This window comes from Neorhizobium sp. T7_12 (assembly GCF_002968535.1).
In the GTDB taxonomy this organism is placed as follows: Bacteria; Pseudomonadota; Alphaproteobacteria; order Rhizobiales; family Rhizobiaceae; genus Neorhizobium; species Neorhizobium tomejilense.
Window position 1 is genome coordinate 281,301 of the sequence record NZ_PVBK01000001.1, and the last position, 54,092, is coordinate 335,392.

General features: G+C 62.4%; 58 protein-coding genes and 1 other RNA gene (2 of these 59 cut by a window edge). 30 read left to right on the forward strand and 29 right to left on the reverse strand.

Going from position 1 to position 54,092, the window contains the following annotated elements; genetic code table 11:
- Positions 1–748, reverse strand: partial view of an N-formylglutamate amidohydrolase gene (locus C5J26_RS01325; RefSeq protein ID WP_105400884.1) — the 5' portion only. 44 nt of this gene lie to the left of the window's left edge; only the first 748 of its 792 coding nucleotides appear in the window; its start codon is at positions 746–748; its stop codon lies beyond the left edge, outside the window.
- Positions 749–1,020: 272 nt separating this feature from the next.
- On the opposite strand from C5J26_RS01325, the gene C5J26_RS01330 reads away from it, so the two are divergent.
- Both C5J26_RS01330 and pyk read left to right on the forward strand, forming a co-directional pair.
- On the forward strand, positions 1,021–1,431 hold the full coding sequence (locus tag C5J26_RS01330) for a DUF1036 domain-containing protein (RefSeq protein ID WP_245282782.1): 411 nt from the start codon (positions 1,021–1,023) through the stop codon (positions 1,429–1,431).
- Complete coding sequence (gene pyk, locus C5J26_RS01335; RefSeq protein ID WP_105400198.1) at positions 1,431–2,870, forward strand: pyruvate kinase; 1,440 nt, start codon at positions 1,431–1,433, stop codon at positions 2,868–2,870. The genes C5J26_RS01330 and pyk overlap by 1 nt, the downstream gene beginning before the upstream one ends.
- A gap of 69 nt (positions 2,871–2,939) precedes the next feature.
- Here the strand turns inward: pyk and C5J26_RS01340 are convergent, their stop codons facing one another.
- From C5J26_RS01340 to C5J26_RS01370, 7 genes are all read right to left on the reverse strand, one after another.
- Positions 2,940–3,686, reverse strand: a complete 747-nt coding sequence (locus C5J26_RS01340; protein WP_105400199.1) for a hypothetical protein — start codon at positions 3,684–3,686, stop codon at positions 2,940–2,942.
- A gap of 75 nt (positions 3,687–3,761) precedes the next feature.
- Positions 3,762–4,799, reverse strand: a complete 1,038-nt coding sequence (locus C5J26_RS01345; RefSeq protein ID WP_105400200.1) for an alpha/beta fold hydrolase — start codon at positions 4,797–4,799, stop codon at positions 3,762–3,764.
- A gap of 19 nt (positions 4,800–4,818) precedes the next feature.
- Complete coding sequence (locus C5J26_RS01350) at positions 4,819–5,427, reverse strand: hypothetical protein (RefSeq protein ID WP_105400201.1); 609 nt, start codon at positions 5,425–5,427, stop codon at positions 4,819–4,821.
- A 99-nt stretch (positions 5,428–5,526) separates the two neighbouring features.
- Complete coding sequence (gene ykgO, locus C5J26_RS01355) at positions 5,527–5,652, reverse strand: type B 50S ribosomal protein L36 (RefSeq protein ID WP_003497670.1); 126 nt, start codon at positions 5,650–5,652, stop codon at positions 5,527–5,529.
- A gap of 123 nt (positions 5,653–5,775) precedes the next feature.
- Positions 5,776–6,855, reverse strand: coding sequence for a 5-(carboxyamino)imidazole ribonucleotide synthase (locus C5J26_RS01360; protein ID WP_105400202.1), 1,080 nt, complete (start codon positions 6,853–6,855; stop codon positions 5,776–5,778).
- The gene (gene purE / locus C5J26_RS01365; RefSeq protein ID WP_007757842.1) at positions 6,852–7,349 is read right to left on the reverse strand and encodes a 5-(carboxyamino)imidazole ribonucleotide mutase; all 498 of its coding nucleotides are present in this window, start codon (positions 7,347–7,349) and stop codon (positions 6,852–6,854) included. Before purE ends, C5J26_RS01360 begins: the two co-directional genes overlap by 4 nt.
- Before the next feature lie 10 nt (positions 7,350–7,359).
- Positions 7,360–7,563, reverse strand: a complete 204-nt coding sequence (locus C5J26_RS01370; RefSeq protein ID WP_037077103.1) for a YdcH family protein — start codon at positions 7,561–7,563, stop codon at positions 7,360–7,362.
- A gap of 231 nt (positions 7,564–7,794) precedes the next feature.
- Here C5J26_RS01370 and C5J26_RS01375 point away from each other — a divergent pair, with 231 nt between their 5' ends.
- Positions 7,795–7,971, forward strand: coding sequence for a YdcH family protein (locus tag C5J26_RS01375; protein WP_105400203.1), 177 nt, complete (start codon positions 7,795–7,797; stop codon positions 7,969–7,971).
- 158 nt (positions 7,972–8,129) lie between these two features.
- Here the strand turns inward: C5J26_RS01375 and C5J26_RS01380 are convergent, their stop codons facing one another.
- Both C5J26_RS01380 and C5J26_RS01385 read right to left on the reverse strand, forming a co-directional pair.
- Positions 8,130–8,390 carry a helix-turn-helix transcriptional regulator gene (locus C5J26_RS01380; RefSeq protein WP_046634883.1) on the reverse strand — a complete coding sequence of 87 codons (261 nt, stop codon included), beginning with the start codon at positions 8,388–8,390 and terminating at the stop codon, positions 8,130–8,132.
- Positions 8,391–8,504: 114 nt separating this feature from the next.
- Entirely contained in the window at positions 8,505–9,275 is a 771-nt protein-coding gene (locus tag C5J26_RS01385) for a sulfite exporter TauE/SafE family protein (protein ID WP_105400204.1), read from the reverse strand.
- Between the two features lie 118 nt (positions 9,276–9,393).
- On the opposite strand from C5J26_RS01385, the gene C5J26_RS01390 reads away from it, so the two are divergent.
- Together C5J26_RS01390 and C5J26_RS01395 are read left to right on the forward strand one after the other, a co-directional pair.
- Positions 9,394–10,047 carry a thiamine phosphate synthase gene (locus tag C5J26_RS01390; RefSeq protein WP_105400205.1) on the forward strand — a complete coding sequence of 218 codons (654 nt, stop codon included), beginning with the start codon at positions 9,394–9,396 and terminating at the stop codon, positions 10,045–10,047.
- A complete protein-coding gene (locus tag C5J26_RS01395; protein ID WP_105400206.1) occupies positions 10,047–11,192 on the forward strand; it encodes a tetratricopeptide repeat protein in 1,146 nt (381 codons plus the stop codon). The genes C5J26_RS01390 and C5J26_RS01395 overlap by 1 nt, the downstream gene beginning before the upstream one ends.
- On the opposite strand, the gene C5J26_RS32485 is transcribed toward C5J26_RS01395, so the two are convergent.
- Positions 11,179–11,397 (reverse strand): hypothetical protein, encoded by a 219-nt coding sequence (locus C5J26_RS32485; protein ID WP_172724142.1) that lies wholly within the window; start codon positions 11,395–11,397, stop codon positions 11,179–11,181. The two genes, C5J26_RS01395 and C5J26_RS32485, sit on opposite strands and share 14 nt — an antisense overlap.
- A 53-nt stretch (positions 11,398–11,450) precedes the next feature.
- On the opposite strand from C5J26_RS32485, the gene C5J26_RS01400 reads away from it, so the two are divergent.
- From C5J26_RS01400 to C5J26_RS01415, 4 genes are all read left to right on the forward strand, one after another.
- Entirely contained in the window at positions 11,451–12,251 is an 801-nt protein-coding gene (locus C5J26_RS01400; RefSeq protein WP_046666818.1) for an inositol monophosphatase family protein, read from the forward strand.
- A gap of 135 nt (positions 12,252–12,386) precedes the next feature.
- Positions 12,387–13,439 (forward strand): flagellar motor protein MotA, encoded by a 1,053-nt coding sequence (locus C5J26_RS01405; RefSeq protein WP_105400207.1) that lies wholly within the window; start codon positions 12,387–12,389, stop codon positions 13,437–13,439.
- Positions 13,440–13,442: 3 nt separating this feature from the next.
- A complete protein-coding gene (locus tag C5J26_RS01410; protein WP_105400208.1) occupies positions 13,443–14,474 on the forward strand; it encodes a peptidoglycan -binding protein in 1,032 nt (343 codons plus the stop codon).
- A 24-nt stretch (positions 14,475–14,498) separates the two neighbouring features.
- The gene (locus C5J26_RS01415) at positions 14,499–14,717 is read left to right on the forward strand and encodes a hypothetical protein (protein ID WP_105400209.1); all 219 of its coding nucleotides are present in this window, start codon (positions 14,499–14,501) and stop codon (positions 14,715–14,717) included.
- On the opposite strand, the gene C5J26_RS01420 is transcribed toward C5J26_RS01415, so the two are convergent.
- Complete coding sequence (locus C5J26_RS01420; protein ID WP_105400210.1) at positions 14,701–15,984, reverse strand: glucoamylase family protein; 1,284 nt, start codon at positions 15,982–15,984, stop codon at positions 14,701–14,703. The genes C5J26_RS01415 and C5J26_RS01420 overlap by 17 nt on opposite strands.
- Before the next feature lie 131 nt (positions 15,985–16,115).
- Positions 16,116–17,912 carry an ABC transporter transmembrane domain-containing protein gene (locus C5J26_RS01425; protein ID WP_105400211.1) on the reverse strand — a complete coding sequence of 599 codons (1,797 nt, stop codon included), beginning with the start codon at positions 17,910–17,912 and terminating at the stop codon, positions 16,116–16,118.
- 187 nt (positions 17,913–18,099) lie between these two features.
- Here C5J26_RS01425 and rpmE point away from each other — a divergent pair, with 187 nt between their 5' ends.
- Both rpmE and C5J26_RS01435 read left to right on the forward strand, forming a co-directional pair.
- Positions 18,100–18,321 (forward strand): 50S ribosomal protein L31, encoded by a 222-nt coding sequence (gene rpmE / locus C5J26_RS01430; protein ID WP_038589408.1) that lies wholly within the window; start codon positions 18,100–18,102, stop codon positions 18,319–18,321.
- Between the two features lie 132 nt (positions 18,322–18,453).
- On the forward strand, positions 18,454–18,933 hold the full coding sequence (locus C5J26_RS01435; protein WP_105400885.1) for an AAA family ATPase: 480 nt from the start codon (positions 18,454–18,456) through the stop codon (positions 18,931–18,933).
- 53 nt (positions 18,934–18,986) lie between these two features.
- On the opposite strand, the gene C5J26_RS01440 is transcribed toward C5J26_RS01435, so the two are convergent.
- The 3 genes from C5J26_RS01440 to C5J26_RS01450 form a co-directional block, all read right to left on the reverse strand.
- The gene (locus tag C5J26_RS01440; RefSeq protein ID WP_037077074.1) at positions 18,987–19,499 is read right to left on the reverse strand and encodes a DUF1465 family protein; all 513 of its coding nucleotides are present in this window, start codon (positions 19,497–19,499) and stop codon (positions 18,987–18,989) included.
- A gap of 465 nt (positions 19,500–19,964) precedes the next feature.
- Entirely contained in the window at positions 19,965–20,156 is a 192-nt protein-coding gene (locus C5J26_RS01445) for a DUF1192 domain-containing protein (RefSeq protein WP_105400212.1), read from the reverse strand.
- On the reverse strand, positions 20,153–21,451 hold the full coding sequence (locus C5J26_RS01450) for an MFS transporter (protein ID WP_105400213.1): 1,299 nt from the start codon (positions 21,449–21,451) through the stop codon (positions 20,153–20,155). Before C5J26_RS01450 ends, C5J26_RS01445 begins: the two co-directional genes overlap by 4 nt.
- Positions 21,452–21,640: 189 nt before the next feature.
- On the opposite strand from C5J26_RS01450, the gene C5J26_RS32490 reads away from it, so the two are divergent.
- A complete protein-coding gene (locus C5J26_RS32490; protein WP_172745732.1) occupies positions 21,641–21,808 on the forward strand; it encodes a hypothetical protein in 168 nt (55 codons plus the stop codon).
- A 162-nt stretch (positions 21,809–21,970) separates the two neighbouring features.
- The gene (locus C5J26_RS01455; RefSeq protein ID WP_105400886.1) at positions 21,971–22,285 is read left to right on the forward strand and encodes an EthD family reductase; all 315 of its coding nucleotides are present in this window, start codon (positions 21,971–21,973) and stop codon (positions 22,283–22,285) included.
- A 169-nt stretch (positions 22,286–22,454) separates the two neighbouring features.
- Here C5J26_RS01455 and C5J26_RS01460 read toward each other — a convergent pair whose 3' ends face one another.
- The 6 genes from C5J26_RS01460 to C5J26_RS01485 form a co-directional block, all read right to left on the reverse strand.
- The gene (locus C5J26_RS01460) at positions 22,455–23,333 is read right to left on the reverse strand and encodes a GNAT family N-acetyltransferase (RefSeq protein ID WP_105400214.1); all 879 of its coding nucleotides are present in this window, start codon (positions 23,331–23,333) and stop codon (positions 22,455–22,457) included.
- 59 nt (positions 23,334–23,392) lie between these two features.
- Positions 23,393–24,310, reverse strand: coding sequence for a PhzF family phenazine biosynthesis protein (locus C5J26_RS01465; RefSeq protein WP_105400215.1), 918 nt, complete (start codon positions 24,308–24,310; stop codon positions 23,393–23,395).
- A gap of 111 nt (positions 24,311–24,421) precedes the next feature.
- Positions 24,422–24,868 (reverse strand): hypothetical protein, encoded by a 447-nt coding sequence (locus C5J26_RS01470; RefSeq protein WP_105400216.1) that lies wholly within the window; start codon positions 24,866–24,868, stop codon positions 24,422–24,424.
- Positions 24,869–25,025: 157 nt separating this feature from the next.
- Positions 25,026–25,922: a fructose bisphosphate aldolase gene (locus tag C5J26_RS01475; protein WP_105400217.1), complete on the reverse strand. Its 897-nt coding sequence runs from the start codon at positions 25,920–25,922 to the stop codon at positions 25,026–25,028.
- Between the two features lie 218 nt (positions 25,923–26,140).
- A complete protein-coding gene (gene pgk / locus C5J26_RS01480) occupies positions 26,141–27,343 on the reverse strand; it encodes a phosphoglycerate kinase (RefSeq protein ID WP_105400218.1) in 1,203 nt (400 codons plus the stop codon).
- 170 nt (positions 27,344–27,513) lie between these two features.
- The gene (locus C5J26_RS01485; protein ID WP_105400219.1) at positions 27,514–29,361 is read right to left on the reverse strand and encodes a potassium/proton antiporter; all 1,848 of its coding nucleotides are present in this window, start codon (positions 29,359–29,361) and stop codon (positions 27,514–27,516) included.
- Positions 29,362–30,214: 853 nt separating this feature from the next.
- Here C5J26_RS01485 and C5J26_RS01490 point away from each other — a divergent pair.
- Positions 30,215–31,045: a hypothetical protein gene (locus tag C5J26_RS01490; protein ID WP_172745733.1), complete on the forward strand. Its 831-nt coding sequence runs from the start codon at positions 30,215–30,217 to the stop codon at positions 31,043–31,045.
- A gap of 587 nt (positions 31,046–31,632) precedes the next feature.
- On the opposite strand, the gene C5J26_RS01495 is transcribed toward C5J26_RS01490, so the two are convergent.
- Positions 31,633–32,013, reverse strand: a complete 381-nt coding sequence (locus C5J26_RS01495) for a helix-turn-helix domain-containing protein (protein WP_105400221.1) — start codon at positions 32,011–32,013, stop codon at positions 31,633–31,635.
- 86 nt (positions 32,014–32,099) lie between these two features.
- Between C5J26_RS01495 and C5J26_RS01500 the strand changes: the two genes are divergently transcribed.
- Positions 32,100–32,717 (forward strand): FMN-dependent NADH-azoreductase, encoded by a 618-nt coding sequence (locus C5J26_RS01500; protein WP_105400222.1) that lies wholly within the window; start codon positions 32,100–32,102, stop codon positions 32,715–32,717.
- A 103-nt stretch (positions 32,718–32,820) separates the two neighbouring features.
- Here the strand turns inward: C5J26_RS01500 and gap are convergent, their stop codons facing one another.
- Both gap and tkt read right to left on the reverse strand, forming a co-directional pair.
- Complete coding sequence (gap, locus tag C5J26_RS01505; protein WP_105400223.1) at positions 32,821–33,831, reverse strand: type I glyceraldehyde-3-phosphate dehydrogenase; 1,011 nt, start codon at positions 33,829–33,831, stop codon at positions 32,821–32,823.
- Between the two features lie 43 nt (positions 33,832–33,874).
- Positions 33,875–35,857: a transketolase gene (tkt, locus tag C5J26_RS01510; protein WP_105400224.1), complete on the reverse strand. Its 1,983-nt coding sequence runs from the start codon at positions 35,855–35,857 to the stop codon at positions 33,875–33,877.
- A 342-nt stretch (positions 35,858–36,199) separates the two neighbouring features.
- On the opposite strand from tkt, the gene C5J26_RS01515 reads away from it, so the two are divergent.
- From C5J26_RS01515 to C5J26_RS01565, 11 genes are all read left to right on the forward strand, one after another.
- Positions 36,200–36,472 carry a DUF4164 domain-containing protein gene (locus C5J26_RS01515; RefSeq protein ID WP_038589375.1) on the forward strand — a complete coding sequence of 91 codons (273 nt, stop codon included), beginning with the start codon at positions 36,200–36,202 and terminating at the stop codon, positions 36,470–36,472.
- A 22-nt stretch (positions 36,473–36,494) separates the two neighbouring features.
- Positions 36,495–36,872, forward strand: coding sequence for a cell division protein ZapA (locus C5J26_RS01520; protein WP_105400225.1), 378 nt, complete (start codon positions 36,495–36,497; stop codon positions 36,870–36,872).
- Positions 36,873–36,937: 65 nt separating this feature from the next.
- Positions 36,938–37,096, forward strand: a non-coding RNA gene (gene ssrS / locus C5J26_RS01525) — 6S RNA.
- 170 nt (positions 37,097–37,266) lie between these two features.
- Positions 37,267–39,075 (forward strand): diguanylate cyclase, encoded by a 1,809-nt coding sequence (locus C5J26_RS01530; RefSeq protein ID WP_105400226.1) that lies wholly within the window; start codon positions 37,267–37,269, stop codon positions 39,073–39,075.
- A 127-nt stretch (positions 39,076–39,202) separates the two neighbouring features.
- Positions 39,203–40,702: an ATP-binding protein gene (locus C5J26_RS01535; protein ID WP_105400227.1), complete on the forward strand. Its 1,500-nt coding sequence runs from the start codon at positions 39,203–39,205 to the stop codon at positions 40,700–40,702.
- Positions 40,699–41,142, forward strand: a complete 444-nt coding sequence (locus C5J26_RS01540) for a response regulator (RefSeq protein ID WP_105400228.1) — start codon at positions 40,699–40,701, stop codon at positions 41,140–41,142. The genes C5J26_RS01535 and C5J26_RS01540 overlap by 4 nt, the downstream gene beginning before the upstream one ends.
- 9 nt (positions 41,143–41,151) lie before the next feature.
- Positions 41,152–42,180, forward strand: a complete 1,029-nt coding sequence (locus C5J26_RS01545; protein ID WP_105400229.1) for a sensor histidine kinase — start codon at positions 41,152–41,154, stop codon at positions 42,178–42,180.
- A gap of 278 nt (positions 42,181–42,458) precedes the next feature.
- The gene (locus C5J26_RS01550) at positions 42,459–43,742 is read left to right on the forward strand and encodes a hemolysin family protein (protein WP_105400887.1); all 1,284 of its coding nucleotides are present in this window, start codon (positions 42,459–42,461) and stop codon (positions 43,740–43,742) included.
- Entirely contained in the window at positions 43,739–44,341 is a 603-nt protein-coding gene (locus tag C5J26_RS01555) for a 5-formyltetrahydrofolate cyclo-ligase (protein WP_105400230.1), read from the forward strand. Before C5J26_RS01550 ends, C5J26_RS01555 begins: the two co-directional genes overlap by 4 nt.
- Before the next feature lie 2 nt (positions 44,342–44,343).
- Complete coding sequence (locus tag C5J26_RS01560) at positions 44,344–45,168, forward strand: TIGR00282 family metallophosphoesterase (protein WP_105400231.1); 825 nt, start codon at positions 44,344–44,346, stop codon at positions 45,166–45,168.
- A 243-nt stretch (positions 45,169–45,411) separates the two neighbouring features.
- Positions 45,412–47,349 carry a DEAD/DEAH box helicase gene (locus C5J26_RS01565; RefSeq protein WP_105400232.1) on the forward strand — a complete coding sequence of 646 codons (1,938 nt, stop codon included), beginning with the start codon at positions 45,412–45,414 and terminating at the stop codon, positions 47,347–47,349.
- Between the two features lie 118 nt (positions 47,350–47,467).
- On the opposite strand, the gene C5J26_RS01570 is transcribed toward C5J26_RS01565, so the two are convergent.
- Complete coding sequence (locus C5J26_RS01570) at positions 47,468–48,199, reverse strand: dienelactone hydrolase family protein (RefSeq protein ID WP_105400233.1); 732 nt, start codon at positions 48,197–48,199, stop codon at positions 47,468–47,470.
- Positions 48,200–48,400: 201 nt separating this feature from the next.
- Between C5J26_RS01570 and C5J26_RS01575 the strand changes: the two genes are divergently transcribed.
- Positions 48,401–49,246 carry an MBL fold metallo-hydrolase gene (locus tag C5J26_RS01575; protein ID WP_105400234.1) on the forward strand — a complete coding sequence of 282 codons (846 nt, stop codon included), beginning with the start codon at positions 48,401–48,403 and terminating at the stop codon, positions 49,244–49,246.
- A 24-nt stretch (positions 49,247–49,270) separates the two neighbouring features.
- On the opposite strand, the gene C5J26_RS01580 is transcribed toward C5J26_RS01575, so the two are convergent.
- Positions 49,271–49,783: a pyridoxamine 5'-phosphate oxidase family protein gene (locus tag C5J26_RS01580; protein ID WP_105400235.1), complete on the reverse strand. Its 513-nt coding sequence runs from the start codon at positions 49,781–49,783 to the stop codon at positions 49,271–49,273.
- Between the two features lie 191 nt (positions 49,784–49,974).
- Here C5J26_RS01580 and C5J26_RS01585 point away from each other — a divergent pair, with 191 nt between their 5' ends.
- Positions 49,975–50,721 carry a YebC/PmpR family DNA-binding transcriptional regulator gene (locus C5J26_RS01585; protein ID WP_105400236.1) on the forward strand — a complete coding sequence of 249 codons (747 nt, stop codon included), beginning with the start codon at positions 49,975–49,977 and terminating at the stop codon, positions 50,719–50,721.
- Positions 50,722–50,779: 58 nt separating this feature from the next.
- Here C5J26_RS01585 and C5J26_RS01590 read toward each other — a convergent pair whose 3' ends face one another.
- Positions 50,780–51,781, reverse strand: a complete 1,002-nt coding sequence (locus C5J26_RS01590) for an LLM class flavin-dependent oxidoreductase (RefSeq protein ID WP_105400237.1) — start codon at positions 51,779–51,781, stop codon at positions 50,780–50,782.
- A gap of 129 nt (positions 51,782–51,910) precedes the next feature.
- Positions 51,911–53,323, reverse strand: a complete 1,413-nt coding sequence (locus C5J26_RS01595; protein ID WP_105400238.1) for a methyl-accepting chemotaxis protein — start codon at positions 53,321–53,323, stop codon at positions 51,911–51,913.
- A gap of 191 nt (positions 53,324–53,514) precedes the next feature.
- Between C5J26_RS01595 and ruvC the strand changes: the two genes are divergently transcribed.
- Together ruvC and C5J26_RS01605 are read left to right on the forward strand one after the other, a co-directional pair.
- The gene (gene ruvC, locus C5J26_RS01600; protein ID WP_105400888.1) at positions 53,515–54,024 is read left to right on the forward strand and encodes a crossover junction endodeoxyribonuclease RuvC; all 510 of its coding nucleotides are present in this window, start codon (positions 53,515–53,517) and stop codon (positions 54,022–54,024) included.
- A 55-nt stretch (positions 54,025–54,079) separates the two neighbouring features.
- A protein-coding gene (locus tag C5J26_RS01605; protein WP_105400239.1) for an AbrB/MazE/SpoVT family DNA-binding domain-containing protein crosses the window boundary here: on the forward strand, positions 54,080–54,092 show its 5' portion. It continues 251 nt past the right edge of the window; the window shows 13 of its 264 coding nt (coding positions 1–13); the start codon lies at positions 54,080–54,082; its stop codon lies off the right edge, out of view.

A 54,092-nucleotide genomic window follows, 5' to 3' on the forward strand; every position in this document is an offset into this window, starting at 1 on the left:
CATGCAATGTGGGGTCGGCGTTGAGCGTCTTGAAGACCGGCGCCAGTCTTTCCGCCCAGGCGGCGATGCCGGCCTCGTCGCCGATCAGGTCCTGGCGGACCTCGAGAAGCGCGTGCGGAGTTCCTGACACCATGCAGTGGCGGTACATCGTGTCGCCTTTAAGCGCCCCGTCATAGGGCTCGTTGTCGCCGACGACGATGTCGCCCGGTTCGCCGAGCAGGTGGAGGAGCGGTGTCACGGCGCGATCGTCGCTGTCCCAGAGCACGGCCGCGTGCCAGGGGCGGGCAACGCCCTTCCAGAACGGCGTGAAGGAATGCAGCGACAGGACGAGCGGCGCCCGGCCCGAGGCACCTGCCTTGGCGATCGTGCGCTCGACGGCGCGGTGATAGGGCCGGTGATAGGTATCGAGGCGGAAATCCCACTCTTCCTGGGTGACCGGATGATTGCCGGGGATGATCGCCCCGTCGGAAATCTTCATGACCAGGGTCGGATCGTCCTCGCCGCGGTTCGGGTCGATCAGCAGGCGCGAGAAGCAGCCGAGCACCGCCGGCACGTTCAGCATCGCCGCCAGACGGCGGGTGAGCCCCTCGATGCCGATGTCGAAGGCGATATGGCGGTGGAAGGCGCTCGCGGGCAGGCCGAGGCTGCCATAGCGGACGGGCAGGCGGTTCATGGCATGATCGGCGAGCAGCACCATGCCGCTGTCATAATCGCCTTCTATGATCTCGAAAGGAATGAAGTCCTGCATCGCCATCGGAAATGAATTGGTTTCGAAAGGTCGGTCGGGAGACGGGTGTTGATGGCATGGGGAAAGCCGCGACGCAAGCCGTGCTGGTGCGACGCTCAGCTTGGATTGAGGGCATGAGGCGGACTAATCGATTAGAGTTACGTTGACTTTCCGACTCTGCCGCGCGAAGAAAGTGCTTCACGAATAACCATGGAGTCCTGACGGAAACCGTGTCGAAAAAATCCCCCAAAGCCATTCTTCGCTCCCTCGTTTCCGCTCCGGCGCTGGCCGCCATGGTCGCCTCCGGTGTTCCGCTTTTCGCGGCGACCGTCGCGCATGCGGATTTCCGTGTCTGCAACGCCACGCAGAACCTCGTCGGCGTGGCGATCGGCTATCGCGCCACGGAGGGCTGGACCACCGAAGGCTGGTGGCAGGTTCCGGCCTCCACCTGCGCGACGCTGATCGAGGGCGAGCTACAGTCGCGTTACTATTATCTTTATGCCGAGGACGCGGCCCGGGGCGGCCGCTGGACCGGCAATGTGAACATGTGCGTCGCGGAGAACGAGTTCAAAGTCGTCGGCGTCAATGACTGTTTTGCCCGTGGCTTCCAGCGCATGGGCTTCAAGGAATATGATACGGGCCGTCAGGGAAGCTGGATGGTCCAGCTTTCGGACACGCCTGGCACACAAGAAGGCCACAACTGATGAGGCGCAACCGCAAAGTAAAGATCCTCGCAACCCTCGGGCCGGCTTCGTCCGAAGAGGCGATGATCCAGAAGCTGCATGAAGCGGGGGCTGATCTCTTCCGCATCAACATGAGCCATGCGAGCCACGACCTGATGCGCACGCTGATCAAGCGCATCCGTTCCGTCGAGGAGCGCTGCGGCCGGCCGATCGGCATTCTCGCCGACCTTCAGGGCCCGAAGCTGCGCGTTGGCAAGTTCGCGGCGGGCAAGGTGACGCTGATCCCCGGCCAGACCTTCACGCTCGACAGCCGTGACGAACCCGGCGACGAGACCCGCGTGTTCCTGCCGCACCCGGAAATTCTCGAATCTGTGAAAGTGGGCCACCGGCTGCTGATCGACGACGGCAAGCTGGCGCTGAAGGCCGAGAAGGCCGATGGCAAGAGCATCGTCTGCAAGGTCGTCGCCGGTACCAGCATTTCCGATCGCAAGGGCGTCAGCCTGCCCGATACGCTGCTCGGCGTCGGCGCGCTGACCGAGAAGGACCGTATCGACCTCGACGCGGTTCTCGCGACCGACGATGTCGATTGGGTGGCGCTTTCCTTTGTCCAGCGCCCCGACGACCTTGCCGAAGTGCGCAAGATCGCCCGCGGCCGCGTCGGCATCATGTCGAAGATCGAGAAGCCTCAGGCGCTCGAGCGCATCGACGAGATCATCGAACTTTCCGATGCCGTCATGGTGGCGCGCGGCGATCTTGGCGTGGAAATGCCGATTGAAGCCGTCCCGGGCATCCAGAAGCAGCTGACGCGCTTGTGTCGGCGCGCCGGCAAGCCGGTCGTGGTCGCAACCCAGATGCTGGAATCGATGATCACCGCGCCGGTTCCGACCCGCGCCGAGGTATCCGACGTATCGATCGCCGTTTTCGAAGGCGCCGATGCGATCATGCTCTCGGCCGAATCGGCCTCCGGCCAGTATCCGGTCGAGGCGGTGTCGATGATGGCGTCGATCGCCAGCACGGTCGAGCAGGATCCGCTTTATCCGAGCATCATCTATGCACAGCGCGCGACGCCCGAGGCGACCGGTGCGGACGCCATCTCGCTTGCCGCCCGCCAGATCGCAGAAACCCTGAAACTGTCTGCCATCGTCACCTATACCTCGTCGGGCACGACGGGTCTGCGGGCATCCCGCGAACGCCCGGAGGTGCCGATCATCGCGCTGTCGCCGATCGTCCAGACGGCACGCCGGCTTTCGGTAGGCTGGGGCATGCATTGCGTCGTCACTCATGACGCGACCGACCTCGACGACATGGTCAACCGCGCCTGCCGCATCGTCGTGTCGGAAGGCTTCGGCAAGCCCGGCGACCGGATCATCATCTCGGCCGGCGTTCCGCTCGGCACGCCCGGCGCCACCAACATGCTGCGCATCGCCTATATCGGCTCGGACGGCCAGAGCGGCATCTGAGGCGCAACGCCCCGACCAACGAAAACCGCCGGAGCGATCCGGCGGTTTTTTGTTGCGCACTTCCGTTGGTCAGATGGTGATGCTCACCGTCGGCATGGCGGAGATCGTGCCGGTCAGGGCGTTGACGGAGGCATCGAGGTTTCCGGTACCGGGCACCGTGGCTGCGCTGTTCTGCTCGCGCAGCCTGCGGGCCGCCTCTTCCAGCAGCGCCTTGATCTGGCGGGCGACGGTGCTGAATTCCATCGCGGTCTTGATGTCGTCGAGGGACAGTTTGGGCGCCTCGCGCGGCGTTTCATCCATCGCGTCGAGATAGGCCTGCTCGGCGTGGGAGACGGGCTTGTCGGCTGCGGGCTCGTCTGACGGTTCGGCGGCGGGGGCAGCCGTGGCCTGTTCGTTCGCATCCAGGATGGCGCCGCCTGTCTCCGCTCCGGGAAGAGCATTGGCGGGGGCCGTTGGTGCAGTCGCGCCGCTCCCGGCCAGTGCCTCGGTGAACTCGCGGGCGGCGCCGGCAACGATGACGCCGAGCTGGGCCGCCTGCTTGGCGATCACTTGCGGATCGAACCCCCAGCGGCGCATGAACTCGAGCTGCTGCTTGGCGTCATCGAGCTTCTGCCTGGCGCGCGCCTTTGCCTGTTCTTCCGCCTCGTCGCTCGCCTTCTTCAGCGAGGTCAGGCCATGGACGAGGCGATCGTAGAGCTCGACCTTGGGGCTGGATGGACCGGACGACGCGGCTGTTGCGGCATCCGTGGAGGCCGACGCTCCATCCTGCTTCGCGGGCCGCGCCGGGTAGTCACTGCCAATGCTGCCGATCTGCATCTCGTCTCTCCGATTCCGTGTGGCCGGAGGTTGGGACGGTCAGCTTGCTTCGGGCTGGCGTCGTCCGAGCAAGGCTCAGGTTTTCTCGATCGAAAGATCCATTTCGGGAGCCGAGTCTTCCGCTGTCGGCGCAATGCGCGCTTCCGCGATGTGGGCGGCGGCCTTCAGGTCGCGGGGGAGGCCCGAGAGTTTTTCGATTGCCGCGATCACCACGTCGCTCGCCAGATAATCCGGCTTATGGCCGAGATTGCGGATGGAGACGAGTTCGGACCCGGCGATATCGCGGGCAAGGCCGCGCGAATGGATCTCCTCCGCGACGATCGCATCGCTGTCGCCGGTGATGATCACCGTCGGTGCTGTGATCTCCGTATATCGCGCCGCGACGCGCGTCACGTAGCCGTTAAGGTTGGCGACGTCGATGGCGTTGCTTCGAAACACTTTCGGGCGCAGGACCAGATACGGTGCGCCGTCGCGAAGATAGGTCTCGGGGCAGGGGTTGGGGTGAAAGACCGAGCGCGTGGCGGCCCTCATCACCATGAGGCCTGCCGGCAGGGCGAGAAGATGGCTGAACAGCCGGCCGATCAGCGGGCGGGCGGTGAGATTGTAGTACCAGTCGATCCGGCCGGGCCAGGGATGGGTGGCTGGCGCCAAAAACAGCAGGCCGGCGGTCTTTTCCGGATGATAGAGGCCGAAGCTCGCGGCAATCGCGCCGCCGAAGGAATGGCCTGATATGATCGCCTTGTCGATGCCGCGCTTTTCCATCAGCCTTGCGATCGCCGCTGCCTGGCCATCCGGGAAACCGTTTTCGGGCCCGCCGCGCTCGGAATAACCGTGACCCGGCCGGTCGACGAAGAGCATTTCGGCGCGGCCTTCGAGCGCCTTACGGAAGGCTGCTTCCTGGTCGCGGAAATTGCCGCTGGCGCCATGGATGAAGACGATCGCCGGCAGATCTGCGCCGGCCGGCTTCGGCACATGCAGCGAATTCACGGAAAAGCCGCCGACATCGACCAGTTCACCGGTATTCGGGAACTCTGCCTCGATCGCCTTCGTCTTCCAGGCGGTGAAGCAAAAAGCGGTGGCAACAATGATGATGGCAAGGGGCAAGATCATCATCGACGTGCCGCCCGAAGGCTCAGGTCCGGTTGCCGGCGAGCTTTTCGGAAAGCTTGGTGACGGCTTCCTGGGCGTCGCGGTCGGCAGGGTAGACGGCGAGATAGTCCTGCCATGCCTTCAGCGCCAGCTCGTCCTTGCCCGCCTCCGTCAGGATGCCTGCCATGCCGGCCAGCGCTCCGAAATGGCGCGGCTCGCGTTTCAGCACTTCGGCAATGTCGGCCATGGATTTGCGCGGGTCACCCATCGTGTAGTGCAGCGTCGCACGACGGTTCCAGCCTTCGGCAAAGGCGGGATCGAGCACGGTCACCTGATCCAGGAAATCGAGTGCCGCGGCGTTGCGCTTTTCCTTGATGGCGGTCGCAGACCACTGCATCAGCAGGTTGACGGTGGCGCTGCCCGAATCGTTGAGGTCGGCGATGATCTGGCTGGCGATGCCGCGTGCCTTTTCCGGATTGCGTTCGCGCTTCAAGGCACCGAACAACGCATCCACGGGCTTGCCGGGTTTCTGGGCTGCGGCGGGAATGATCGGGGCGGCCGCAGGCGGCTTGGGTGTCGCGGTCTGGGCAAGAGCGGACGAAGCGGCGAGGCTCGCGGCGAGAATCAGGGTACTGAAACGAAAATAGCGCATGCGGATAAGGTAATCCGCCTGCGCCGAAGGTCAAACCCGATTTGTCGTGTTATCGACAATTTGATCGGCTGCGGCCGAGACCGAAGCCGATTGCCTGTATCAGCCCTGACGAGCCTTGAAGCGCGGGTTCTGCTTGTTGATGATGTAAACGCGGCCCTTGCGGCGAACCAGACGGTTATCGCGGTGACGAGCCTTCAGCGCCTTAAGCGAGTTCTTGATCTTCATTTTCCTGGTCCAGCAGTCTGTGGGCGCGAGGCCGCATGTCTATCAATCAAAAGCGCGCCGCCAAGATTCTTCGAGGGGCGCGCTCTCAGTTGGGCGTGCAGATAACCCGAGCCAATCTGCATGTCAACCTTGTGACGACGTTTTCAGGCCCTTCAATTCGGTCACATGGCCCATTTTCCGGCCCGGTCTGGATTCCGCCTTGCCATAGAGATGGACCAGAACATCGTCGCGGGAAAGCCAGGCGGGCACGTCCAGAATGTCGTCGCCGATGAGGTTGGTCATTACGCAGTCGGAATGGCGGGCGGGGTTGCCGAGCGGCAGGCCTGCGACAGCGCGGATATGCTGCTCGAACTGCGATACGACACAGGCAGCCTCCGTCCAGTGGCCGGAATTGTGGACGCGTGGGGCGATCTCGTTGGCGATCAGCGTTCCATCCGCCATCACGAAGAACTCCATGCCGATGACGCCGATATAATCCAGCGCGGCGAGCAGCTTCTCGGCCGATTCGCGCGCCGTTTTCGCCGTCGAGTCGGAAATCCTGGCGGGCAGGGTGGAGGTGTGGAGAATGCCGTTGCGGTGGACGTTTTCGGCCGGATCGTAGCAAGCGACCGTGCCGTCTATGGCTCGGGCGGCGATGATCGACACTTCGCGCTCGAAGGGCACGAAGCTTTCCAGAATCAGCGGAACGCCTCCGAGCGCATCATAGGCCCCGGCCGGCTTGTCGTCGACGGAACGGAAGACGCGCTGACCCTTGCCGTCATAACCCATGCGGCGGGTCTTCAGGACGCCCTGGCCGCCGAAATCGGCGAGCGCCTTTTCAAGGTCGGACTGGCCGTCAACGGCATGGAATCGGGCGGTCTCGATGCCGCAGGAATTCAGGAAGCGCTTTTCGGTCAGCCGGTCCTGCGACATATCGAGCGCCTTGGCCGGCGGATAAACCGGAACCGAGCGCTGCAGCGCCTCGGCGGCGGTGACCGGCACGTTCTCGAATTCGTAGGTGACGACGTCGCAGCGGCTGGCGAGTTCGGCGAGCGCTGCCGGATCGTCATAGGCGGCAGTGATCTGGGCGTTGGCGACCTGGGCTGCCGGGCAGTCGGCCTGCGGTTCGAGCACGATCGTGCGGAAGTTCAGCCGGGCTGCGGCCATGGCCAGCATGCGGCCGAGCTGGCCGCCGCCGATGATGCCGATCGTGTGGACAGTCATGGAGCCTCGTCGATTGGGTAGTCTGCAACGGCCGCACTCTGGCGGGCGCGCCATTCGTCGAGCCGATCGGCGATCTCGTCGTCGTTGAGGGCGAGAACCGCGGCGGCCAGCAGGGCGGCGTTGATGGCGCCGGCCCGGCCGATGGCAAGAGTGCCGACCGGAATGCCGGCCGGCATCTGGACGATCGACAGCAGGCTGTCCTGGCCGGACAGCGCCTTCGACTGAACCGGCACGCCGAAAACCGGAAGCGGGGTCATGGCGGCGGTCATGCCGGGCAGGTGGGCCGCACCGCCGGCACCGGCGATGATGACCTGGAAACCTTCCGCACGGGCGCCCTTGGCAAATTGCATCATCCGCTCCGGCGTGCGATGCGCCGATATGATACGGGCCTCGTAACCGATATCGAGCGCCTCCAGCGTGTCGGCGGCGTTCTTCATGGTCTCCCAGTCGGACTGGCTGCCCATGATGATGGCGACGGCAGGTCTTTCAGACATGGCGGGACCCTTAAGCGATGATGTCCGGAACAATCTGGTCTTCGAGCTGAGTCATCTTGTCTTTCAGGGACAGTTTCTTCTTCTTCATGCGCTGCACGCGAAGAGCGTCGCAGCCGACCTGGATCATGGCATTGATGGCGGCGTCGTAATCCTCGTGTTCCTGTCGAAGTTTCGCGAGCACCAGCCGGACATCCGCCTGTTCCTGATCTGCCATATTCCAGTCCCCATTCTCACGCCCGGCATTTCAGCGGTCGCCGGCATTCTCCGCAAGCCTCTACCACCAAACCGCGTTAACGGGAAGTTAGACAAGGTCACGAATTTGCCCACTTCAAACCATGATTTCACCTTCGACAAAGCCGGCCGATCGTGTCACACTTCCTTCGTAAACCTGAAGCCTCGGCATTAGGGAATGCCGTGGTAGGTGACTAAGGAAGGAACATGCCACATGACCGTCCAGGCTCATATCGCATCGCTTGAAAAGAAGCACGGTGCATTGGAGGAGGAGCTCCAGACCGTTCTCGCGTCCCCCTCCGCCGACGACCGTGAAATAGCCGACCTCAAGCGGCGCAAGCTGCGCATCAAGGACCAAATGCAGCGCCTTAAGGCAACCACGCGTCATTAGTTCCTCAGTAGGAGAAGCGCCGCTCGCCCATTGTTTCATCAGTCAGAGGCGAATAATAAAAGCGGCAAACCAATAATCCAGAAATAACCCAGAAATAACAATGACAAGGTTCTGGTCGTGGAAGGGAGCCACAATTCCCACGGTTTAAAAGCCGGTCGTCACGACCAGAACTGATCCAGCCACAGGTTCAGCCTGTCAAAGCCCTTGCTGTTGACGGAATAGATGCGCCGCGTGCCTTCCGCCGTCACATTCACCAGATTGCTATCCAGAAGAGCCTTCAAATGCTGCGACACCGCGGGCCGGCTGATCGGCAGGCCTTGCGCAAGTTCGTTTACGGTTCTCGGCGCGCGCCGCAATTCCTCCAGCAGATACCGCCGGTTAGGATCAGCTATGGCTGCAAAGGGGTCAACGGTTGTCATGCGTTGAACTTACGGTAAACGCTCGATAACGGCAAGATTTATTGTGCATCGCAACAATGTTGCTCGCCTTATTTTGCGTTGCTTTTTTAGCTGCATCGCGCTCGCTTTGCCGGGTCAGAACGGCAGGCCGTCCCACAGCAGTTTCAATCCCGCACAGAATGCCAGACCGTAAGTCATCGGATAGAAGGTTTCCGCCTTCAGATGCTTGACGATGGCCGCGCCGATCATGGTCGCGATCAGGGCGACCGGTAGAAGGGTTGCGGAGATGGTGAGGTTTTCGGAGTCGAGTGCGCCGAGGAAGAAGTAAGGGATGACCTTGACCGCATTGACGATCGCGAAGAAGCGGATGCTGGCGCCGGTATAGGCTTTCGGATCGAGCCGCATCGGCAGGACGTAGATCTGGAACGGCGGCCCGCCGGCATGGGCGACGAAGCTCGCGTAACCGGACAAGGCGCCCCAGAAGGTGGCGGCGCCCGGCCGGTGCGGCAAGGGAGCCCTCGGCTGGTTGGATCGGGGGCCGTAGACCTGCCAGAAGTAGCGCACGGTAAACAGGATCGTCGCAACCGCGATGACGAGGCGCAGGGCATCGTCCGAGACATAGGCCGACGTTGCCCACCCGAGCGCGATGCCGATGATGCCGCCGGGCAGGATCACCAGCAGCGTCCTGGGATCGTTGAAGTTCCGCCACGACCATAATGCGACGATGTCCATGACGATCAGGATCGGCAGGAAGATCGCCGCCGCCTTGACCGGATCGACGGCGAGCGACATCAGCGGCACGCCGAGCAGACCGATAGCGCCGCCGATCCCCCCTTTCGAGAGGCCGACAAGCAGGACGGCGGGGATGGCGAAGGTGAAGAACGCGAAGCTAAGCGTATCGGGCATGAAGACTCGAAGGCGATGAGGGAATGGTTGATCCGGCAGGCGGTCCGGTCTATCGAATTTGCGGACAGAAAACGAGTGCGGATTTTCGCAAACCGATATCCGCCGAACGGGAAGAAACATGACCGGACAGAAAGACCGCTGCCGCCTCGTGCTGATCGTGCCGCAATATGACGATCCCGATCAGCAGGCCAAGGATCTCGAAGCCGCGCTTGCAGGCGGCGACGTCGCGTCGGTGATCGTGCCGCAATACGGGCTCGACGACCAGGCGTTCCAGAAGCGTGCGGAAGCGCTGGTCGAACTGATCCAGGCGGCGGGCGCTGCGGCGCTGATCTGTGGAGACAGCCGGGTGGCCGGGCGCATCAAGGCAGATGGCCTGCATCTTGGCGGTGACCTCACCGAGCTGGGGGAGGCGATCGAGAAATTCGTGCCGAAGATGATCGTCGGCACCGGCGGGGCGGGCGACCGGCATCAGGCGCTTGCCATCGGTGAACATCGTCCCGACTATATCTTCTTCGGCAAGCTCGACGGCGATATCAAGCCGGAAGCACATCCGAAAAACCTCGCGCTCGGCGAGTGGTGGGCATCGATGATCGAGATCCCCTGCATCGTCATGGGTGGCACCGATACCTCCTCGGCGCTTGCCGTCGCGGAGACCGGCGCGGAATTCGTGGCGCTCAAGGGAGCGGTCTTTTCCAACCCCCAGAGCCCCGGCGCCTCGGTCGCTGAAGTCAACGCAATTCTGGACGAAAAAGCGCCACGGTTTGAGGCTTGATGAAGCCCATGCCGTCGAACCGCCTTTCCCGCGTGATTCTGAAGGGGCTGCTGGCGACACTCATCGCTTCGGCGGCGATGCCTTGTCTTGCGCTGGCGCAGGCGAATTCCAGGGCGGTGACCCGGCCCGTGGAGCCCGATTTCCAGCCAATGAAAAAAGGGCGGGTCGAGACCCAGCCAGTTCCGGGCTCTGCAAAGGGAACCAAGGAGCCTGAGGGCCAGCCGAACGGCATCATTCCCTCGGGCGGCGTCGAGCTTTACCAGCGCATGGGGGCCGCACTGCCGCCGGCACCGGCGGAAAAAAACTATACCGGCACCGTGGACGAAGCCTACGGGGCATACCAGCGCGGAATGTATGTGACCGCCCTCGACAAGGCGCTGACCCGGGCGGGGACCGGCGATGCGGCGGCGCAGACGCTGGTCGCCGAAATGATGACCAAGGGCCTCGGCATCAAGCGCGACGCCAAGACCGCGGCATTCTGGTATCAGAAGGCGGCGGAGGGCGGCGATCCGGCCGCCATGTTCCAATATGCGCTGCTGCTGATGACCGGGCGAGATGTTCCCCGCGATAAGCCAAAGGCCGACGGTTTCATGCGCAGGGCCGCCGAAGCCGGCAATGCCTCGGCGCAATTCAACTGGGCGCAGATCCTGATTTCCGAAAATCCGGGCGACAAGGGCCTGCATCTGGCGTTGCCCTTCTACGAAAAATCCGCAAGGCAGGGCGTCGCCGATAGTCAATATGCGGTGGCGCAGGTCTATGTGACGCTGAAGGATATTCCGGCTGAAAAGAAGGCGCGGGCCCGCGAATGGCTGGAGCGCGCCGCAACGGCCGGCTTCGACACCGCGCAGCTCGACATGGGCCTCTGGCTGGTCAACGGCGTCGCGGGAGACCGCGATTACGAAAAGGGTTTCGAGTGGCTGCGGATCGCCGCCCATCGCGGCAATGTCGTCGCTCAGAACAAGCTCGCGCATCTTTATGTCAACGCGCTCGGCACTCGGCCTGATCCGGTCGAAGCGGCAAAGTGGTACGTGCTGTCGCGCCGCGCGGGCCTTCAGGACCCGGAGCTCGAGGATTTCTATCTCGGGATCAACGAGGATCAGCAGCGCCGGGCGATCGAGGCGGCGAACAAGTTTAGACGTGGGTGAAGCGCGGTCCGGCGAAGCCGGAGCAATCGATCCAGCGAAGCGCCGGGATACGGTGCGGCAATCTGGTTTCGTCGCTCACACATCCGGGACCGCCTAAGACCAGTTTTGCAGACGCGGCCAGGGCTGCAATGCCCGCATTCCCGCAGACGGCTTGAATTTCGCGCTGTTTTATGGTCTTGAAGCCGCCAATCAAAAAATCGCTCATAAAACGCCGTCCCGTCCAGACGACAAGTCGGGACAACCCCAAGGATTTTCCGCATGGCCCGCTCCGCCCTTCTCAACGTCATGGTTCAGGCTGCCCTCAAGGCAGGCAAGTCGCTTTCGCGAGATTTCGGCGAGGTGCAGAACCTGCAGGTTTCGGTGAAGGGCCCCAGCGATTTCGTGTCCCAGGCCGATCTGAAGGCAGAAAAGATCGTGCGCGACGAGCTCTTGAAATCGCGTCCGACCTACGGTTTCCTCGGCGAGGAAAGCGAAGAGCTGAAGGGCACCGACGGCGCGCATCGCTGGATCGTCGATCCGCTCGACGGGACCACCAACTTCCTGCACGGCATTCCGCAGTTCGCAGTCTCCATCGCGCTCGAGCGCAACGGGGAAGTGGTTGCCGGCGTCGTGTTCAATCCCGCGACCGACGAGCTGTTCACCGCCGAAAAGGGCGGCGGCGCCTTCATGAACGACCGCCGCATCCGGGTCGCCGCGCGCCGCGTGCTGTCCGACTGCGTGATTGGCTGCGGCATGCCGCATCTCGGCCGCGGCAATCACGGCAAGTTCCTCGTCGAACTGCGCCACGTGATGGGCGAAGTGGCCGGCATGCGCCGGTTCGGCGCGGCCGCTCTCGACCTTGCCTATGTCGCTGCCGGTCGTCTTGACGGCTTCTGGGAAACCGAGCTTATGCCCTGGGACATGGCCGCCGGCCTGATCCTCATCCGCGAGGCGGGCGGGTTCGTTTCCGACATGAAAGGCACGACCGATATCTTCGGCAGCGGCAATGTCGTGGCTGGCAACGAACTTATCCAGAAGGCGCTGGTCGAAGTCGTCAATCGACCCGTTCCGACCCGCTGAGGCATTTTTGCGCCACCGCCCGGCTTAGAGCTCCAGTACTGAATAGCTGACTGTTTTCCTGAGCTTCTGCACTTCAATTCGTCGCATTTTTCAACTAGCCTCCGGCACTGCAGACTACCGGAGGCGAAGCATATTATGGCGAATGCGACAGTGGACGATTTGGACGCGTCTGAAACGGGCCGCGGCGGTTATGCCTACAAACTGTCCAATCCCGCATCGTTCCTATGGACGATGCTGATCTTCCTGATCATCGTCGGTTTCGTCGCTTCCATCCTCTACCGCCAGGCCGCCCACGCCTTCCAGACCAATCCCGGACTGAACGGCCTTATTCTCGGCGTTCTCCTGATCGGCGTGATCCTGGTTTTCAACCAGGTGATCGCCCTGATGCCGGAAGTTCGCTGGTTCAATTCCTTCCGCGCCGCCGGCAGCGCCGACAAGGTCGGCCGCGAGCCACGCCTGCTGGCGCCGATGCGCACCCTGATCGGCAGCCGCCGCCGGATGGCGCTGTCGACCAATGCCTTCCGCTCGATCCTCGATACGATCGGTACCCGCCTCGACGAATCACGCGACACGTCGCGCTACCTGATCGGCTTGCTCGTCTTCCTCGGCCTGCTCGGCACGTTCTGGGGCCTTATCCAGACCATCGGCTCGATCAGCAACGTCATCGGCGCGCTCGACCCGAATTCCGGCAGTTCCAACGACGTGCTGGCCGCCATCAAGAGCGGCCTTGCCCAGCCGCTCGCCGGCATGGGCACGGCGTTCTCGTCCTCGCTGCTCGGCCTTTCCGGTTCGCTGATCCTGGGTTTCCTCGACCTGCAGGCGGGCCGCGCCCAGAACCGCTTCTATACGGAACTTGAAAACTGGTTGTCGTCGGTGACCGACCTTGGATCGGACCTGCCGCCTGCCGTCGCCGAAACGCTCGCGAGCGGTTCCTCGGAGGATTTGAGGGCGCTGACGGAACAGCTGCGCGCGCTCGCCTCCGCCCAGAGCAAGGCACCGGTCGACGGCCACCAGAACGAGCGGTCGCTATCGGCCATGGCCAATCTTGCCGAAGGCATCCAGGGCCTGGTCAAGAACATGCGCAACGAACAGCAGATGCTGCGCGACTGGATCGAGGCGCAGCAGGAGGAATCAAAGGCCCTGCGCCGCACGCTCGACCGGCTTTCCGACAAGATCGGGGGGAAGTAAGCGATGGCGCTTGGCAAGAGCCGCCGTCGGGAGCGGGGCGTCGACTATTGGCCGGGTTTCGTGGATGCGCTTTCCACGCTGCTGCTTGCCATCATGTTCCTGCTTACCGTCTTCGTGCTGGCGCAGTTCCTGCTCAGCCGCGAAATCACCGGCCGTGACGAGGTGCTGAACCGGCTGAACAGCCAGATCGCCGAACTGACGGAGCTGCTGGCGCTCGAAAAGGGCAATAGCCAGGACGTCGAGGATCAGCTTGCCAACCTGCAGTCGTCGCTTGCCACGGCCGAGGCCGACCGCTCGCGCCTGCAGCAGCTGCTGAGCCAGGGTGCCGGCAATAGCGGCGCCGCCAATGCCCGTATCGGCGACCTCACCAACCAGCTCAATCAGGAACAGCAGCTGAGCGCCCGCGCCGCAAGTCAGGTAGAACTGCTCAACCAGCAGATCTCCGCGCTGCGTGCCCAGATCGCGGCCATCGAACAGGCGCTGCAGGCCTCGGAAGCCAAGGATGCTTCTTCGCAGGCGCAGATCTCCGATCTCGGCCGGCGCCTCAACGTCGCGCTGGCGCAGCGTGTCCAGGAACTGAACCGTTACCGCTCCGACTTCTTCGGTCGGCTGCGGGAGATCCTTTCCGACCGCGAGAACATCCGCATCGTCGGCGACCGTTTCGTCTTCCAGTCGGAAGTGCTCTTTCCGGTCGGCGGCAACGAGCTCGACCCGGCCGGCCGGGTGGAGATGGACAAGCTTGCGGCGGCTCTTCTCGATCTCGCCAAGGAAATCCCGGCCGAGATCAACTGGGTGCTGCGCGTCGACGGGCATACGGACAACTCGCCGCTTACCGGCACTGGCCGCTACCGCGATAACTGGGAGCTTTCCTCGGCCCGCGCTACTTCGGTGGTCAAGTACCTGATTTCCAAGGGCGTGCCGGCCAACCGCCTCGTCGCCGCCGGCTTCGGCGAATTCCAGCCGCTCGCCCAGGGCGATACGCCGGACGCCCGCTCCCAGAACCGCCGGATCGAGCTGAAGCTCACCGAGCGGTAATCGGCCACGGGAAAGACTTAAGTGATGGCCGAAGACAAGCCGGATATGAGCGTCCTCCTGAAGGAGGTGGCGGAAAGCCCGAAACGCGACAACAGCGTCTACCACAAGGCGATCGCCGAGGCGCGCCAGGCCTTCGAAGACGCCGAATCTGCCCTCGGCGGGCCGGTCGAGGTGCGGACCAAGACCAAGATCAAGCGCAACGGCGACTATGTGGTGAAGTGGACGTTCAGGCGCCTGGAGTAGATATTTCCGCCCCGATGGAATGGGTGCTCGACGTGAAGCCCAGCCGCATCAGACCGCGACGCACTTCGGGTGCGTTCATGAACAGGCGCCACAGCAGGCCGGATCGATAATTTTCGATCATCGCGATGATCGGACCCTGGTCGATCGCAAGATATGTGCCGGCCACCCAGCCTGTCTTCGGCACGAAGGCGTCGACGAAGCCGAACGCGCCGAGCAATTTACCATCGCCATACTGAAGCAATGCGCGCATGGCGCTTTCCGCCTCGGCGGGAAGGAAGGGGAAGCTCGACAGGGCGGCGGTCGGGGCGATGACGCCGCGATCGAATGTCGGCGAATGGGCGCCGTAACCTTGCGGTCCGTCGGACGCGCTGAGGCCCCAGACCCCGGCATTCGCATAGTCGGGCACCGTCAGGCAATAGTCGTGGTTGATGCGCGTATGTGCCACGGCCTGGTCATGGTAGTTGCTGCAATAGCGATCGCTCAGGCCCCGCGGATCCAGCGCGCAGAACGAATAATGCGAGATGAACAGCGGCCCGCCATAGGGCTCGCCGAGCGGAAGCTCCGTTCCAAGATAGATCTCGCCGTTGAGCATGGCTCCGGACCGGGCCCAGCCGGCACGGTAACTCTTGGGGCTGATCGGATGGGTGTCGGAGCCGGCGGCCAGGACATAACAGGACAATGCCTCGTTCCAGCCGCGGATCGGCAGGTTCATGGCCCAGCCGTAGTTCGGGCTCCAATGCCAGTAGAGGGCTCCATCCTTACCGCGGGTGAACCAGTTCCACTCCACCTCGTCGTACAATCGCGTGATATCCGCCCGCAATTTCTCTTCCCGAGAGGTCTCGCCGGCGAAATATTCCCGCGCGCAGATCAGGCCTTGCATCAGCAGCGTCGTTTCGACGAGGTCGCCGCCGTCGTCACGCCCGGAGAAGCGGATGACGTCGTTCGTCGAGCCGTCGATGAAATGCGCGAATGCCCCGCGGAAAGTTGGGGAATGCCTCAGATGATCGATGATGGTCGATATGCGCGCCAGTGCCTGCGAACGGGTGACCCACTGGCGTTCGCAGGCGACGATGATGGCAAGGACCCCAAAGCCGACGCCGCTGATCGACACCATATTCGGGGAAGGCGCGCCCGAGACGAAGCACTTGTCGAACGGCAGCCCCGATTCGGGATGGGCGCCATCCCAGAAGAACCGGAAGGTCCGGGACTGTATCTTGTCCAGGCAATCGTCGAGCGACGGGTCGGGCGGCAGTTGACTGAAATTCATGATCTCGAGCTTCTGGCGGCAATGGTATCTGCGATACTGGTGGTTCTCTGGCGGTTCTGCAGTAGGTAGGCATTCGGCGCGCCCGGTTCACTTCCAGCCTGGACCCGAGCGAAACACGTTGGCGTGAATGGTCAGAGTGCGGCGGCGCTCTGCCGTTCGATGTCGTGGAACTGCAGGCGGGCGAGCTTGGCATAGAGGCCGCCCTCGGCGATCAGGCTCTGGTGGGTGCCTTCCTCGACGATCCGCCCGTCTTCCAGCACGAGGATGCGGTCGGCCTTCAGCACGGTCGCCAGCCGATGGGCGATGACCAGCGTGGTGCGGTTCTGCATCAGCCCGTCGAGCGCCTTCTGGACCAGCGTTTCGCTTTCCGCATCGAGCGCCGAGGTCGCTTCGTCGAGTAGCAGAACGGGAGCGTCTTTCAGGATGGCGCGGGCGATGGCGATGCGCTGGCGCTGGCCGCCGGAAAGGGTGATGCCCCGCTCGCCGGCCATGGTGTCGTAGCCGTTGTCCAGCTTCGAGATGAACTCGTCGGCCTGGGCGGCGATGGCCGCGGCACGGACCGCCTCACGGCTGGCATCCGGAGCGCTGAAAGCGATGTTGTCATGGATGGAGGCGGCGAAGATGGTCACGTCCTGGGGCACGATGGCGAGGCGGGAACGCAGTTCGGCGAGCCTTGCCTGGCGCAGGTCGATGCCGTCGAGCTTCACCGACCCGGCGGAGGGATCGTAGAAACGCAGCAGCAGCGAGAATATCGTGCTCTTGCCGGCGCCGGATGGACCGACGATCGCCACCGTTTCCCCTGACCTCACCTTGAATGAGAGCGAGTTCAGCGTGATGGCGCTGACGCGGGCCGGATAGGCGAAGGAGACCTTTTCGAACTCGACCTCGCCACGCGGCGGGGAGGGGAGCGCGACCGGATTTTGCGCGTCGCGAATGGCCGGGACTTCGTGCAGCAGCTCGGTCAGCCGTTCGGCGGCGCCGCCGGCTGACGAAAGCTCGCCCCAGACTTCCGAGAGCTGGCCGAGCGAGCTTGCGGCAATCACCGAATAGAGCACGAACTGGCCGAGCGTGCCGGCGGTCATGGTGCCGGCCAGAACGCTCTGCGCGCCGTACCAGAGCACGCCGACGATGCTGCCGAAAACGAGGAGGATACCGAAACCGGTCAGCAACGCGCGGGCCTTGATGGCGGTGCGGGCGGCGTCATAGGCGCTTTCCACAGTGCTGCCGTAGCGGCCGTTTGCGGTCGTCTCGCCGCCAAATGCCTGGACCGTGCGGGTGGCGCCGATCACTTCGGAGGCGAAGGCGGAGGTCTGGGCAAGCGTATCCTGGGCGGCGCGCGAGCGTTTTCTGACCGAGCGGCCGAATCCGACCAGCGGAAAGACGATCAGCGGGATGGCGCCGAGCACCAGCGCGGACAGCCGCGGGCTGGTATAGATCATCATGCCCATCGCGCCGAGACAGAGAATGGTGTTGCGTAGCGCCTGCGAAGCTGCGGAACCGAAGGCGGACTTGATCTGGACCGTGTCGGCCGTCAGCCGCGAGACGATCTCGCCCGACTGATTGACGTCGAAAAAGGACGGCGACAGCGACGTCACATGTGAAAACACCTCGCGGCGCAGGTCGGCGACAACCCGCTCGCCGATGGTGATGACGTAATAGTAGCGCATGGCGCTGGCGACGGCGAGCAGGGAGGCCAGCGCCAGCAGCATGCCGAAATAGTTGTTGATGAAATGGCCGTCCGAAGAGGCAAAACCGTGGTCGACCATGCGGCGCACGGCAAGCGGCAGAGCAAGCGTGGTTGCGGCGGCGAGCACGAGGAAAACGATTGCCGCGGCGACCATCGAACGATAACGGGCAAGGTAGGGAACGAGCCTTGCGAGCGGTCTCAAGGCTTTGCCTCTCGGCTGGTTTTCTCGGGCGTCTGCCACGTCATCTCCATAGGCTCGAAAGGCTCAATTCTCGGCCTTACGGGTACTTGTACTTCCGGCGACCTTCCTGTATAGGCTCCGCATCGAATTGGGAAGCCGTGACCAGACCGGTCTGCGGCTTCATTTATTAAAGAGGCCTCTCGCTCGCAATTGCGACAAATGGACCTCGCAGAGCAGGAATATCGACATGAAGGCTGGCATCCATCCGCAGTATCACGTGATCAAAGTGGTCATGACCGACGGCACCGAATACGAAACCCGCTCTACCTGGGGTTCGGAAGGCGCTACCATGAACCTGGAAATCGACCCGAACTCGCATCCGGCCTGGACGGGCGGGAACCAGCAGATGCTGGACCGCGGCGGCCGCGTTTCCAAGTTCAACAAGCGTTTCGGCGGCCTCGGCCTCTAATACGCTTCTTGGCGCCAAGAGTTACGAAGAGCCTGGCGGATGCCGGGCTTTTTTCGTTTTGCGGTGTTTGACGGGGAGGAGCCGTTGAAAGAGCAATACGATATTTCGGCCGCATCCCGGCGGATCGTGATCATGGGGAACGGCGGGTCCGGCAAGACTTGGCTGGCGCTAAGGCTGGCAGAGCCGCTTCGCCTGCCGCTCGTTCACCTCGACGACGTGCATTGGGAGCCGGGTCGTTACGGGATTGCACGCGACCGGGCGGTCGTGCACGAGGATGTCCGGGCAGTAGCAGCGGGTGAGGCCTGGCTGATCGAAGGCGTCTATGGCCGCTACGTCGATATCGCCCTGCCGAGGACAACGGCGCTGGTCTGGCTTGATCTGAGCGAAGACGAGTGTGTGGCGAATATCTTGCGCCGCGGCATTCAGGGCGGCGAGAGCCGGGCCGCGTTCGACGGGCTGGTCAAATGGGTGTCGGAATACAGAGTTCGAAAGAACAACTGGAATTCGTTCGATGCTCACCTGAAGCTTTTCGAGAGCTTCTCAGGCCACAAGGCGCGGCTGACGAACAGGGACGAGATCAACGCCTGTGCGGAGAGCCTTCTGCAGGCATGAAAAAGCCGGCGCAACGTTTGCACCGGCTGTGATCGGAAAAGCCTTGACGGCGATCAGTTGCCGAAGGCGGTGCGCAGCAGGTTGAGCTGGGCGCGGACGCTGTTTTCGTTGTCCGGCAGAACGGCCGGGTCGGCCGGGCGGTAGATCTCGCGGTCGAGAATGGCGACGCGGTTCTGGAGCCGCAGCGAACGTTCGACGAGGTCGCGGAAACCTTCCGGCAGGTCGAGCCAGCCAGGAGCATTGCGGTCGACGTTGAAGCCGTCGAGACGGACCTTGCTCTTTTCCGACATGACCTGTTCGCGGCTCATCTCGCCATTGTTGACGGCGCGCTGCAGAAGCAGCCAGGAGGCCATCTGCATGAGGCGGGTGGTCAACCGCATGGACTCGGCCGCGTAGAGAACCGATGCCATGCGCGGTAGAACCTTCGACGCGGCGCGGCCCGTACCGTCGAGATAGCTCGCGGTCTCCTCGACCAGCGACATACCTTCGGAGTAGAGCGCCTTGAACTGCGAAGACGCAGCGGCACGGCCTGCAAAACTTACGGTATTCAATCCCTGTTCGGACATCGAAATCATCCTGCTCAACGCAATCACATTCAGGCAATGACAACGGCGGATAAAAGTTCCCATGCCGTTCTGACTGACCTGAACATGATACTTATAATGGAAATCCGCAAGGCGTTTCTTAAGGAAAGGTTAATACCCACAAGAAGTGGTAAACAACCGCCATGTTCCTGAAATGAGACGCATTTGGCGTCCAATACAGCAGTTTGTTTCTGTGGGAAAGCCGGTTGAAACCGGTGCCGGGAGGGTGTCGAAGGCAAAGAGCCTGAGCCGGGCCGGCGCCGCCCTAAAAAAGAAGAGCCGCGGAAAGGCGGCTCTCAAGGTAAAACAGGGAGAAATCAGACCATTCGCCGAATGGTGAAACTGTCTGAGTCCAGGAAACCTGAACGTCTCCATATTCTCCGATGATGATTAATATACTCTTAAAACTAAGGAGAAATACTTAAAGTTCGCGTGGGAGCCCGACGTTCAGGAACGGAACAGACTGTCGGCTGCGCGCCGGCCTGCGGTCTTCGCCTCCTTCTCGGCCTCCAGCCGGGCGATCTCCTGCCGCAGCAGATCGATTCGCGATTCGAGCTCGTCCACGGACAGCATGGAGAGGTCGCTGCCGAGTTCGTGGGTGGTGGGTTTCTTCGGTCGTTCGTCGTCGATGAAGCTCATGATGCCTCCTTTCCGGCACTGGTTTCCGGCCTGACATTATCCGGCGCCGAGCCGCCGGCCTTGGCGCGCGGGTCGAGCGACAGGCTCTCGGGCGTGGCAAGCGGCGAGGTCGAAGCCGGCGCGGTCGTATAGGCGTCGCGGTCGGCGATCGGAACCGGCGCCCGCTGGCGGCTGCGGATGATAGCATAGGCGGCCACCAGAAGATGCGCCCCGGTCGTCACCGCAAACAGCGCATGCGGGCCGGCCCAGGTCATCACCGGGCCGCCGAGCGTCGGACCGATGATCGTACCGATGCCGTAGAGCAGAAGCAGGCCGCCGGAGATCTTCACGAAGTCCTCGGGGGCTGCGAAGTCGTTAGCGTGGGCGACGGCGATCGGATAGAGCGCGTTGGCGGCCGCGCCGTAGATCGCCACCAGCACGACGATCTCATAGGTGCCGGAGGGCCGGATTGCGACGATCGCCAGGCCCGCCAGAGCTGCCGCGGCCGAAAGGCCGGCAAGCACGTGGCGGCGGTCCATTCTGTCGGACAGCCGGCCTGCCGGAAACTGCATGATCGCGCCGGCGAAGAGCGTGATGCTGACCATCGCCGCCACCGCGCCCTGGTCGAGCCCGGCGCGCGTGCCGAAGACGGCGCCGAGCGTGCCGTAGGCGCCGTTGGCGACGCCGATCAGCAGGATGCCGATGCAGGAGATGGGCGAGTTGCGGAAGAGGCCGCGCAGATCGAGGCGGGCGCGCTTCAGCGGCTGCGGCGATGCCGCCTTGGACAGCGTCGTCGGCAGCGCGGCAAGGCTGTAGAAAATGCCGCAGATCATGAACAGCGTCGGCGTCGCGATATCCGCGAACGGCACCATCAACTGGCCGCCCACGACACCGAAAAGGGTGATCGAGATATAGAACGAAAAGATCGTTCCGCGGCTTTCGCTGGTGGCGCGCTCGTTCAGCCAGCTTTCGATGATCATCGATGTGCCGGCGGTGCAAAAGCCGGTGATGGCGCGCAGCACCAGCCAGGTATTCTGGTCGACCATCAGCCCGGTCAGCAGCACGTTGAGGCAGATCAGCGACAGGAAACCGGAAAAGGCGCGGACATGGCCGATGCGGCGCACCACGTTGGGCGCCACGAAGCAGCCGATGACGAAGCCGGAGGCCCATGTGGTGCCGAGCAGGCCGAGCACTTCGTTGGAATAACCTTCCTGAGCACCCCGCACCGGCAGAAGCAGGCTCTGCAGGCCATTGCCGAGGAAGAGAAGAAGCGTACCGCAAAGGAGGGCGAGGATTGGAAGGAGGTTTCGTCTCATCTTTGCTACTGTCAGCTCTTTGCGCGAATGCGATCAATCACGGCTCCGCAGGCAAGCATTGTTGCATGCTGATGAACCGGGCGTTAACGAAAGCGAAGCGGATTACCTTTTCCCCGAATCCCCTCCACATCTATCTGTGGTGGAGTGCAAAAATGTCCAGCCTATGGCGGATAAGATCGGCAAGACCAAATGACAAAGACAATCGCGGTTCTTCTGATCTTCGCCATGCTGGTGCAGATCATCAAGCCGCTCAACCTTCCCGGCTTGAGGCGCCGGGGCGACTTCTGGAAGCTGGCGATCGTTGCCTTCGCGGCCTGGAGCGCAGCGCTGATCCTGCGCGAATTCACGACTCTCTAGGTCACGCACTCATAAACTGAAGAGGCGTTCGACGAGGTTGCGGTAGCGATAGAACCTTGCTCTCGTCAAACTTGCTCAGCCAAAATCCGGATGCGCTTTACGAGCCGGTGAGCTATAAGGCGCCCCGGACGCTCGAAGAGGCGTTCAGGCAGGAGCCCGATGATGATCAAGATGAGCGTCTACTATCCGGCCGATGGCGGCTCGAAGTTCGATCACGACTACTACCGCACCCACCATATGCCACTGATCCAGGAACGGCTCGGCGATGCCTGCCTGCGCTACGAGATCGAAAAAGGCCTTGCGGGTCGCGAACCTGGAAGCGCGCCGGAGTTCATCGCGGCGTGCCACGTCTACTCGCCGACCCTGGGGACATTCCAGGAGGCGTTCGGTCCCCACCGCGCGGAGATCGTCGCGGACGTCGCCAACTATACGGACATCGTGCCCATCGTGCAGATCAGCGAAATCGTTGGAGGGTAGGGGCTTCGGCGCGTCAGGCGTAGCGCTGGCGCACCTGATCTATGGTGACGTAGCCGGTACCGAACCGGTCGACGATCGGGAACATGTGGTTGCCGTTGAAGCGAAAACTGCCTTGCTCTCGTCAAACTCGCTTCAGCCAAAATCTGGATGCGCTTTATGAGTCGGTGACCTAAAGCTTCTTTTCGAACCAATGGTGGGCGTAGGGTTCCGCGTTGAACGGCGCAACTTCCTGGTAGCCCTCGCTGCGGTAGAGCGCCTGGGCTTCGTTGAGGGCGCGATTGGTCTCCAGGCGCAGCCGCGTCAGGCCAGCCTCGCGCGCCATTGTTTCCAGCGAACGCAGCATGCGGCGGCCGATGCCCAATCCCCGCGCCGTCGGGGCCGTCCACATCCGCTTCACCTCGCCCGATGCCCCGTCACTGATCTTGAGCGCTCCGCAGCCCTGAGGGGCGCCGTCGAGCCAGGCCACAAGGAAAAATCCGGAGGGCGGCGTCATTTCCTCGGGACTCGCCGGGTTACTCCGGGAAGGATCGAAGCCGACCTCGAAACGAGCCGAAAGTTCGGCAAAATACTGTTCCAGGCACCATTGCGCCGCAGCGCTGGCCGGCGGTTCGAGCCTTACCTTCACCGCTCCGGCGCGAAGCAAGCGTTCAACTTCCGCCATGGCGTCGACCAAACGGTTGCGCTGGTTAGGGTCGAGAGGCCGGAGGAACGACATGGCGAGTTCATCCGAGAGCGCCTCGTAGGTCGCGCGCTCATTCAAACCGTCGGGCGCCAGAGCCACGCGCCGAACCCTTCCGTCGCTCGGATCCGCAGTCGTCCGGACAAGCCCCTGCGCTTCGAGCGAGCGCAACAGACGGCTGATGTGGCCGGAGTCGAGTTTCAGCCGCTCGCGTAAGGTGCGCACATCTGTGCCGTCACGGATCTCATGCAGCAGCCGAGCTTCGCTGAGCGGACGGCCACGTTGCAGGTAACTGTCTTCCAACGCGCCGACATGCAGTGTGACGACCCGATTGAAGCGGCGAATCTGTTCGATCTGACCCTTGAACATTCTCTGACTTTAGTCAGATATTCGCCTGTTGTAAATCGCCACCACCCATGAAACGGTTTCTAGACGTCGATCAAGCCGCGCATGACGGGCACGCAGCGACCGGTGATGGTGACGTCGGTGACGGTTCCGGCCGCCTTCACCACATCAAGCTCGATGATGCTGCGGCGGCCCATCTCGACACCCTGTTCTATCGTCAGATGCACCTTGGCATCCGTCTCCGGCGCATGCGTTACCAGGAAGGCGGAGAGGGCGGCAGAGGCGCTGCCGGTCGCCGGATCCTCCATGATATCGTCGAGCGGCGCAAACATGCGGGCGCGGAGGTTCCAGGGTTCTTCCTGGCTGCGGACATAAAGGAAGATCGGAAAGTCGCCATCGGTACCCTGGTGTTTCGCGGCGGCCTTGCGGAAGGCCGTGATGTTCGGCCGGGCGGCGGCAAGTGCTTCGAGGCCATCGAGTTCGGCGATCGCGAAGGCGAGGCCGACCGAGGCGAAGACCGGCCTGTGGGCGGTGGTGCGCACGTGTTTTGCGTCGATCGAAATGCAGTCGGCAATCAGGTCCGGCTCTATCTCGGCGCCGATTTCCAGCGGCCGCGGTGCGCGGATCGTAGCGCCGATCACACCGGCTGTCTCCCACCGCAGCCGGATTTCCACCAGGCCGGCGATTTCCTCGAACCGGAGCTTGTCAGTGACGGGCTTGCCGAACAGCTCGCGCCGCTGACCGAGCACGTAGGCGGTACCGACATTGGGGTGGCCGGCAAAGGGAATTTCCATCGTCGGGGTGAAGATGCGTACCCGCGCGCTGTTTTCAGGGTTTTCCGGCGGCAGGACGAAGGTGCTTTCGGCATAACCGAATTCGACCGCGATCTTCTGCATCTGCCGGTCGGTGAGCCCGCGCGCATCCGGCACCACGGCGAGCGGGTTGCCGGCGAAACGCTCGGTCGTGAAAACATCGACGGTGACGAAATCGGCGGTCGGCATGGCGAAATTCTCCAGATGCGATGCCGGATCTAAAACCTCATCGACCTTCCTGACCAGCCAATGTTTTTGATCGCGGTCATCAACGGAATGAAAGCGGCCGGCATCATCGGTTCAGGTAAGGCCGTGGTCACGCATCGCCTTCTCCTCGTCGCCGGTGATATAGGCGAAGATCCTCGGGTCGCCATCGGCGATCGTCACCAGGTAGAAGTTGGTGAACCGGACATTGCCGGCTTCGCCCGCCTTGTTGACATAGGAAAAATCCCACCCGACTTCGGCAAGCGCGTGAAGATCGTTGAGGCAGGTGATCTTCACGCCGGTAATGTCCATCCGCTTGCCGCCGGCATCGCGATATCGGGCAAAGCCTTGCGGGATCACTTCCCGGAATGCCGCGTCATTGGCTCCACCGAACACCGCCTGCGGTGTCGAGCCGACGAAATAGAGCGCGAAGAACGCTGCAACGCCAGAGACGTTCACCGACGCTGCGTCCTTCAAGGCGTCATTGCTGGTCCGGCCGTATTCGTCGAAAAGCCTTCGGACCTTTTCTTCAATTTCCGTCATGGGCAACCTCCATCATGCAATGAACGTTGTTTTGCCCGTTCGGTTCACGTCGGCTTCGAGGTCGCAGCAAACAGAAAGGCCGCTCCGTTTCCGGAGCGGCCCTCTTCCTCCTCCTTGAAAAGGCGCTCCTCAAGCGGCCTTTTCGAGATCTTTCGCGTCAGGACTTGTTGACGCTTGCCGCGTAGATCTGATCGATCGTTGCGGCCAGGCTCGCATTGAATTCTGCGTCACTCATCGAGGCGCGGAGGTTTTCCGCCAGCGCGCGCGAGAAACTCGCGATCATGCCGCGGTTGTGGCTGAGCTTTTCGCAGGCTTCCGCGGTGCTGTAGCCGCCGGAAAGGGCGACGACGCGGACGACCGATTTGTGGGCGGTCAAGGGAGCGTAGAAATCGGCGACCGTCGGGATCGTCAGCTTGAGCATGACCGTCTCGCCCGCGGGAAGCTTGTCGAGCTGCTGCGCGATCTCGTCGCGCAAGATCGCTTCAGCCTGTTCCTTTGTCGGGCTCTTGATAGAAACTTCAGGCTCGATGATCGGCATAAGGCCCTGGCCGATGATCTGACGGGCAACCTGGAACTGCTGCTCCACGACGGCAGCGATGCCGGCCTTGTCGGCATGGCCGATCACCGACCGCATCTTGGTCCCGAATATCCCCTTTTCACGACCGCGGATCAGGAGATCATCCAGTTCGGGCATCGGCTTCATCGTCTGAACGCCGTTTTCCTCGGCGTTGAGGCCCTTGTCGACTTTGAGAAAGGGGACGACGCCGCGCTTTTCCCAGAGATAGGAGGGAACAGGCTCACCATCGACGTCGCCGTCCATGGTTCGCTCGAACAGGATGGCGCCGAGAACCTTGTCGCCAGTAAAGGCGGGTGCGCTCATGATGCGGACGCGCATGGCGTGGATCAGGCGGAACATCTCGTCGTCGCCCTGATAGTCGGACTCGGACACGCCATAAAGGCGCAATGCTCCGGGTGTTGAACCACCGCTCTGATCCAGCGCCGCGATGAATCCGGGCGCAGAACTCATCTTGTTCAACATCTTCGCGTCCACCATACTACACTCCTGTCCCTAAGTTGGCGCAAAACGCGCTCGTCTCTCCCAAGCTGTCAGTCGCGGATAACAGAAGTTATTTTAAAGGGAAATCCTGCGGTAAGCTATTGAAACGATTGAAATGCTTTCAATCGTTTAAAACATCTAAATTTTTTTAAACCAGTTAACTCGGGAGCGCGCCCCCCTATATGGAACGCGCTCCCTTTCGGGAAACTGACAGATCAGGCGGCCTTGATCAGCACCGACACGCCGGGCAGATCCTTGCCCTCCATCCATTCCAGGAATGCGCCGCCGGCGGTCGAGACATAGGAGAAGTCGTCGGCGGCACCTGCATGGTTGAGGGCCGCGACCGTATCGCCGCCGCCTGCAACCGAGGTGAGCTTGCCGGCTCTGGTCTGCTCTGCCGCGTGTTTGGCGGCCGCGACCGTCGCCTTGTCGAACGGCTCGATCTCGAAGGCGCCGAGCGGGCCGTTCCAGACCAGCGTCGAGGCCTTGGAGATCCATTCGTTGACGGCTGCCACAGACTTCGGGCCGACGTCGAGCATCATGGCGTCAGCCGGGATCTTGTCGATATCGACCACTTCGTTGGCGGCACCTGCCTTGAACTCGCGGGCGACGACGCCGTCGACCGGCAGCACGATGGCGCAATTGGAGGCTTCGGCTTCTGCCATGATCTTGCGGGCCGTGTCAGCAAGGTCATGTTCGCAGAGCGACTTCCCGACATCGATGCCCTGTGCAGCAATGAAGGTGTTGGCCATGCCGCCGCCGATCACCAGCGCGTCGACCCGTTTCACGAGGTTCTGAAGCAAGTCGATCTTTGTGGAGACCTTGGCGCCGCCGACGATCGCGACGACGGGGCGGGCCGGATTGCCGAGCCCCTTTTCGAGCGCTTCGAGTTCTTCCTGCATGGTGCGGCCGGCATAGGCGGGCAGGTGATGGGCAAGGCCCTCGGTCGAGGCATGGGCGCGGTGGGCGGCGGAGAAGGCGTCGTTGACAAAGATATCGCCGTTCTTGGCGAGCGCCTCGGTGAAGCCCGGGTCGTTCTTTTCCTCACCCTTGTGGAAACGGGTGTTTTCGAGCAGCAGGATATCGCCGTTCTTCATGCCGGCGATCGCCTGTTCGGCTTCCGGACCGATGCAGTCGGAGGCAAAGAGGATCTTGTGGCCGAGGACCTGGTTGACGGCAGAGACGATCAGCGACAGCGACATGTCGGCGACCGGCTCGCCCTTCGGACGGCCGAAATGGGCAAGCAGGATGACCTTGGCACCCTTCTTCGAGAGTTCCAGAATGGTCGGGGCGACGCGCTCGATGCGGGTCGCGTCGGTAACCTTGCCGTCGGCAACGGGGACGTTGAGATCGACGCGCACGAGCACGCGCTTGGCTGCAATATCGGTGAGGTCGTCAAGGGTTTTGAAGGCCGGCATGATGCTAATCCATTTACTCGGAAAGTTCGTAGCGGACCTTACTATGCCTGACCGGCGACGCAAGACGATTGGTCGCAACCATTGCCATTCCGTCTGTCGCGGAGATGCTGCACGCGGATTCTACCGCGACAATGCAGCGGGTGGAGGATTTTATTTGAGCTTTCGCTACTTTACGCCGGGCCCTCGGGTGGCACGGCGCCCGGCTTCACCGGCACGTGCTTGCCGCGATATTTGCGGACCAGATCGCGGACGCGGTGGGCGATCTCGCGCATGTTGATGAAGATCGGCAGATTGGTCGCCGGCTCCACGGGTTCCAGCGAAATGCCGATGCTACGGACATGTTCGTGCTCATCGAGTTCGCGGACGATCAGGATGATCGAGCCGAAGCGGATGCGGTCTGCATATTCCGCGCGGCCGCCGAGCCGCGAGGTGATCAGGTCGCCGATCGTCATGTTCTGCTCGTTGGCGGAGAGCAGGCCGGGGCCATAGGCGGCATCGAGCTCCTTGGCGGGCCCCGCCGGCGAGATCGCGAACGCGCCGAAAAATTCCGCATCGTCCTCGTCGACCGGCACCTGGCTTGCGAAGATGCGGTCGAGCAGTTTCGAATAGGCGGGCGAGATGAACAGGTAGACCTGGTCGTTTTCCTTCAGCCGGCCGGCATATTGGTAACGCATGCTGCGGCCATCGCGGATGACCAGCGACGGCATGGCCCAGCGGGGGATGCGTTCACCCTGCAGGATCGGGCTGTCCTTCATGACGCGGTAGGAGATCAGCTCGTGGTGGGCGGTGCCCGGCAGGTCGAGCTCGATCTTGTCGACAGCGCCGATGCGCGGCGGAATGATCAGGCCGAGCTTCTGGGCGACCGGCTTGATCGTCCAGCCCTGGACGAGCAGGGAGACCAGCACGATGATGAACGTGACGTTGAAGAAGAGCTGGCCGTTCTCGACGCCGCTCAAGACCGGCATGATCGCAAGCAGGATGGAAACCGCGCCGCGCAGGCCGACCCAGGCGAGGAAGCTGGTCTCCTGCTGGGTGAAATCATAGGGCAGCAGGCTCAGCCACACCGCGATCGGCCGGGCGACGAAGATCAGGAAGAGCGCCAGCCCGATCGCCGGCAGAAGGATGGCCGGGAATTGCGAGGGCGTGGCGAGCAGGCCGAGCACCAGGAACATGATGATCTGCGCAAGCCAGGTCAGCCCCTCGTTGAAGCGGATGATCTGGGGTTTGGCGAACATCTTGCGATTGCCGGAATAGATGCCGGCCACGTAGACCGCCAGAAAACCGCTGCCGCCCACGGCGCCGGTGAAGGAAAAGACGAGCAGGGCGAGCGTCAGCACGAAGATCGGGGCAAGGCCCCGGTCGGAGGTGAAGCGGTTCAGCACCCAGACGATCATCATGCCGCCGAACAGGCCGCAGATGACGCCGAGCCCCATTTCCTCGACGAACAGGAAAAGGAAATGCAGGTCGAGGCCGGAAAGGCCCTGGCCGGTCGCCAGAAGTTCGGCGAGCGCAATCGTCAGGAAGATCGCCATCGGATCGTTGGTGCCGGACTCGACTTCGAGCGTCGAGCGCACCTTGTCGCGGATGTTGATGCCGCTGACGCGCAGCAGGAAGAAGACGGCGGCGGCATCCGTCGAAGCGACGATCGAGCCGAGCAGCAGGCCTTCGAGCCAGTTGAAGTTGAGAAGGATCATCGCGCCGAGGGCGAAGATGCCGGTCGTCAGCAGCACCCCGACCGATGCAAGCGTGATCGCCGGCGCCGCGGCAAGGCGGAACGAGTGGATAGGGGTCATGAAGCCGGAATCGAACAGCACGATCGCCAGCGCCAGCGAGCCCAGCATGAAGGTGAAGGAATAGTTTTCGAATTGGATGCCGAGGCCGTCGACGCCGGCGAGCAGGCCGATCGACAGGAAGATCAGCAGCAGGGGAGCGCCGAAGCGGAAGGCAAGGAGGCTCGAAAGGGCAGCCGCCAGCACCAGGACCGTGCCGACCAGCAGGACGATATAAAAAGCCTCCACCTAAAAGTCCCTTCCTTCGCACCTCTCGCCGACACCATCCCCGTCCGCAGCCCCGGAACCGGAACTGTGCCACGCCGCAACGCGGCCATGCAAGAATGGGGCAGATCCCGGCCGAGGGCCAGGCGAATCGACTGATCGATTAGGCGGGAACAATTCCGGCAAGAGAAGGGCAGGGGATAAAAAAGACGGACCAATGCCTTGATGCCGACGGCTTTTCAAAGATCGGAGAGCCCACACGAATGCGGAACCTCATAGTAAGATAATAATATGGCTCCGCATTCGCGTGGCCTTCGGCGTCTTTTCGGGGCTTCCGGCCCCTACAGGTGATCATCTCGCCTCGCTGCGTGGCTTCGTTCGCGATCTCCTTTCGGGAAATCCTGCCACTTGCACGGCTCAACCGAACCGGACATGGCTGTCCGGGGGAGGCTTGATAGGGAGATTTTCATCTCCCATGGCTTTCACCTCTTCCACCATCCCCGCACGTTACGGTTCCGATGAAAGCGCCGGCCCCCGCCTGCCCGCGAACGTCTCGCGAAACACTCCGGTGGTGGGAGCGGGACGATTGTAGGCATGGGTCGGAGGGGTGGGGAAAGTCGAGGGTGAAAAAATCTGGCGGTGGGTTGCGGGGCGGAACTTTGTTTGGGTCTTAGAAGGCGTATGTTGCCGGTTGTCCTTTTGGGGCCGTCGCGGTCCCGTCAAAGGTCATCTCAACCAATCAGATACCCGAAGTTTAAAGTTATAACGGCCATCTTCTTCCGTTAGTCGGCTTAATCCACCGCCATCAAGATCCTAAAACGGTTGCCTAGGAGAGGTCGAGGCGATAGCAATTGTTCTGATGTTCATGGGGCCGTTCATGTCAACCCACTTCGGTTTACCGTCAACTTTTTGCTTAATTATCGCAATCTTATTTCTACCCGTTATTGCTATCGTTCCGGCGGACGCAAGCCAGAAGCCACCCAAAGAGCGGCCGATGGATTTTGCCCTGGTTCACAACGGAAACTGCAAGGAAATCTGTGTCCAATGGATATCTGCCGAAGGGAAGATAACTTCGGAAACGCCCAAACGATTTAAGAGCCTTCTGGAGAGCCTCAAAGGCCGAAAACTGCCAGTTGTGATTCAATCTTACGGCGGCGACGTCGATGCCGCCCTCTCAGTTGGACGTATGATCCGAGCAGCAGGTCTCGAAACCGCAGTCGGCAGGACTCAGCTGAACGAATGCCCTATGCTTGAGCCGCGCTGTGTCCAAAAGATTGTGAGGGATGGCTGGTCGGAAGGCGAAGTTCGCGCGGGATCGGCCTATTGTTTCTCAGCTTGTCCACTTGCCTTGGCTGGAGGCAAGGTCCGCGCTGCGGCTGCTAATGCTTACATCGGCCTCCATCAGATAACGAATGGCCGCAAAAGTGCAGGTTATGGGACGGCTGGACGAAGAAATCTCGATGCAATTTCGACGAGGTCCAATCCAGCTTTGAAGCGGATGCTTTCTACTTATCTCGAGGAGATGGGGGTGAGCAGCGGCGACGTGTTCGCCATGATGGGATTGGCGACGCCTGAGGGCATATATCACGTCGGGACAGCAGAAGCACTGAGATCCGGCTTGGTTACGAAAGTCCTCTCGGTTTCCGATGAACCTGGCAACGTCATTTATGCAACCAATCCCCATACATCCGAAGACCTCATGGAATGACGTGCTTCTATTAAAGCCAGCATCTCCGTCACCGACATCCCGCAAAAAAACTCCTCCCTTGCAGGAGGAGGTCCATATCTTGCCGATGCTGCCCGAAGGCAGCTGCGTCAGGCTTCAGATGAGCTTCGAGATGCGACGATTGAATCACGGTGCTGAAGTTTCATCAACGCTTCAGTTCAGCACTTGGCTGTTTCAACTACGAGGCCGGCGACTGACGGGCCATGCGGACCGCAGCGCATTCCAAAAGCCGCGTAACAACAGGAGGTATTCGCCACCGCGTACCAATTTAACTGCCTGATCAAGGTCGGCCTTGTCACGCTGGTCTTCCATAAGCCGCTCCAACTAGTTTGGGTGAAATCTTCGGCACCAACATATCAGAAGTCGACATATGAGCGTCACGCTACCAACTCTTACCGCAAAACAGAGTTTTTCAACAGTATCGGCCCGGAAGCGGACATTGCGGTGACCACCTGGAGGTCATGGTCGAGTCATTTCCAGAACCTCACGAGACGCACCCTGAACGACGCATCGCGGCGGATTTGCAGTCTTTGAAGGATGGAGGCCGAATACATATATCGCCGCAGCGATCATCTCGTTTGGTCATGTAGCCGGCGCGCCTGCTCGATCGCATCCCGATTTGATTCTGCCCAGGTCATTAAGGCCATGACTGGGGCGCGAAGCGACTTGCCGACTGCAGTCAGCTCGTAATCCACGCGCGGAGGGATCGTCGGAAAGTGGGTGCGACTGATCAAGCCGTCGCGTTCCAATTGACGAAGCGTAATCGTGAGCATCCGCTGCGAGATCCCGTCGATCTGCCGTCGCAATGCATTGAAGCGGACCGGCCCATCGTTCAGGGCCACGAAGATGTAGAGACTCCACTTATCGGCGATGCGATCGAGGATTTCCCGAACGGGAAGGCAGTCGGCTTCTTCGCTTGGGGTAGGAAACTCTATGTTACCGAGTGTCATGAATGTGCCTTCTTGCGAACGGTCGAATAGTTATCTTAATAGGGTTGGTCACAATTTTATACTACTCATTCTCCCAGGAGCCACCAATGACCAACATCCTCCTCGTTACCTCCAGCCCACGCGGTCCTCAGAGCCTTTCCACCCGATTTTCCCGTGACATCGCTGAAAGCCTCAGCGCCCGTTCTGCCGGCACAATTGTCGAACGTGATCTTGGGGCGGCACCGCTGCCGCATATCACAGCAGCCTATATCGACGGCCGTGTTGCGCCGCCCGAGACACGTACGCCCGAACAGACCGAAGCCGTCAATCTCGCTCAAAGCCTCGTCGATGAGGTTCAGGCTGCCGACGTGATTGTCATTGGCTCGGGCATGATCAACTTCGGCCCGCCGACGCAGCTCAAGGCTTGGTTTGACTACATCACTTGGCCTGGCGTCACCTTCCGCTACGACGCAACCGGTGTGATGGGATTGTTGCCCGCCAAGAAAGTCTATCTCGTGACCGCAACTGGCGGCGTCTTTTCGGAAGGCAGGAACGCCCCGTTAGACTTCCAGACCACCTATCTCGTGCATCTTCTCGGTTTTATCGGACTGACGGATATCGAAGTGGTCCGCGTCGAAGGAACACTCGTCAGCCCGGACGCAGCCAAGGCTGCGATCGCCTCCACCGAAGCACAGATCCGGGCTGCCTTGGAGCGTGCCGCCTGACCGGCAAACCCGTCACCGACATCTTCATAAACAAAAACCCCCTCCCTTTTCAGGGAGGGGGCAATATCTTGCCGATGCTGCCCGAAGGCCGCCGTGACAGGCTTCAGATGAGCTTGGCAAGCGCGACCGACGTGTCGGCCATGCGGTTGGAGAAGCCCCATTCGTTGTCGTACCAGGTGAGGATGCGGACGAAGTTGCCTTCGAGCACCTTGGTCTGGTCGATCGCGAAGATCGACGAATGGCTGTCGTGGTTGAAGTCGCGGCTGACGAGCGGTTCTTCGGTATAACCGAGGATGCCCTTCAGGGCGCCGTTGGACGCGGCCTTGATCGCTTCGTTGACTTCGGCAACCGAGGTCGTCTTCTTGGCGACGAACTTGAAGTCGACGACCGAGACGTTCGGGGTCGGCACGCGGATCGAGGTGCCGTCGAGCTTGCCCTTCAGGTGCGGAAGCACCAGGCCGACAGCCTTGGCGGCGCCGGTCGAGGTCGGGATCATCGACAGGGCGGCTGCACGGGCGCGATAGAGGTCCTTGTGCATCGTGTCGAGGGTCGGCTGGTCACCCGTGTAGGAGTGGATCGTGGTCATGAAGCCATGATCGATGCCGATCGCGTCGTCGAGAACCTTGACGACCGGAACCAGGCAGTTGGTGGTGCAGGATGCGTTGGAGATGACCAGGTGTTCCCGGGTCAGCTGATCGTGGTTGACGCCGAAGACGACGGTGAGGTCGGCGCCGTCGGCCGGGGCCGAGACGATGACGCGCTTGGCGCCGGCGGTCAGGTGCAGGGCGGCCTTGTCGCGGGCGGTGAAGATGCCCGTGCATTCGAGCGCGATATCGACGCCGAGTTCGCGGTGCGGCAGGGTCGCGGGATCCTTGATCGCGGTCACCTTGATCGGCTTGCCGCCGCCGACGATGATCGTGTCGCCGCTGACTTCGACGCTTGCCGGGAACTTACCGTGGATCGAGTCGTAACGCAGCAGGTGGGCGTTGGTCTCGACCGGGCCGAGGTCGTTGATGGCGACGACCTCGATATCGGTGCGGCCGGATTCGACGATTGCTCGCAGCACGTTGCGGCCGATGCGGCCGAAACCGTTGATGGCAACCTTGACAGTCATTTCACATACTCCGCTTTTAGTTTGTCCTGGTAGTTCAGTTGGTTCAGGCGAGCTCTTTTTCGGCTGCGGCAACAACCGCTTCCGCGGTGATGCCGAAGTGCTTGAAGAGATCCTTGGCAGGGCCGGAGGCACCGAAGGACTTCATGCCGATGAAGGTGCCCTTCGGACCGATGAAGTGATCCCAGCCCTCGCGCACGCCGGCTTCGACGGCGATCTTGACCGGCGAATTGCCGATCACCGCGGTCTGGTAGGATTCCGGCTGGTCGAAGAAGAGTTCGACGCAGGGGACGGAAACGACGCGCGTCGCGATGCCCTTGCCGTCAAGCGTCGCCTGCGCCTTCAGCGCCAGTTCGACTTCCGAACCCGACGCGAAGATCGTCACCTGGGCGTCGGCCGCGGAAACGAGTTCGTAGGCGCCCTGGGCGCAGAGGTTCTTCTCTTCATAGGTCTTGCGGGCCGGCGCCAGGTTCTGGCGGGTGAGCGCCAGGCCGGACGGGCGGTGCTTTTCCTTGAGCGCCAGCTGCCAGCATTCGGCCGTCTCGGTCTCGTCGGCCGGACGGAAGATCAAGAGGTTCGGGATGGCGCGCAGCGCTGCGACCTGCTCGACCGGCTGATGGGTCGGGCCGTCTTCGCCGACGCCGATCGAATCATGCGTCCAGACGTGCACGACGCGGATACCCATCAGGGCTGCGAGGCGGACGGACGGGCGGCAGTAATCCGAGAAGATCAGGAAGCCGCCGGAATAGGGGATCAGGCCGCCATGCAGCGAGATGCCGTTCATGGCAGCGGCCATCGCGTGTTCGCGGATGCCCCAGTGCATGTAGCGGCCGGAGAAGTCGGTCGGGGTGATCGACTTCATCTGGCTGGTCTTGGTGTTGTTCGACGGCGTCAGGTCGGCCGAGCCGCCGAGCGTTTCGATGACGATGCCGTTGATGACTTCGAGTGCGTCCTCGGAAGCCTTGCGGGTCGCGACGGTCGGGTTGTTCTCGGCGATCTTCTTCTTGAAGGCGTCGATGGCGCTGTCGAAATTGCCCGGCAGGTCGCCGGCGAAGCGGCGCACGAATTCGGCCTTCTTGCCGGTTTCGGTCGAGGCCAGGCGATCCTCCCAGTCCTTGCGGGTCTTGGTGGAGCGCAGGCCTGCGAGGCGCCATCCATCGAGAACGTCGGCCGGAACGCTGAAGGCTTCCGCCTCCCAGTTCAGCGCCTTACGGGCTGCCGCGATTTCCTCGGCGCCGAGCGGCGAACCGTGGACCTTGTGGGTGCCCTGCTTGTTCGGGGCGCCGAAGCCGATGATGGTCTTGGCTGCGATGAAGGTCGGGCGGTCGGACTTCTGGGCGGCTTCGATGGCCGCCGAAATCTGGTCGACGTCATGGCCGTCGATCTCGATCGTGTTCCAGTGGGCGGACTTGAAGCGCATCACCTGGTCGGTCGAGTCCGACAATGAGACGGCGCCGTCGATGGTGATCGAGTTGTTGTCCCAGAAGAGCACGAGCTTGTTGAGCTTCAGGTGGCCGGCAAGCGCGATCGCTTCCTGGCTGATGCCTTCCATCAGGCAGCCGTCGCCGCACAGCGCATAGGTGAAATGGTTCTGCAGGTCGGAGCCGAATTCCTCTTCCAGCTTGCGCTCGGCGATCGCCATGCCGACGGCATTGGCAATGCCCTGGCCGAGCGGACCGGTGGTGGTCTCGATGCCCGATGCATGGCCGTATTCCGGGTGGCCGGCGGTCTTGGAGCCGAGCTGGCGGAACTGCTTCAAATCCTCCATCGTCATGTCCTCGTAACCGGTGAGGAACAGGAGCGAATAAAGGAGCATGGAACCGTGGCCGGCGGACAGCACGAAACGGTCGCGGTCCGGCCAGAGCGGGTTCTTCGGATCGAATTTCAAAAAGCGGGTAAAGAGGACGGTCGCTATATCGGCAGCGCCCATCGGCAGGCCGGGATGGCCGGAATTGGCCTTCTCTACAGCATCCATGGCAAGAAATCGGATCGCGTTCGCCATCCGGTTATGTTTGTCGAGAGAGGTCATGGCTAATCCGCTTTTTACGGGTGTCGGTCACGGTCCGCATGGGACCACTTGAAGGGCGGCCCAGGGACCACCTAAGAGCGGGTGATCCTTAGCAGGTGCAACGCGCAAGTCAACAAAAGCGCCGTCTTTACGAGCGGGTGATGACGAACTTTCCTGCAGCTGCCCGAATTCGATGCAGCATGTGGCGAGCGGCAGAAACATAGGTGACGATCCACAGTTAGGACACGTTTGAAGGGCCTGGATTGATTGACCGGCTTGCGGGCGGTGAATAGTCTTCCGCCCTTGTTGGAGAGGCCGATCGCATCGATTCGGCGCATTTCGCGTATCGACAGGAAGCTTCGCATGCCGTCGGAAAAGACGATCGACATGGTGATTTCGGAACTCAGGGCGGCGATCGGCGGTCTGGAGAGCGCCGTCGATGCGCGTATCGAGCGCCAGCGTGAAACCCAGGACGTGGAAGGCGAGGTTCGCCGCGTGCATGCGGACCGGGCACGGCTCGCGCAGGAACTCGACCAGTCGCAATTCCGCGCCAATCGGCTGGAAGAAGTCAACCGGGAGGTCTCCCGGCGCCTGGTGACGGCGATGGAAACCATCCGCGCCGTGCTCGACCGTTGATACAGGATCAAGAGGGAACGCCATGGCCCAGGTAACGGTAATGATCGACGGCAAGGCCTATCGCATGGCCTGCGAGGAAGGTCAGGAAGACCACCTGACCGAACTCGCCGACCGGTTCGACCGTTATGTCGGCCACCTCAAGGGCCAGTTCGGCGAGATCGGCGATCTGCGCATCACCGTGATGGCCGGCATCATGATCATGGACGAACTTTCGGAGATGACCCGCAAGCTCGGCCTGCTCGAGGCGGAGGTCGCGTCGCTCAAGTCCAACCGCGACGGCGCGCTCGAAACCCAGGAGCGCAACGAGCAGCTGGTGGTCTCGGCGCTCGGCGAGCTTGCCTCGCGGTTAGATGGCCTGACCGCCAAGCTCAACGGCCGGATGCCGGCGCAGGTGAACTGACCCAAGGTCGATAATAAAGGTTTTCCGCCACTGGTGCGGACCGGCAATCGAACATATATTGGCAACGCGGTCTGCGCCTCACGACAGGAACCACAATCCCTGGGGCCATACTCGATCCAAAGGGAGCTGTCCCTGGCCAGGCCCGTGGGCTTGGACACACGGCGCCCACCTACGTTTGTAGGCACCCAGGATCGTAAACATCCATCGGTTGCCGTGGATCGCACTTATTCTTCCCCCGATTTCAGGCGTTACCCGATCAGCCGCCTTCGTGCGGGCGGATATATATTTAAGAAAATCCTAATTTATTTACCATGCCGCGGACTTGGCGCGGCCTGATCGCGGATTGCGCGAGGCCCTTAATCCTCTTTTCAAACGATGGCTTTATCTTCCCGGCATGCGTATCAACGAGATCACCAACTGGGCCTATGGCGTCACGGTCGTTCTGACCGTGCTGTCGGGCACTGCTTTCATCCTATCTGCCGGGAGCGCCAATCAGGAGAGGATCGCCGTCGAGGAGCACCTTTCCCTCGATGAACTTTCCGAACAGCTGGCGCTCGGCGCGGAAGAGCGCACCGATGAAGCGCGGCTTTATGTGATGCGCGGTCAGGACCGGCATCTGAAGGCCTTCCACGACAAGGAGGCCGAAGAGCAGGGGCTCGAAGAGGCGATCAAGGGCATCAAGGCGCTCGGCGCCTCGGATGCCGAGTTTGCCGCGCTGGTCGAGGTGGGGCAGGACGCGGAGGCTCTCGACCAGCTCGAGAACGCCGCCGTAGCCGCTTACCAGAACGGCGACCGGGCCGGGGCGCAGGAGGCGTTGTTCGGCCCCGAGCATGACCGCCTGCAGACCGGGCTGCTCGAAACCGTCACCCGGTTCCGGGAACTGGTAAAGGCGCGAACTGAGACAGCGGTAGCACTTGCGCAGTCTCGCAGCGACTGGTGGGGTCTTGCGGCAAAGACGATGCTTGCCGTCACCGCAGCACTTTTCCTCGGCGTCCTCTATTTCGTGCTCAAGCGCCGCGTCGCCATGCCGCTCACCCGCATGACCGGTATCGTCACCCGGCTTGCCCGGCAGGACTATGCCGTGGAAGTGCCGCTCGACCGCCGGCGGGACGAGATCGGCGAGATGAACCAGGCAATTCACATATTCCGCGAAAACGGGTTGGAGCGGGACCGTCTCGATGCCGAACGGCGCGCCGACCAGCTGACCAAGGACTTCATCCTGCAGATGATGCACCGTCTGCAGGCCTGTCAGACGCAGGGCGAGCTGGCGGACGTCGTCTCGCGCTTTGCGCCGCAGATATTTCCGAACCTCGCGGGCCAGCTTTATGTGCTCAACGACAGCCGAACGATGCTCACCGAGATTGGCTCCTGGCTCGACCCGCAGCTTTCGGCCCCGTCCTTCCCGACCGGCGCCTGCTGGGGATTGCGCCGCGGGCGGCCGCACCTGAGCAATCACGGCCACGGCGACATTCCCTGCCAGCATCTCGGCGAAAGCGACGTCGCCGGGCTCTGCATTCCTCTGACGGCGCAGGGGGATACGATCGGCCTTCTTTATTTCGAAGAGCGACCGGATCATGACATGGCGGCGGAAAGCTCCCGTCTCTATCTCGAACTGATCGCCGAGAATATCGGCCTTGCGGTAGCCAACCTGCAGCTCCGCGATAGGCTGACGAACCTTGCGGTGCGAGACGCGCTGACCGGCCTGCTCAACCGTCGCCGCCTCGACGAGACGCTCGCCCGCCATGGGCGCGACCTTCCGGACAGGACGCTTGCCTGCCTGATGATGGATATCGACCGGTTCAAGCGCTTCAACGACGAATTCGGGCACGATTCGGGCGACATCGTCATGCAGTACGTGGCGCAGATGATGCTCGACACCGTCGGTGAGGCAGGGACCTGCCATCGTTTCGGCGGCGAGGAATTCACGATACTCCTGCCGGATGCGACGGAGACCGCAGCCTTCGCGCTTGCCGAACGCCTGCGGCAGAAGATCGCGACCACGCCGCTTTCGCATGGCGGTCGCATCCTCGGCCTCGTCTCCGTCTCGATCGGCGTCGCCGGCTCGCCCGCCGGGGGCCCGGTATCGACGCTCGTCACACGGGCGGACGCCGCACTCCTCGAAGCCAAGGCCGGCGGGCGGAATCAGACCGTGCTTGCCGGCGCGGTGAAGCTCGCGGATCAGGCCAGCCGCAATTCGGCTTGAATGGAGCGACGAGCAAAACCGCCCTGATCGACGCCGGCTCCTGATCGATCATTCTCCGGCCCTTGCTTGACAACGCGCGAAGGACCGCCAATTTCTGGCGGTCCCTTTCAATTGCCGGCCTGTATCAATGCCCTTTTTGAATTCCACCTTCGCCCGCTCCTCGCTGCTCATGCTTCTGGTCGGGGGCGGCGTCCTTGTGGCGATCGTGTTGTCATCGTTCTTTCTGGCCAGGACGACGCAGGCCTATTTCCAGGACGTTGTGAAACTACGCGAGCTTCGAAGCGCTGCGGCGGACATGCAGCTTTTCCTGCGGGCCGCCGAATCCGGGCAGCGCGGTTTCGTGCTGACGCAGGATTCCGAATTCCTGATGCCCTATACGACGGCGAGCGCAGTCATTCCGCGGTTGCGCGAGCGGCTGAAGAAGGCCGCCGACGATCTGGACGCCGTGCGCGTTCCATTTGCCCAGCTCGACCCGCTGATCGACGACAAGCTCGCCGAGATGCAGTCGACGGTGGCGATGGTGCAGAAGGGAAATGCTGTCGGGGCGATCGAGGTCATCCGGGGCGCCTATGGCCGGCAGCTGATGGAAGGCATCACGTCGATCCTCGGCAAGCTGATCGGCGACATGGACGGGCGGATCGGGACCGGCGTCGACGACCTCAATGATTCGGCTTCGGCGTTGCAATGGATCACCATCGGCGGCGGCCTGATGATCATCCTCGTCATCGGCGGCGCGATCGTGATCGTTGGCCAGCATGTTCGCGAGCTTCAGCGGGCGCGCTCCGAGGTCGAGGAGCTCAATGCCGGGCTCGAGGAGCGCGTCAACGAGCGCTCCGAGGATCTGATCCAGGCCAATCGCGAAATCCAGCGTTATGCCTATATCGTCTCGCACGACCTGCGCGCGCCGCTGGTCAACATCATGGGTTTCACCAGCGAACTCGACGCGAGCCTCAAGTCGATCAGCACCTATGTGCTGGCCGATGGGACGCCGCTGTCCGAAGCCGACGTGAATGACGCCCGCCTGGCCGTCGAGCAGGACCTGCCGGAGGCCATCGCCTTCATTCGTTCTTCCACCAAGAAGATGGACGGGCTGATCAACGCGATCCTGAAGATTTCCCGCGACGGACGGCGCGAGCTGAAGCCGGAGAGGATCGATCTCGGGGAGCTTGTTGAAGCGACCGCCGCCAGCATCTACCATCAGGTCAGCGAAGCGGGCGGCGAGGTGAATATTTCGGTCGCCCAGGCGCGGAGCCTTATTACCGACCGATTTTCGATGGAACAGGTTTTCGGCAATCTCTTCGACAACGCGGTGAAATACAAACATCCGGATCGTCCGTTGAACCTTTCCGTCAAGGCAATGCCGATCGGGCGGGCCGTGATGAGAATAGAGGTTGCAGACAATGGCCGGGGGATCGCTCCGGAGGATCACGAGAGGGTTTTCGAGCTTTTCCGCCGCTCGGGCGTCCAGGACCAGCAGGGCGAGGGTATCGGTCTTGCACATGTGCGTTCATTAGTCAGAAATTTAGGCGGTGAGATTACGGTGACGTCCACTTTGGGCGGCGGGACGACGTTCGTCATCCGGTTGCCTACGGATTTGTCTCAGTATGTCAGGAGTAGCGGGTCATGAAGGCTGCCGGTAAAGAAGTCACCATCGTGATGATCGAGGACGATGAAGGCCATGCGCGCCTGATCGAGAAGAACGTTCGTCGCGCCGGTGTCAACAACGAGATCGTCCCGTTCACGAACGGCAATGCGGCTCTCGACTTTATCCTCGGCGCGGATCGTTCCGGAAACTCCAATCAGGATCGCCATCTGCTGATCCTTCTCGACCTCAACCTGCCGGACATGTCGGGTATTGACATCCTCGAGAAGGTGAAGTCCAACCCACACTCGAAGCGTCTGCCGGTGGTCATCCTCACGACCACGGACGATGAGCTTGAGATCCAGCGCTGCTACGATCTCGGCGCCAACGTCTACATCACCAAGCCGGTGGACTACGACAGTTTTGCGCATGCCATCCGACAGCTCGGGCTGTTCTTTGCCGTGATGCAGATACCCGGACAATAACGAGACGCGATGCCGCAAACCATACTTTATGTCGATGACGATCTCGCGCTTGCCAGATTGGCGGAACGGCACTTCGCGCGGGCCGGTTACGAGGTCGTCCATGCCGTCAACGCGGCATCGGCAATGGAAGTGGTCGAAAAAGGCGGTATCGACGCGATCGTCCTCGACCACTATCTGAGGACCGAAACCGGGCTCGACATCCTCCACAAGCTGAAAGACCGGGGCTCGGCCATCCCCGTGATCTACGTCACCGGTTCCAGCGACGCGACGATCGCCATCGACGCGCTGAAGAACGGCGCGTCCGACTATGTCATCAAGACGGTCGGCGAGGAATTCTGGCCGCTGATGGAGAGCGCGATCGCGCAAGGGATCGCCAATGCCGAATTGCGGCGCGCCCAGGAAAAGGCCGAGCAGGAGATCCGCCTCGGCAAGGAACGCGCCGAGGTTCTGCTCGCCGAGGTGAACCACCGCGTCGCCAACAGCCTGGCGCTGGTCGCGGCACTCATCCGCCTGCAGGTTTCCAGCAGCAAGAGCGACGACGTCAAGGCAGCCCTTTCGGAGACGCAGGCGCGCATCAGCGCGATCGCCGGCATGCATCGCAGCCTCTACACGTCCGACGACGTCCGGCATGTGGAGATGGACAAATATCTCGGTACGCTGGTGCGCGAGGTGCAGGGCTCCGTCAACGACGACCAGGGGCCGTCGATCCGCCTCGATGCCGAACCGCTGTCGCTGACCTCCGACCGCGCCGTCTCGGTCGGCATGATCGTCACGGAGCTGCTCACCAACGCGCTGAAATACGCCTATCCGGCCGGCACCGAGGGCGAAGTGCGGGTGCTCCTCAAACGCCAGGACGAGGGCAGCGCGCTTCTCGCCGTCGAGGACGACGGGATCGGCTGGCGCGAGGGCGATACGCCCAAGGGCACCGGTCTCGGCAGCCGTATCGTCAAATCCATGGCCGCGACGCTCGGCTCGACGATCCACTACGTGCCTTCCTCTTCCGGCACCCGCGCCGAACTGACGGTCAGCCTTCAGTAGGCCACCCTTCAGTAGGTCGGGACGAAGTGGCCGTGCCGTTTCTGCCACGGTTGTGGCCCTTCATTTTGTTCCAACCATTGCAATGCCCGCATGGCGACCCTATGATTTCCGGGATGCGCGTGAGGTGCATAGCTCCGAGAACCGGTCCCGGTTTTCCGAACTGTGCGTGAGACGTCGCGACGAGGCGCCTCTGGCGCCGTCGTATGGATGCGGGCCGTTCTTCGGAGCGGCACATTCGTTTCGCGTGCAGGCATATTGTTCCAATCAAAGAGATTCTCTTGTTAACCGAAATACTCATCGTCATCGCCCTCACCGTTTTGAACGGTGTCCTCGCGATGTCGGAACTTGCCGTCGTCTCCTCCCGCCCGGTGCGGCTCCGGATCATGGCGGAGCAGGGCAACCGCGGCGCGGCGACAGCCATACGGCTCGCGGAAGATCCCGGCCGCTTCCTTTCCTCCGTGCAGATCGGCATCACGCTGGTCGGCGTGCTGTCCGGCGCATTCTCGGGCGCCACGCTTGGCGCCCGGCTGACCACCTGGCTCGAAGCGCAGGGCATGGCCGACAACCTGGCCGACTGGCTGGGCGTCGGCACCGTCGTCGTTTTCATCACCTATCTGTCGCTGATCGTCGGCGAACTGGTGCCGAAGCAGATCGCGCTGCGGGCGCCGGAAGCGGTTGCCGCCCGTGTCGCGCCCGCCATGAAGATGCTTGCCACCGTCGGCGCCCCGATCGTCTGGTTCCTCGATGTCTCCGGCCGGCTGGTTCTGACCGTGCTCGGCCAGCGGGGCGAGCAGGGCGATCGCGTCACCGACGAGGAAATCCGGACCGTGCTTGCCGAAGCCCAGAGCGCCGGCGTGATCGAGACGGAAGAATCCGCGATGATCTCCGGCGTCATGCGGCTTGCCGACCGTACCGCCCGCGGCCTGATGACGCCGCGCCGGGATGTCGAGGTCATCGACATCGAAGACAATTCGGATGAAATCCGCGAGCAGCTGCGCGCCACGCAGCGCTCCCGCCTGCCGATCCGCAACGGCAGTTCGGACGAGATCCTCGGCACGCTGTTCGTCAAGGACGCCTATGATTTCATCGCCGGCGGCAAGATGCTGGATATCCGCGGCGTCATGCGCGAGGCGCCCGTCGTCTCCGACCTCACCGGCGCGCTCGACGTCATCCAGGCGCTGCGCAAGGCACCGGCCCATATGGTGCTCGTCTATGACGAATACGGCCATTTTGAAGGCATCATCACCTCAGGCGACATCCTCGAGGCGATCACCGGCGTCTTCCAGGAGGAGGAGGACGAAGAACCTGCGATCGTTGCGCGCGACGACGGTTCTTTCCTGATCGCCGGCTGGATGCCGGTCGACGAGTTTTCCGACCAGATGGGTTTTTCGCTCGGCGACGATCCCGGCTACGAAACGGTCGCGGGCTTCGTGCTCGACGAGATGAAGCGCCTGCCGGAACTCGGCGAGAGTTTCACCAAGAACGGCTGGACCTTCGAGGTGATCGACCTCGACGGCCGCCGCATCGACAAGCTGCTGGTCAGGCGGTCGGACAAGGTATGACGGACGTCCTGAAGACCAAGGCGGAGCTTCGTGCCGCGCGGCTTGCCGAGCGGGATGCCATCCCGCCGGTCGAGCGCATCGAGAAGAGCCTGGCCATCGCGTCGCATGGGACCGAGGCAATCAGCCTCGACGCCGGCGCGATCGTTTCGGGCTTCCTGCCGATCCGCTCGGAAGTCGATGTGCGGCCGCTGATGGCGCATCTCAGGGATCGCAACGCGCGGCTCTGCGTGCCGGTCATTCTCGACAAGAAGACGATCGTCTTCCGCGAACTGGTGCGCGGCGCCGAACTGGTACCGGGGGTGTTCGGCACGTTCGGCCCGGGGCCGGATGCGGCGGAGCTTGAGCCGCAGGTGATGCTGGTGCCGCTGTCGGCCTTCGATGCCGGAGGGCACCGGATCGGTTATGGCGGCGGTTATTACGACCGGGCGATCCACCGCCTGCAGCAAAAAGGCCTGAACCCGAAGCTGATCGGGATTGCCTTCGACTGCCAGGAAGTGGCATCAGTTCCCGTTGAACCTCACGATATCAGACTTGACGCTGTCCTGACGGAGAGCGGTTACCGGCCCTTCCAAGACATGGGCCGCGCACAGATTGGATAAGAATGCGCCTTTTGTTCCTGGGTGACATGGTGGGCAAGACCGGCCGCGTGGCGGTTTGGGAAAAGCTGCCCGGCCTCGTCGCCGACCTGAAGCTCGATTTTGTCATCGTCAACGGCGAGAACGCCGCGGGCGGTTTCGGCATTACCGAGGATATCTTTCTCGAGACGATCAATGCCGGTGCCGACGTGGTGACGACCGGCAACCATGTCTGGGACCAGAAGGAGGCCGTCAGCTTTGCCGGCCGCCACGAGCAGTTCCTGCGGCCCGCCAACTATCCCGCCGGCACGCCGGGCAAGGGATCCGGCATTTTTTACGCCCGCAATGGCGCCCGTATTCTGGTCGCCAACATCATGGGGCGGGTGTTCATGCATCCCGAACTCGACGATCCCTTCAAGAGCGCCGAGACGATCCTCGCGGCAGCCCCCCTGAAGGAACAGGCGGACGCGGTGATCTTCGACTTCCACGCGGAAGCGACCAGCGAAAAGCAGTGCTTCGGGCATTTCGTCGACGGCCGCGCCAGCCTCGTGGTCGGCACCCACACGCATGTGCCGACGGCCGACTGCCAGATCCTCAACGGCGGCACCGGCTACATGTCGGATGCCGGCATGTGCGGCGATTACGATTCATCGCTCGGCATGGACAAGGAAGAACCGCTCAACCGCTTCATCTCGAAAATGCCAAAGGGCCGTTTCGAGGCGGCAACCGGGCCCGCGACCATCTGCGGCCTCGGCATCGAGATTTCCGATACGACCGGGCTTGCGGAGAAGATCGAACCGCTCCGGATCGGGCCGCGGCTTGCGGAGACGATACCGTCGTTCTGGCGGTAATGCCGCTTACGGTCGGCGCGACAGCCAGTCCTCGAAGTCTGCAAGCGTATCGACGCCGCCATCGAGCAGGGGCGGATTTACGTCAGATATTAAGCTTGTGGCGTCAATAGCGGCCTTGACCGGGACCTCCCGCAGACATGCTCTTTGACATTTGCCCTGCAAATAAGTAGGAACGGCGCAAGTTCGGCTGCGAGTGTTGCAGCCACAGCGCTTTGCGCGCGAAAATCCGAAAGACAGATTTAGATGACCGATTACAACGGCGCCGTCCCGGCGATCGCCAAGGCGTTGGCGAAACGGGGCTATGTAACGCTGACCCCCGTCCAGAAATCCATGCTCGACCCCGCGCTCACCTTCTCCGATGCGCTGGTTTCGGCGCAGACCGGCTCGGGCAAGACCGTTGCCTTCGGCCTTGCGATCGCCCCGACCTTGCTCGGCGACGCGGAAAAGTTCGGCCCGGCCAGACAGCCTTTGGCGCTCGTCATCGCCCCGACCCGCGAACTGGCGATGCAGGTCACCCGCGAGCTGGAATGGCTTTACGAGATGACCGGCGCGGTTATCACCAGCTGCGTCGGCGGCATGGACATTCGCAGCGAACGGCGCGCGCTCGAGCGCGGCGCCCATATCGTCGTCGGCACGCCCGGCCGACTTTGTGACCATATCCGCCGCAACGCGCTCGACATGTCGGCCCTCAAGGTTGCCGTGCTCGACGAAGCGGACGAGATGCTCGATCTCGGTTTCCGCGAGGACCTGGAATTCATCCTGGACTCGGCCCCTGCCGAGCGCCGCACGCTGATGTTCTCGGCGACCGTTCCGGCCGCGATCGCCAAGCTTGCCAAGAGCTACCAGCGCGACGCGGTCCGCATCGCGACCTCTGCCGAGGAAAAGCAGCATGTCGATATCGAATACCGCGCGCTCACTGTGGCATCGGCCGACCGCGAAAATGCGATCATCAACGTGCTTCGTTATTACGAGTCGACCAACGCGATCGTGTTCTGCTCGACCCGCGCTGCGGTCAATCATCTGACGGCGCGGTTCAACAACCGCAATTTCGCGGTCGTGGCCCTCTCCGGCGAGTTGACGCAGAACGAGCGGACCCATGCGCTGCAGGCGATGCGCGATGGCCGTGCGCGTGTCTGCATCGCCACCGACGTCGCCGCTCGCGGCATCGACCTGCCGGGCCTCGACCTCGTCATCCATGCCGACCTGCCGACCAATCCGGAAACGCTGCTTCACCGCAGCGGCCGCACCGGCCGCGCCGGCCGCAAGGGCATCAGCGCCCTGATCGTACCGGTCAACGCACGCCGCAAGGCCGAGCGCCTGCTCGGCGGCGCCGGCATCTCCGCCACCTGGGCTCGTCCGCCGTCTGCCGAGGAGGTCATGCGGCGCGACGACGAGCGTCTGCTGGCCGATCCGATCTTCAGCGAAAATCCGCGCGAGGAAGAGCAGGATCTCGTCGCCAAGCTGGTCGAGAGCCATGGCGCGGAAAAGCTGGCTGCCGCGTTCGTCAGTCTCTACCGCACCAAATATTCGGCGCCGGAGGATCTGATCGAAATCTCCGTGCAGCAGGATACCCGCAAGCCGCGCGAGCGCGCCGGCGGCGAAGGTGACTTCCCGATGACCCCGCGCCCGTCGCGCGACGAGTTCGGCCCCGCCGTATGGTTCTCGCTGTCGGTCGGCCGCAAGCAGAATGCCGAGCCGCGCTGGCTGATCCCGATGCTCTGCCGCAACGGCAACGTCACCAAGCGGGAAATCGGCGCGATCAAGATGCAGCAGGACGAGACCTTCGTCGAGATCGCCGCCGATCACGCCGACGCCTTCATGCAGGCGGTCGGCAAGGACAAGGCGCTGGAGCGCGGCATCCGCGTCACCCGGCTGACCAGTGCGCCGGACCTCAGCCGTCCCGCGCCGGCCAAGCCTTATGTCAAGAAGTCCTATGACGACCGTCCGATGGAGCCTCGTGGCGACGACTGGGCGAAGGGCAAGCCGCGGAAGAACACCTCCAACGCGGCCGGTCCGGGCGGTCCCCGGGCCGCCGAACCGCGTGGCGACGGAAAACCTTTCAACAAGGATTCCAAGCCGTTCAACAAGGACGCCAAGCCCTTCAAGAAAGACGACAAGCCTTTCAAGAAGAAGGACAAGCCGAAATTGGCCAACAGCAGCAATTTCGAGCGCCGGAAGTAAGCTGGACGACGCGGTAAACCCTGTCTGGGGTGATGCTGCGTCACTGACCGGAATACTGGACGTTCGATGAGATCAGGGGCGGCCCGAAGCCGCCCTTTGTCGTTTTGGAAGGTTCGTTTCAGAGGGTCTCTTCGAACAGCGTCAGCAGGCGCTTGAAGTGGCGCTCGGAACCGTCCTTGTCGTAGATGCTGTGGTCCGGCACCGTCCAGCCATGCGCCATGCCGACATAGTTCTCGACGATATGGTCGACGCCGCCGGTGCGAAACGCTTCGGCGAACCGGGCCGACTGCTCCGGCGGAAAGCTATTGTCGACGCCGGCGACGCCGACATAGATGCGTGCCTTGATCCGGTCCGCCAGCCTGTGCGGGCTGTCTTCGGCGTCGCTTGCGAGATTGCCGCCATGGAAACTGGCGGCTGCCTTGATGCGCTCCGGATAACGGGCTGCGGCGGTGATCGCCCGGCCGCCGCCCATGCAATAACCGACGGCGCCGAGTGCGCCGGTGGCGCCTTCGGAGGTCAACGCTTCGATGAAGGATTCTCCGTCCTCGGCGGTGAGCGGCTGGGAGTTGGCGCGCATCAGGCCCATCAGCTGCGCCCTTGTGGCTTCTTCGCTGAAGGCAGTCTTCGCATCGAACGGGCCGTAGGCGCCCGAGCGGTAGAATAGGTCCGGAACGAGCACGGTATAACCGGCATCGGCGATGCGCTGGCCCATCCAGTAGAGCGCTTCGCGCGGGCCGAAGGCATCCATGTAGAGGATGACGCCCTTGTCCGTGGCAGCGCCGTTCGCAGGCTTGATGACGGCGGCCTTGGCCGTACCGTCCTTGGTCTTGATCTCAATGTCGTGCTTCATCAAAATATCCTCTCGCTCTTCCGACCGGACGCCGGCGAGCTTATGTCGGGGCGTTGCCGTGGCTTTTCAATGATCAACTCCATGACCTCCGCCAATGACAGAATTGTGAGACCGGACGCGGCGATTGCGGCTGGACCGGCCTTTCGCATTGCCGCATGTTTTCGCCGGGAATGAGCATGAACGCAGTTCTTTGGGATCAGCATGATGCTACGGGCTCTCGCACTCGGTCTTTCCGGCCTCCTCCTGTCCGCTGTCGCAGCGCTCGCCCAGGACGGCCTGCCCATCAGCCAATGCCAGGCGATCGCGCAAAAGCTGCCCGGCGTCACCTTCGCAAGCTTCAGCCCCTCCGACCTGCAGTTCGTTCAGGCGAGGAGGAACCTGGCGCTGGCCGAGAGGGAAGAGGTGAAGATCACCTTTGTCGGCCATTCCACCTATTTCATCGAAACGCCTGAAGGGATCGGCATCGCCACCGACTATAGCGGCGCCTACCGACCGTCGCGGCTGCCTGATGTCGCGACCATGAACAAGGCCCATTCCACCCACTACACGCTCAGCCCCGATCCCGGCATAAAGCACGTCCTGCACGGCTGGAGCGATGTCCCGGGCGAAAAGGCGCAGCATCGCGTCATGGTGGGGGATGTCTATGTCCGCAACGTCGTGTCGGATATCCGCAACTGGGGCGGCGGCATCGAGGAAAACGGCAATTCGATCTTCATCTTCGAGGTTGCGGGCCTCTGCATCGGCCATCTCGGCCACCTGCATTTCGAGCTCAACGAGGCGCAGTACACGGAGATCGGCCGGCTCGACATCCTGATGGTGCCGGTCGACGGCGGCCTGACGATGGGGGCGGACAGCATGAGCCGGGTCGTGCAGCGGCTGCGCTCGTCGCTCATCCTGCCGATGCATCGCTGGGGACCGCCGCTCGACAATTTCATCGCCATGTTCGACGCCAAGTTCGACATCGCCTATGCCAAGGAACCGACGATCCGGGTGTCGATGCGCAGCCTGCCGAAAAAGCCGACGATACTGGTGCCGCAGGGGCTGTGATCGCCCCTGCGGCCTTGTTCCGGTTCAGTGGAACTGCGGGAAGGCGAGGTGCTGCTTGACGCCGACATCCGGCATCTTCTCGTCCTTCAGGTTGGCCTTGGCGATCTCCCAGCCGAATTTCAACGTGCTGTCGGTGGAAGCCCAGATTTCCGCGTCGTCGACCCGGAAGGCGAGCAGGGTCAGCAGCGGGTCTTCCTTGCCGCGTTCGTACCAGGCCGAGGTCACGGCGCTCCAATATTCGTCGATCTTGGCGCGGTCGTTACGGATCTCCAGCGTGCCGGAAAGGCAGGCGTGGTAATCGTGGTTCTTGCCGACGACGCAGAAATGGGCGCGGCTGCCGGCGCGGATGGCGCGTACCAGGTCCGTGTCGGCCTTGGTGAAAAACCAGATCGTGCTCGATTTCGGATCGGCATTCGGCGCCATCGGCTGGAAATGCATATGCGAGCCCTCGATCCCGAGCATGCCGGCATGGATGTTGTTGATCTCGTCCCAGAGCTGGCGTTCGGGTGCTTCGCGGGCTTCGGTAAGGCTTGCCATCGATTGTCTCCTTGTTGTTCGTCTCGGTGAACAAACGGCAAGGCTTTGGCTTTGTTCCTGGCCTTGTCGGCGGTGCGGCATCAGGAAAAGCCTCGCCTTACCCTGGAATGCCCTTGAACGGCTCAGGCTTCGAAATTATAAGGCGCCATTCCAGAACGAGTTCCAGAACAAGCTAAAGTGTCAGGGGTGCCATGGCTGGCCATTCACAGTTCAAAAACATCATGCACCGCAAGGGCAAGCAGGATTCGATCCGGTCGAAGATGTTTTCCAAGCTTGCGCGCGAAATCACCGTCGCCGCCAAGACCGGTCTGCCCGATCCGACCATGAACGCAGCACTGCGCCTGGCGATCCAGAACGCCAAGGCGCAGTCGATGCCCAAGGACAATATCGACCGGGCGATCAAGAAGGCTGCCGGCGCGGATGCGGAAAACTACGATTCCGTTCGCTACGAGGGTTACGGTCCGGGCGGCACCGCCGTCATCGTCGAAGCGCTGACCGACAACCGAAACCGCACGGCCTCCAACGTCCGCTCGATCTTCACCAAGGCCGGCGGCGTGCTCGGCGAAACCGGCTCGGTTTCCTTCTCCTTCGACCATGTGGGCGAAATCACCTACAAGGCGAGCGTCGGCGATGCGGACAAGGTGATGGAAGCGGCGATCGAAGCCGGTGCCGACGACGTGACCACCGACGAGGACGGCCACACGATCATCTGCGCTTTCGAAAGCCTCGGCGAAGTGTCGAAGGCGCTCGAAGCGACGCTCGGCCAGGCCGAAACGGTCAAGGTGATCTGGCGGCCGCAGAACACGATCGAGGTGGACGAGGAGAAGGCGCAGTCGCTGCTGAAGCTCATCGACAACCTGGAAGACGACGACGACGTGCAGAGCGTCTATTCGAACTTCGAGGTTTCCGAAGAGGTCATGGCCAAGCTTTCGGCCTGATCCGTTCTCGACCTCGCAATTTTACGGAGCGGGCTGGCAGGACCAGCCCGCCTTTGTTTCAGGCCTTCACCTTTTCCATCATCGGCAGCGTCGCGAACAATTCGACCGAGCGCAGCCGTGCGTCGACATCGTGGATCGGCATCGAGATGATCAGTTCGTCGGCGCCGGTTTCTCCCAGGAAATCCCTGAGCTTTGCCTCGACCGTCGCAACGGAGCCGACCGCTGCGTAACGCAGCGTGTGCTCGACGTTCATCTTCTCCATCGGCGTCCAGAAACCTTCCATGCTGTCGACGGGCTTCGGGAACCGGCTGCGGACGTTCTTGCGCAGATTGACGAACTGCTGCTGCGACGAGGTGAAGGCGCGCTCCGCTTCGGCATCGGTTTCTGCCGCGACGCCCATGACGCCGACCATCATGTAGGGCTTGTCGAGTTGGAGAGACGGCTTAAAACGGTCGCGGTAGATCGAGATCGCTTCCATCAGCATGTCAGGCGCGAAATGCGACGCAAACGCATAGGGCAGGCCGAGGGCTGCGGCGAGATGGGCGCTGTAGACGCTCGATCCGAGCAGCCAGATCGGCACATGAGAATCCATGCCCGGGACGGCGAGCAGGCTCTGGTCCTTTTCGGGCGTGCCGAGCAGGCGCTGCAGTTCCAGAATGTCGTGCGGAAAGCTTTCGGCGCCGGCATCGAGATTGCGGCGAAGGGCGCTCGCGGTGCGCATGTCGGTTCCAGGCGCCCGGCCAAGACCGAGATCGACGCGACCAGGTAACAGCGCTTCCAGCGTGCCGAACTGTTCGGCGATGACGAGAGGGGAATGGTTGGGCAGCATGATGCCGCCGGAGCCGACGCGGATGGTCTTGGTGGCGGCGCCCACATGGGCGATGACGATCGCGGTTGCGGCACTGGCAATGCCCGGCATGCCGTGGTGCTCGGCAAGCCAGACGCGTTTGTAGCCCTGCTCCTCGGCCTTGATCGCCAGGCGGCGGGACTGGTCGAGCGCATCGCTCACGGAATAACCTTCACCGACGGGTGAAAGATCGAGAATGGAAAAGGGGATCATCGGCGCGTCCTGAAGGCGGAATAACTGACAGGGTGTTCCAGTTATCTAGGCAGCCTCGTCCAGGAATACGACCCTGCGGCCGACAGAAAAAGAAGCGCCCGGAAAAGGCGCGCAGCGGAGCCCCCGGCATCACGATTTGACCAGCCGCAGGTGCGAGCCGGGTTTTGCGGGTTTGAGGCTCTCCGGTACCGCCACTCCCTCTGCGTGGAGGATCGTGACGGGCGTGAAGCGCCCTGCCTGATGGTCGATCGCGCCGATATCGCGGTTCATGCGGCCGAGCTTTGTCGTCAGCGCATCCAGCGCGCCGATCTGGTCGCGGCTCGCCTTGGCAAGCGTCGTCATCGTGGTCCTGACGGCTGCGACCGCTTCGATCTCCTTGCCCGAGCTTGCCGCGAGTGCCGCCGCGTGATCGTGCAAGGCATCCGCGTAGATCGTCATCGCATCCAGTTCTCCGCCCGCGTTCTCGACAGACCTGCCGCCGAGTTCGGCCGCTTCCGCCGACCTTCGGGACAGGCCGGAGATTTCCTTGGCCGCCTCGGCTGCCCGCTCGGCAAGTCCGCGGATTTCCTCCGCCACGGTCTTGGAGTCGATCTCGGCCTCGCTGGAACGGGCCGCTTCGAGGCCGGCATTGAGGGCGAGGATATTGGCCTGGAAGGCGATCTCCCGGATCGTTGCGGTGGCGGGCTCGATTCTGAGCGACGCCTTGCGGATCGCCTCCATCGCCACCGTTGCGGCTTCTATCATCTCCTTCGGCGGCCGTATGTCGAGCCGGGCATTGCTGGCGATCTCGGCCGCGTGCTGGGCCTGCATCTTTCGCACCCTCAGCGTTTCGGCAAGCTTGCCGACATCCGCAGCCGTCTTGGCGATGGTTGCCGTCAGCCGGCCACCGGCCTCGGCGGTTTTCGCCAGTTCGTCGCGAGCCTCGGCGCAGTCCGTGTGGAGGCCGTGGGCGCAGCTGCCGATCATGCTGAGCACGTCCTCCAGGATCGTCAGGGCATGGTTGAAATCAGCACGCAGGCCCTCGTATCTGTCGGGGAACGGCATATCGATCCGGACAGTCAGATCGCCGACCGCCAGACGCCGCAGGCCTCCGTCAAGCGCTTCGACCACTGTCCTCAGGTCGCGCGCCTCCTCTCCGGCGGCCTCAAGATCGCGCATGCGAGCTTGCGCCGCCTCCGCTTCCTGCCGCTCGCGCGCTTCTTCGTCCTTGACGAGCCGGGTGAGATGATTGCGGCAGAGCTGCTCCAGCGCCCGGGAGATCGAGCCGATTTCATCGGTGCGGGCCAGATGTTCGCGCGGTACCGCCGTCTTGCCGGCGGCGACCTCCGAGACGCTTCCCGCGATGGTGCGCAGCGGATTGATGAGCGCACCGGCAAGGGAAATGGTGACGAGGGTCAGCGTTATCAGCGACGCGGCGATGCCCAGCATCTCGAAGGGCGTCAGTTCGTCGGCGACGTAAAAGAGGAGCCCCGCGAGAATCCCATTCTGCGCCAGCACAAGCCCGATCACCTTGACGGATAGGGAATGATGTCTGCCTGTCATGGCTGCCTCCTCACATTGCGTCCAAGCCGCGATTTGCAACGCGCGAGGCGCAGGGGCGTTGCCGACCGGCGACCCGAAAGGGGGCAAACCTTTCCGACATGGTTACCGACGGGTAAACGGTCCTCCATTCCCGTTTTCGGTTTGTTCACATTCTCATGGCACTGGTTGGGGCATCAGGATAGGGTATGGGCATGACAGGCACGATTCGCATTATCGGCATCGACCCGGGGCTTCGGCGCACCGGCTGGGGCATTATCGAGACGCTCGGCAACAGCCTGAAATTCGTCGCCTCGGGGACCGTGACCTCCGACGGCGATATGGACCTCGCCTCCCGCCTCTGCCAGCTGCATGACGGGCTCGCGGAAGTCGTGCATGCCTACCAGCCGCACGAGGCGGCCGTGGAGCAGACCTTCGTCAACAAGGATGCGGTCGCCACGCTGAAGCTCGGCCAAGCGAGGGGGGTCGTCATGCTGGTGCCGGCAAGGGCCGGGCTGCCCGTCGCCGAATATGCGCCGAACGCGGTCAAGAAGGCGGTGATCGGCGTCGGCCACGGCGAAAAGCAGCAGATCCACATGATGCTGAAGATCCTGATGCCGAAGGCGGAGTTCAAGGGCAACGACGCCGCGGACGCGCTGGCGATCGCCATCTGCCACGCCCATAACCGCGGTGGCCAGCGGATGCGCGCCGCGCTCGCCGGCTAGTTTGTTCTTGACTTGTTCTTGTTTGGGCGATAGGTAATACCTGAGAGGTATTACCATGCGCGTCACCG

Bases quoted from the DNA above. Each gene is read 5' to 3' on its own strand.
- gap (WP_105400223.1), bottom strand. From the start codon at position 33,831: ATGACTGTCAAGGTTGCCATCAACGGTTTCGGCCGCATCGGCCGCAAC.
- C5J26_RS01445 (WP_105400212.1), bottom strand. From the start codon at position 20,156: ATGAGCTTCATCGACGACGAACGACCGAAGAAACCCACCACCCACGAA.
- C5J26_RS01435 (WP_105400885.1), top strand. From the start codon at position 18,454: ATGGGGAACGGCGGGTCCGGCAAGACTTGGCTGGCGCTAAGGCTGGCA.
- C5J26_RS01390 (WP_105400205.1), top strand. From the start codon at position 9,394: ATGACCGGACAGAAAGACCGCTGCCGCCTCGTGCTGATCGTGCCGCAA.
- C5J26_RS01370 (WP_037077103.1), bottom strand. From the start codon at position 7,563: ATGGCAGATCAGGAACAGGCGGATGTCCGGCTGGTGCTCGCGAAACTT.
- C5J26_RS01580 (WP_105400235.1), bottom strand. From the start codon at position 49,783: ATGGCAAGCCTTACCGAAGCCCGCGAAGCACCCGAACGCCAGCTCTGG.
- C5J26_RS01535 (WP_105400227.1), top strand. From the start codon at position 39,203: ATGCCCTTTTTGAATTCCACCTTCGCCCGCTCCTCGCTGCTCATGCTT.
- C5J26_RS01560 (WP_105400231.1), top strand. From the start codon at position 44,344: ATGCGCCTTTTGTTCCTGGGTGACATGGTGGGCAAGACCGGCCGCGTG.
- C5J26_RS01515 (WP_038589375.1), top strand. From the start codon at position 36,200: ATGCCGTCGGAAAAGACGATCGACATGGTGATTTCGGAACTCAGGGCG.
- C5J26_RS01530 (WP_105400226.1), top strand. From the start codon at position 37,267: ATGCGTATCAACGAGATCACCAACTGGGCCTATGGCGTCACGGTCGTT.
- C5J26_RS32485 (WP_172724142.1), bottom strand. From the start codon at position 11,397: ATGAGCGATTTTTTGATTGGCGGCTTCAAGACCATAAAACAGCGCGAA.
- C5J26_RS01360 (WP_105400202.1), bottom strand. From the start codon at position 6,855: ATGACTGTCCACACGATCGGCATCATCGGCGGCGGCCAGCTCGGCCGC.
- C5J26_RS01490 (WP_172745733.1), top strand. From the start codon at position 30,215: ATGTCAACCCACTTCGGTTTACCGTCAACTTTTTGCTTAATTATCGCA.
- C5J26_RS01590 (WP_105400237.1), bottom strand. From the start codon at position 51,781: ATGATCCCCTTTTCCATTCTCGATCTTTCACCCGTCGGTGAAGGTTAT.
- C5J26_RS01495 (WP_105400221.1), bottom strand. From the start codon at position 32,013: ATGACACTCGGTAACATAGAGTTTCCTACCCCAAGCGAAGAAGCCGAC.
- C5J26_RS01420 (WP_105400210.1), bottom strand. From the start codon at position 15,984: ATGAATTTCAGTCAACTGCCGCCCGACCCGTCGCTCGACGATTGCCTG.
- C5J26_RS01565 (WP_105400232.1), top strand. From the start codon at position 45,412: ATGACCGATTACAACGGCGCCGTCCCGGCGATCGCCAAGGCGTTGGCG.
- pyk (WP_105400198.1), top strand. From the start codon at position 1,431: ATGAGGCGCAACCGCAAAGTAAAGATCCTCGCAACCCTCGGGCCGGCT.
- C5J26_RS01475 (WP_105400217.1), bottom strand. From the start codon at position 25,922: ATGGTGGACGCGAAGATGTTGAACAAGATGAGTTCTGCGCCCGGATTC.
- C5J26_RS01400 (WP_046666818.1), top strand. From the start codon at position 11,451: ATGGCCCGCTCCGCCCTTCTCAACGTCATGGTTCAGGCTGCCCTCAAG.
- C5J26_RS01470 (WP_105400216.1), bottom strand. From the start codon at position 24,868: ATGACGGAAATTGAAGAAAAGGTCCGAAGGCTTTTCGACGAATACGGC.
- C5J26_RS01545 (WP_105400229.1), top strand. From the start codon at position 41,152: ATGCCGCAAACCATACTTTATGTCGATGACGATCTCGCGCTTGCCAGA.
- C5J26_RS01595 (WP_105400238.1), bottom strand. From the start codon at position 53,323: ATGACAGGCAGACATCATTCCCTATCCGTCAAGGTGATCGGGCTTGTG.
- C5J26_RS01345 (WP_105400200.1), bottom strand. From the start codon at position 4,799: ATGATGATCTTGCCCCTTGCCATCATCATTGTTGCCACCGCTTTTTGC.
- C5J26_RS01375 (WP_105400203.1), top strand. From the start codon at position 7,795: ATGACCGTCCAGGCTCATATCGCATCGCTTGAAAAGAAGCACGGTGCA.
- C5J26_RS01380 (WP_046634883.1), bottom strand. From the start codon at position 8,390: ATGACAACCGTTGACCCCTTTGCAGCCATAGCTGATCCTAACCGGCGG.
- C5J26_RS01465 (WP_105400215.1), bottom strand. From the start codon at position 24,310: ATGCCGACCGCCGATTTCGTCACCGTCGATGTTTTCACGACCGAGCGT.
- C5J26_RS01460 (WP_105400214.1), bottom strand. From the start codon at position 23,333: ATGTTCAAGGGTCAGATCGAACAGATTCGCCGCTTCAATCGGGTCGTC.
- C5J26_RS01385 (WP_105400204.1), bottom strand. From the start codon at position 9,275: ATGCCCGATACGCTTAGCTTCGCGTTCTTCACCTTCGCCATCCCCGCC.
- C5J26_RS01450 (WP_105400213.1), bottom strand. From the start codon at position 21,451: ATGAGACGAAACCTCCTTCCAATCCTCGCCCTCCTTTGCGGTACGCTT.
- C5J26_RS01570 (WP_105400233.1), bottom strand. From the start codon at position 48,199: ATGAAGCACGACATTGAGATCAAGACCAAGGACGGTACGGCCAAGGCC.
- C5J26_RS01410 (WP_105400208.1), top strand. From the start codon at position 13,443: ATGGCGCTTGGCAAGAGCCGCCGTCGGGAGCGGGGCGTCGACTATTGG.
- tkt (WP_105400224.1), bottom strand. From the start codon at position 35,857: ATGACCTCTCTCGACAAACATAACCGGATGGCGAACGCGATCCGATTT.
- C5J26_RS01540 (WP_105400228.1), top strand. From the start codon at position 40,699: ATGAAGGCTGCCGGTAAAGAAGTCACCATCGTGATGATCGAGGACGAT.
- C5J26_RS32490 (WP_172745732.1), top strand. From the start codon at position 21,641: ATGACAAAGACAATCGCGGTTCTTCTGATCTTCGCCATGCTGGTGCAG.
- C5J26_RS01575 (WP_105400234.1), top strand. From the start codon at position 48,401: ATGATGCTACGGGCTCTCGCACTCGGTCTTTCCGGCCTCCTCCTGTCC.
- C5J26_RS01415 (WP_105400209.1), top strand. From the start codon at position 14,499: ATGGCCGAAGACAAGCCGGATATGAGCGTCCTCCTGAAGGAGGTGGCG.
- C5J26_RS01455 (WP_105400886.1), top strand. From the start codon at position 21,971: ATGATCAAGATGAGCGTCTACTATCCGGCCGATGGCGGCTCGAAGTTC.
- ruvC (WP_105400888.1), top strand. From the start codon at position 53,515: ATGACAGGCACGATTCGCATTATCGGCATCGACCCGGGGCTTCGGCGC.
- C5J26_RS01520 (WP_105400225.1), top strand. From the start codon at position 36,495: ATGGCCCAGGTAACGGTAATGATCGACGGCAAGGCCTATCGCATGGCC.
- C5J26_RS01405 (WP_105400207.1), top strand. From the start codon at position 12,387: ATGGCGAATGCGACAGTGGACGATTTGGACGCGTCTGAAACGGGCCGC.
- purE (WP_007757842.1), bottom strand. From the start codon at position 7,349: ATGTCTGAAAGACCTGCCGTCGCCATCATCATGGGCAGCCAGTCCGAC.
- C5J26_RS01330 (WP_245282782.1), top strand. From the start codon at position 1,021: ATGGTCGCCTCCGGTGTTCCGCTTTTCGCGGCGACCGTCGCGCATGCG.
- pgk (WP_105400218.1), bottom strand. From the start codon at position 27,343: ATGCCGGCCTTCAAAACCCTTGACGACCTCACCGATATTGCAGCCAAG.
- C5J26_RS01555 (WP_105400230.1), top strand. From the start codon at position 43,739: ATGACGGACGTCCTGAAGACCAAGGCGGAGCTTCGTGCCGCGCGGCTT.
- C5J26_RS01395 (WP_105400206.1), top strand. From the start codon at position 10,047: ATGAAGCCCATGCCGTCGAACCGCCTTTCCCGCGTGATTCTGAAGGGG.
- C5J26_RS01500 (WP_105400222.1), top strand. From the start codon at position 32,100: ATGACCAACATCCTCCTCGTTACCTCCAGCCCACGCGGTCCTCAGAGC.
- ykgO (WP_003497670.1), bottom strand. From the start codon at position 5,652: ATGAAGATCAAGAACTCGCTTAAGGCGCTGAAGGCTCGTCACCGCGAT.
- C5J26_RS01340 (WP_105400199.1), bottom strand. From the start codon at position 3,686: ATGCAGATCGGCAGCATTGGCAGTGACTACCCGGCGCGGCCCGCGAAG.
- C5J26_RS01585 (WP_105400236.1), top strand. From the start codon at position 49,975: ATGGCTGGCCATTCACAGTTCAAAAACATCATGCACCGCAAGGGCAAG.
- rpmE (WP_038589408.1), top strand. From the start codon at position 18,100: ATGAAGGCTGGCATCCATCCGCAGTATCACGTGATCAAAGTGGTCATG.
- C5J26_RS01350 (WP_105400201.1), bottom strand. From the start codon at position 5,427: ATGCGCTATTTTCGTTTCAGTACCCTGATTCTCGCCGCGAGCCTCGCC.
- C5J26_RS01440 (WP_037077074.1), bottom strand. From the start codon at position 19,499: ATGTCCGAACAGGGATTGAATACCGTAAGTTTTGCAGGCCGTGCCGCT.